Below are 55411 nucleotides of genomic sequence, written 5' to 3' on the forward strand. Positions count from 1 at the left end.
AAATGGGGGTAGTTCTCCCGCGATTAACCGTTAAGTTCACGCAAAATTGCCCGTAAATTGGAACTGTCTTCGATCCGCGCAGGAAATTCAAGGCGTTTCAGTCGATCTCCATCGGCAAGATCAAGACCGGCTGTGTCGATGCCGACGATCTTCCAGTTGCCTTCCGGCGCGTTGCAGAGCTTTACGGCATAGTTCTGCACGGCGTCTGAGTGATCGGAGTTCATGTGTTCGATCGCGCTCGCCTCCATGGCTGCCAGCGATTCGATGGCGGGCGAGTCGATCACCAGATCTTCGGCCGTCAGCACATAGGCACGGCCGAAGCCGCCGTTGAGACTGGCGCGCAAAGGCGTCAGCCGGAAGAAACCGAAATCGGGAAAATCCACATAGAGCTTCGATTTCGGGTGACGACGGACGAACCGCTCGCGGATACGCGCATGGGCTTCGCTATCGCGGGCAACCTGTTCGGCCGTGCACTGCACCGTGAGGCGGGGATGGGCGAGCGGATCGCCCTTGCCGGGCTCGCCGGTGAGCAGCGAGGCGCGATTGTCGGCAAGCAGTGCCTGGGTGTGAGTCGAAAGCCTGGAAATCAGGATGACGGGAACGCCGTCGACGTCCAAGCCGACGAGAACGCGGCTGACGAATGGAAAGCCGCCGCTCTCCGGCTCGATCGCGGCGAGCGAAGCGCTGCGTGCGCCCCTCAGAAGCGTGCGGGCGAGAGTGCGAGCCTCGTCGTYGGTGTCGCGCAATACGTTCGGCTTGTCGCTCATGTCTTTGAACCTTTCCTGCCATGCCATCACGACCGACAGCGCCTTTGAACGATTGCTGCCTTGGGTCCTCAACTCGGCGAGGATTCAAGGGAACCATGCAGCAACGAAAAAGCCCGGAGCGGTCCTCCGGGCTTTTATTGGCTTGCTGAGCGATTTCGTCAACTTTTGTTGCGGTGCCGCGTCAATCCCTGAACGATATCCTGGGCATCGATAGTGCCGACGACCGAACCGTTATCGACGACGCCGATGCTGCCCGGCTGGCGGGACATGGCGTCGAGAATGTCGACGAGCGGTGTCGTCGGCTTGGCGGTGGCCGTGACGCCAGCAACCGTCGCGCCGCGTTGGACGCCGGTCTGCATCACGTCCTTGGCCGTCAGCATGGTGATCGGGTTCATGTGCTGAACGAAATCCGCGACATACTGGTTTGCCGGATTCTTGACGATATCCTGCGGCGTGCCGCATTGGATGATGCGTCCGCCTTCCATGATGGCGATGCGGTTGCCGATGCGGAACGCCTCGTCGAGATCGTGGCTGACGAAGATGATCGTCTTCTTCAGCCGCCGCTGGAACTCAAGCAGTTCGTCCTGCAATCGGGTGCGGATCAAGGGGTCGAGTGCCGAGAACGGCTCGTCCATCAGAAGGATCGGTGCGCCGGTGGCAAAGGCACGGGCGAGGCCGACGCGCTGCTGCATGCCGCCCGAAAGCTCGTTGACCTTGCGGCCCGCCCATTTCGTCAGGTTGACGAGGTCGAGCTGTTCACCGACGCGCGCCTTGCGCTCGGCTTCCGGCATGCCGGCAAGTTCAAGGCCGAAGCCGACATTATCGGCCACGGTCCGCCAGGGAAGCAGCGCGAACTGCTGGAACACCATCGAGACCGTGTGCATGCGGAAGTCGCGCAGCGATTTCGCATTGGTCCGATAGGGGTTGAGCGGTCCGTTCGACGTCTTTACCTCGACGTCGCCACGTACCACGGGGGCGAGGCCGTTGACGGCGCGAAGCAGGGTCGACTTGCCGGAGCCCGAAAGCCCCATCAGCACGAGGATCTCGCCTTCGGTGATTTCGAGCGACGCACCGGCGACGCCGAGCACGAGGCCGGTTGCGGCGCCGATCTCGTCGCGGGTCTTGCCCTGGTCGACCATCTGCAGGGCGACCTGCGGATTGTTGCCGAAGATGATGTCGACATTCTTGAAAACGACGGCTGTGGTCATGCGCCTTCTCCTTCGTCGGACGAGCGGAAAAGGCGGTCCAGAATGATCGCCAGGATGACGATGCAGAGGCCGGCTTCAAAGCCCTTGGCGACGTTCACCGAGTTCAGGGCTCTCAAAACCGGGACGCCGAGGCCGTTGGCGCCGACGAGCGCGGCGATGACCACCATCGACAGCGACAGCATGATCGTCTGGGTGAGGCCGGCCATGATCTGCGGCATGGCGAAGGGCAGCTCTACCTTGCGCAGCACCTGGCCGGGCGTGGCGCCGAAGGCCTGGGCGGCTTCCACCAGCGACGGCGGCGTCGAGATGATGCCGAGGCGGGTGAGCCGGATCGGCGCCGGGATTGCGAAGATAACCGTGGCGATCAGGCCCGGAACCATGCCGAGGCCGAACAGGATCAGCGCCGGGATGAGATAGACGAAGGTCGGGATCGTCTGCATCAGGTCGAGGATCGGCCGCATAATGGCATAGACCCAGGCGCGACGGGCGGCGGCGATGCCGAGCGGGACGCCGACGGCCATGCTGACGAAGCTGGCGGCGAGCACCAGGGCCAGCGTTTCCGTCGTTTCCTTCCAGTAGCCCTGGTTGATGATCAGGAGCAGGCCAAGGCCGGTAAACAGCGTTACGCCGATCGAGCGGCGGAACCACCAGGCAGCCGCCGTGATAACGGCGACGACGATCAGCGGGTGCGGGGTCTGGAGGATCCAGAGCAGCACGGCGACAACGCCGGAGAGGAAGCGAGCGAGCTGGTCGAAGAACAGCTCGAAGTTCGTCGTCAGCCAGTCGACGAACGCCTTGGCCCAGCCGCCGATGGGGATGCGGTTATCGGTCAGATATTCCACGAAGGTAAATCCGTCTCGTCAGGTCAAAAAGGAGCGCATGACGCGGTGAAAAAAGGCGGGGTTTTTCCCCGCCTTGATGCCGATCAGAGGCCGAGGGCGGCCTTGACCGCGGCTAGGCCATCGCCACCATCCTTGGCGGTTACACCGGCAAGCCACGGGTCGACGACGGTTGGATTGGCCTTCAGCCATTCTTCGGCAGCCTTGTCCGGCTCCTTGCCATCGTTCAGGATCTTGCCCATGATTTCGTTTTCCATCTGGAGCGAGAACTTCAGATTGGTGAGCAGCTTGCCGACGTTCGGGCACTCGGTGGTGTAGCCGGCGCGAACGTTGGTGAAGACTTCCGCGCCGCCGAAGTTGGCGCCGAAGATGTCGTCGCCGCCCGAAAGATAGGTCAGCTTGAAGTTGGCGTTCATCGGATGCGGTTCCCATCCGAGGAAGACGATCGGCGAACCATCCTTTTCGGCGCGGGCGACCTGCGCCAGCATGCCCTGCTCGGACGATTCGACCACCTCGAAGCCCTTGAGGCTGAACGTGTCCTTGTCGACCATGTCGATGATCAGACGGTTGCCGTCATTGCCCGGCTCGATCCCATAGATCTTGCTGTCGAGTTCGGTCTTCTTGGCGGCGATATCCTTGAAGTCCTTGATGCCAAGCTCGGCGCCCTTGGCATTGGTCGCCAGCGTGTACTTAGCACCGACCAGGTTCGGGCCGAAGGATTCGACCGACTTGTCGTCGAGATAGGGGCGAACGTCGTTTTCCTGGGTCGGCATCCAGTTGCCGAGGAAGACGTCGATGTCCTTGTTCTTGAGCGACGTGTAGGTGACCGGAACCGAGAGAACCTTGATGTCCGTCTCGTAGCCGAGGCCCTTGAGAACGGTGGAGACGGTCGCGGTGGTTGCAGTGATATCCGTCCATCCGACGTCGGAGAATCGGACGGTACCACAGCTTTCCGGCTCGGCAGCTGCAGCCTGCTGAGCGGTGAGGGCGACGACCGAAACGGCGCCTGCCAGCATCAGTTTGAGAGAGAGTCGTTTTTTCATCGTTGTCGTTCCCCTACCTCTATTGTTGTTTTAGCCAAACACCATTGGATAGCGAATTCAAGCGCTTTGATGTCGAAGGAAGTGTATTGCGTCAATATGCTAACGGGGTGCACGATGCGACGCTGAATGTCGCAATGTCCACGAAATGGTCTAGTCCGGCGAAAAACTGTGGGTGCTGCAAACACGCTCTGGCCTTCCGGGACAAGCCTCGTCATTACCCGGAAGACGGAAACCGGACGCGGTGAAGATGGCCAAACTCTATTTCAGCTATGCGACGATGAATGCGGGCAAGAGCACGATGCTGTTGCAGGCCTCCTACAACTATCAGGAGCGCGGCATGCGTGTGGTGATGCTGATCGCCGCGCATGACGATCGGGGAGGGGTTGGACGCATCTCCTCGCGCATCGGTCTTGGCGCGGATGCCATCCCCTTTCACGGCGACGACGATCTCTTCACGCTGATCGAGACGCTCCATGGCGATGGCAAGGGCGAGATCGCCTGCGTCTTCGTCGACGAGGCGCAGTTCCTCAACGAGACGCAGGTCTGGCAGCTCGCCCGCGTCGCCGACCGGATCGGCATTCCCGTCATGGCTTATGGTCTACGCACAGATTTCCAGGGCAAGCTGTTTCCGGGCTCGATGGCGCTGCTTGCGCTCGCCGACGAATTGCGCGAGGTGCGTACCATCTGCCATTGCGGCCGCAAGGCGACCATGGTGGTGCGCCTCGATGGCCAAGGCAAGGTTGTGCGCGAGGGTGCCCAGGTCGAAGTCGGCGGCAACGAGAAATATGTCTCCTATTGCCGACGCCACTGGGAAGACACGATGCGCTGCGAATAGTGCGGCGTCCTGGCGCTTGAAACTGCCGTATTCGCGATGCCATTCTGGCCTGATCTACCCTTCGAGAGGTCTTCCGATGTCGCGCCTGTTTTTCCGCCTTCTACTCTGCCTCTGTCTTGGCGCTCCAGCGGCGCACGCTGGCGGCGATGCGACCGCCGGGGCGGCGGTGTTCCGCAAATGCGCGGCCTGTCATACGGCGAGCGAACCGGTCAATCGCGTCGGGCCGAGCCTCATGGGGGTTGTCGGCCGGCCGGTGGCATCGATCCCTGACTACAGCTACTCGGCGGCGATGAAAGCTTTCGGCGCCGAGGGTCATGTCTGGGACGAGGCGACGCTGAGCGAATATCTGCTCAGCCCCAAGGCGATGGTCGGCGCCACCAAGATGACTTTTCCCGGTCTCAAGAAGCCTCAGGACATTGCCGACGTGATCGCCTACCTCAAGGCGCCGCCGGCTGGCAAATAGGCAATGCCTTCAATATCTCAAGCACTTCGCTGCAACGCTTGATCGAAAAAAGCCGCGGCTGCAGGCTTGTTCTCTGTCCATAAACACCCTTTATATAACTGCAATCGAAGGCTGAATAATTTGGCTGGGCTGGCGGATCGCGCCACGGTGGATCGAGGGGCAGGACATGGCGACTCTTCAGAACTTTGACGCGGAGATCGAGAAGACGAAGGGCGTCGTCGACCAGATGCGCGGCAAGCTCGAACAATCGAGCGTCGTGCTGGAGCAGTTCGCCAAGGCCGAGACCAAGCTTGGCGACGTCAACTTCGACATCGAGAACGCCCGCATCCAGGACGTGATCAACCAGCAGAAGGTGATGGAAGCCAACATCGCCGATCTGATCATCGGCCTCGAGGATGCGACGAATGTCTTCGGCTCCGAGTTCGAGAGCATGAAGAACTATACCGGCTACGAGAAGTTCATCGGCATCTTCTCCAAGCAGAAGATGCAGCGCATGCGCACCGACCGCGTGCGCAACATGTCGCTTGCCGGCAACCTGCAGGAGCTCTTGTCGAAGTCCGACATGATCGTCGGCATCCTCAAGGAACAGAAGTCGATTCTCGACCAGCGCTACAAGACCTCGGAGCAGAGCCTGATCCAGGTGATCGAACGCCGCAAGGGCACGATGGCGAACCTCGAAGAGGTGCAGAAGCGCATCGAGGAGCTGAACCCGCTGCTGCTCGACATCGAAAACCGTATCGCCGCCTCGACCGAGCAGAAGGTCCGCACCGAGCTCGAAGGCGAGCGCTCGGCGCTTGCGACCGAATACAACGAGAAGCAGGCCAAGGAGCAGGAGCTGCTTGCCGAGAGCCAGACGCTCGAGCGCTACACCTCAATGTTCCAGACCTTCGTCGATTCACTCAACAATCAGATCGCCGCGCAGAACACGCTGATCAACAAGCTGACGATCGATACCGAGCAGCGCATCGTGCTCTACAAGGCGCTGGAAGATTCGCTGAAGACCGCCGCCCAGCAGGACGTCGCCCACAAGATCAACACGCTCGGCAGCCAGGTCGACACCGCCGCCGAAGAGACGATGGCCGGCATCGGCGCCGCAGCGCAGCGCCACATCGGCGATCTCCTCGAAATGCATGAAAAGAACATGCTTTCGACGCAGGATATCCAGCGCCGCAAAAAGCTGGCGGACGACGCTTTTGCCCGCCGCTTCCAGACTGTCATGGACAAGCACAACACTGCCAACTACGTGAAGCAGTGATCGGCAGGCGCATGATCCGAACCGAGTTTGCCGTCTGGCACGCGCCACGGGGATTTGCATGAAAGTCGCGGCTTCATCCGCTGTCGCACAATATTTCGCGTCGATCCACGCGGCGCTCGCCGGGCTCGAACTCTTTCTCGGCGACCGCAACTCGCCGCTCTATCGCAACACTGTCGTCGGCGAAGTGATCGTTCCCTATCTCAGCCGGTTGAAGGCTTCGATCGACTGCTGGGAAAACAGGATCGGCTTCGTCGACCAGTTCCGGATCTCGCGCGCCGAAAGCGGTTTCCCGGTGTTCCAGAACGTGCTGGAGCTGGAGAACGATCGCCAGACGGCGGCCAAGCGCCTCGCCGACATTCCCTCGGCCGATGCGCTGCGCGACGAGATGGTCGATTTCATCCTGAGGCAGAAGGCTTTTCCCGAGGCGCTGCAGACGCGTATGGCGGAGCGGCTCTATCTTGAGCAGATCGGCAAGGGCGAGATCTTCTCGCCCTTCATCCTGCCGGAAACCATCCGCGTTGCCGTCAACTCCAAGACGATGCGGCCCTATTACGTGGTGAGCTGGGGTGCCTTCGACGGGGCCAATACCCTGCCGATGGTCTACATGGCGACGATCGAGGATTCCTCGGAAAAGATCGTCGACATGCTGGTGACAGCGGACGGCAAGCTCAATCCTGAGGTCGAGATACCGTTGCCGGTCGGCGGCCTGCTCAATCCGGATCTCGCCAGCCGCTTCGACGATTTTGCGTCCAAGAACAGCAGCTATTCGCTGACACCGGTGACGATCGCCACCAATCTCGACAAGGATTTTGACGAGCTGCACCCGAAGCAGCTGCGCCGCATCGTGCTCGGCCCCTTCTATTCGGCGGGGATCACCGAGAACAATGCGCGCATCAACGACATTCTCTCCAAGGTGCGCAAGACCGAGAATGCCTGGCTTCTGACCTGGACGGTGCAGGAGGTCTTCTCGAAATCGGAGCGGCCGGCCAAGCGCGGCTTCTGGTCGTCGACACCGGCGCAGGAGGAATTTCACATCGATACCGCCAATCTGGAAGCGACGCGCATGGGGGTCTCCTCCTACGAGAAACACGCGCTGGTGCCGCACGACGCCTATCAGGCGCTCTATGCGGCGGGTGAGGCGGAGCAGGTGTTCGGCGACTACAAGGTCCACGTCATTTCCGGCAACCAGGTCGTGAGCGAGGTTTGACGATGACACTCAATACGGGGCTGACGACGCTGCACGAGGACGACATCGCCAAGCATCAGGCGGTGGCGCAGGGGCTGGTGACCAAGCTCATCATCCTGGAGCGGGAAGATGCCGCCGCCGGCACCTCGCTTGCCGGCACCGGCCGTCGCTTCGTGTCCACGGTTTCGACCGGCGGCCAGCGCCGCACGCGCGAGGTGGAACTGACGAAGACCATCCAGACGGTTCGCCAGAGCGACCCGATGCTGTCGCCGGCCCAACACGCCGTGCTTTATCGGACGCGCCGCGGCATCCAGGTGGCGCTGGCCGTCGCCGACGTCTTTGCCCGTCAGACGAGCCTCGAACAATTGCAGGCGAGGAACGCGACGTCGCCGCTTGGCGGAGACGAGGCGACCCAGTTCAAGGCGCTGCTTTCGGCGTCCGCTTACGTCGCCGCTTTCACGCTTGCCGCCTATCTCGGCGCGACGCTTGCCGGCGAGGGCGAGCCGGTCGACGATGCGGTCGAACCCGACTTCCTGTTCGATACGCCGCAGGATGCGCTGAAGAGCCTCGTGGCGGCGCTCGACAGCGGCATCGCGGGTGCACCCGATGATCTGGCGCTGACGGCGCGGGCGCGCGCCTTTTCGCGTGTGGCGATCGAGGGGTTGATTGCCCGCAAGGCCCGCTTCACCAGCCTGCAGAACTTCGAAAACGTGCATATCCGGCTCGATCAGGACGATTTCACGCTTAATGGCTTCGATGTGGCGCCGGGCCAGAAGCGCAAGCCCCTGGTGATGACCTTCAAGAAGCCCGAGGAGATCATCGGCAACCACATCGCCAAGTACCAGGCGCTGAAGCTTGCCAAGATGCTGATGGCCTACGACTTCGACCGGCAGATGAACCCGTTCGTCGAGCTTGGCGGCTTCCTCTTCTCCTTTATTGGCGACGGCATGCCGGGCACCGGCAAGACGATCCTGATCCAGATGCTCGCCGGCATGCTCAACGACTATTGCGAGATCGCCGGCTACGCCTTCCACTACGAAAACTTCGGCGTCGACCAGATCTCCTCCTATCAGGGCAAGTCCGGCCAGAACTGCAAGGAGTTCGTCAACAACGTCATCAATCCGCGGGCGATCGGCTTCGGCACGATCGACGATGTCGACCAGGTGGCGGCTAAACGTTCCGACGATCGCGCGTCTGCCGGCCAGCACGAGGTGACGGCGGTGCTGATGGAGAGCTTTGCCGGTGCGTCCACTGTGGTGCGCGGCAACTGCACCTTCGGCATGTTCTCGAACTATCCGGAAAATGTCGACGATGCGCTGCGCCAACGCGCCGGTGCACGCTGGCTGGTCGACGGGCCGCAGACCGAGGACGACTATATCGACATCTTTGCGCTGCTCGTCGGCAAGAACCACAAGATCCCGCTCGGCGAGCATCAGCTTTTCGAGGGGCAGGAGATCAAGCGCGCGGTTGCTCAGTCCTACGCCGAGCATGCGCGGCCGAAGGAGGATGGCCTCGTCGCTGTCTGGGAGCGATACGAGAAAGAGAAGGGGGCCATTGCCTCGCTTGCCGATGTCGGCGCTTACCTGCACATGATCAAGGAGGCCGAGCCGCGCTTTACCGGCCGGGCGATCAAGAACATCACCGACGCGATCAAGCTCAGAGCCATGGACGTCGAGCTGCCGGATGACTGGTTCAAGGATGCCGGCTCCTTCATGCACAAGGGCTACGACGAGAAGAAGGCGATGATCGAGGCGCTGCGCGGCCCAATCACCATCGAAATGGTGCTGCAGGAGATCAACCGCTACGCCGACAGCGAATTCCGCTACACGGACAAATCCGACGATGCCGCCGTCACCGACATCATCCGCCGCGAGCGCCAGCGCGAAAAGGCGATCCGCGAGATCGAGGCGATGAAACGCGACGGCCGGTGGCAGGGGTGATGCTAGGGATAACTGACCGATGAACCGCCTGCTTGAAGCCGAATTGATCTATGGACGGCTGCTCGACATTTCCGAGCCGCATCTGATCGCGCGCTACAACAAGGCGCTCGAAGGTTTCGGCCTGCGACCGACCACGCTGAAACAGTTCAGCATCGACATGACCGGGTTTTCACCTGAAATTGCCGAGGAGCTCGGCGACCGCGACTATCTCGATCCGAACCGGGTGAACCGCCGCTTCATCATCATGACGCCGGAGCAGGCGGAGCTGCCGGTCGTGCATACGAGCTTTTCCAACACCGCCGCGCTGATGCATGAGTTCTTCAACGCCAACAGCCGCGCGATCAATGCCGTGACGATCAAGGATGCGCTCTACGGCGAGATTGAAGATTCGGTTTCGATCGTCGACGATATCGACGATCTGCTGTCGATCAACGAGGTGCGCTTCCGGGTGCTTTCGGCCGAGGACATGCTTGGCAAGGCGGCGGAACTGCGCGGCCTGGTCGATCGGCTGAAGAAGGTGCCGACCGCCTGGGCAGACGACGAGATGCTGAACCGCATGGTCGAGCTTGCCAAGCTCACCGGCGACATCCGGCAGAACGCGCTGGTGCCGGATCAACTCGTTTTCCGCCATGAAGCCTTCTGGGCCAACCATTTCGGTGGGGTCTACATCTTTCTTGACGGCAAGATGACGACCGTCATCTGCGATCCTTCGGTCCCTGGCTTCCGCCGGTCGCGGCCCTGGCAGGTAAGCTATATCGCCCTCAACGATTACGCCCGCATCTACGATTTCCTCGCCTCGACCAAGCGGTTGCAGCTGCCGCAGGCCTCCTGGGTCGAGGACTCCGGGCTCTACCAGCATCGCGCCGACATGGTCGTGCGCGGGCTGATCAACGAGAGCGACCCGACGGCCGACCTTGCCAACGCCGACCGGATCTGGCTGCAGACCTGGATGCACCGTAACGCGGCCATGGTCGCCGGGGACGGAACCTATCCGTTTCTGCAGGAAATGATCCGCACCGTCGCTGCGACCGGCACGATCAAGATGCAGGACGTGGCGCCGGCGAACCGCTTCCTGCTGGTTCGCGCAGCCCCAGCCCATCCCGATCAATGGCTCGTCAACCGGCTGATATCCCAGCTCGTCCCGCGCGATTTCGTCTCCCGCTTCGTCTTCGACAAGCAGGGCTTCTATGATGCTTACGAGCGTTATAGCGAAAGCTTCAAGGCCTATGTTGTGGCGACGCTGACGGGTTCATATCTCAAAGACAAGGCGGCTTTCCGCCACAAGCTTTACGGCCTCAGAGAGGAATAGGACATGTTCGATCCGATCGTTGCGTTTTTCCAGCGTGTCTTTACCGCGATCGGCCGCGGCATCGGGCTCGCCGTTGCCTGGCTGCTGTGGCCCTTCGTCGCGATCGGCAACTGGTATCGGCAGCGCAGCTGGATCATCAAAGGACCGATCGGCATCATCCTACTCGGCCTGATCCTGTTCTATGGCTATTTCATCTGGCAGACCCAGGCCTGGACAAACTTCAGCGAAGACTATGTCGATCGCTACAAGCTGTCTGAGCGCAAGGTGCCTGCCGGTTCGCCGATGAGCGGGCCGGGCGCAACGACGGGACAGTCGACGACCGGCGGCACGGCCAACAACCTTGCCTCCACGGGCGCCCAGCCGCTGGAATCGACGCCGGAAGCGCTGGCCGTCGTGCAACTGCCGGCCGGCACGGTCTGCCAGACCTCGGCAATCGTCGATGTCACGGCCGATCTCATCGACTTCAACGTCAACGAGAACGCCTGGATCTCGTCGATGCTGCTCTACAAGCTCGGCTTCTTCGGGCTCGACTGGGACGACACGCCCTGGCTCGACAACAAGGCATCGTTCCAGCGCGGCATCAACCAGGCGATCCGCCGCACCTCGGTGGAACTCGTGGATTCGCTCGGTCGCGTGCGCGGCACCTCAGGCATCAACAACGACCTGCAGCGGGCGCGCGGCAACATGCAGTTCGACGAGGAAACCTGGTACTTCGGGCTCAACCCGTTCGGCCCGAAGACCCCGACGCCGAGCTTCTATCGCGCAGCCATGAAGGATCTGAGGTCCTTCAACACCTCGCTCAGCAAGTGTGAGGCTATCTTCGACGGCCGCTCCGACAACCTCGTCGAGTTCCTCGATCGCGTCGCCAACGACCTTGGCAACACCTCTGCGATCCTTCGTGAGCGTTCGGAAAATCACAATGGCGGCTGGTTCGACACGCGCGCCGACGACCGCTTCTGGTTCGCCTATGGCCAGCTCTACGGCTACTACGGCATCCTTTCGGCGGCGGGTGCGGACTTCGACAATGTCGTCGCCCAGCGTGGTCTGTTGCCGATCTGGACGGAAACGATCAAGCAGCTACGCGCGGCGCTCCGCATCCAACCATGGATCATCTCCAACGGTGAGGAAGCGGGCTGGATCATGCCGACGCATCTGGCAACGATGGGCTTCTATACGCTGAGGGTCCGCTCCAACATCGTCGAAATGCGCGACATTCTCGCCCGATAAATGGGACTCTAGGCGGACGGCCGCGGCAAGGTTTCGACGGCCGTCCTTGCATGATTACCAAAACGCGCCTCCAATGGCGCGAGCAAGAAGCGATCCCGGGGAGGGGAGATGCCATGACGGAGGTGAAGTCAGATATCGAAATCGCACGCGCGGCCAGGAAGAAACCGATCCTTGAGATCGGGGCGGCGCTCGGAATACCGCCCGAGGATCTGCTGCCTTATGGCCACGACAAGGCAAAGATCGGTGCCGACTTCATCGCGCGTCAGCGCGAGAAGAAGAACGGGCGTCTGATCCTGGTGACGGCGATCAACCCGACGCCGGCCGGCGAAGGCAAGACGACGACGACCGTCGGTCTCGGCGACGGGCTCAACCGCATCGGCAAGAAGGCGATTGTCTGCATCCGCGAGGCCTCGCTCGGACCCTGCTTCGGCGTCAAGGGCGGTGCGGCCGGTGGCGGCTATGCGCAGGTCGTGCCGATGGAGGACATGAACCTCCACTTCACCGGCGATTTCCACGCGATCACCTCGGCGCACAATCTGCTGGCGGCGCTGATCGACAACCACATCTACTGGGGCAACGAGCAGAACATCGATATCCGTCGCATTGCCTGGCGGCGGGTCATGGACATGAACGACCGGGCGCTGCGCAGCATCGTCGGCTCGCTCGGAGGTGTGGCCAACGGTTATCCGCGCGAAACCGGCTTCGACATCACCGTCGCCTCCGAGGTGATGGCGATCCTCTGTCTGTCGACGGATCTTAGAGACCTCGAGAAGAGGCTCGGCAACATCATCATCGGCTATCGCCGCGACAAGACCCCGGTATTCGCACGCGACATCAAGGCCGATGGCGCGATGGCGGTGCTGCTCAAGGACGCGATGCAGCCGAACCTGGTGCAGACGCTCGAAAACAATCCGGCCTTCGTGCATGGCGGTCCCTTCGCCAACATTGCCCATGGCTGCAACTCGGTGATCGCGACCACGACGGCGCTCAAGCTTGCCGATTATGTCGTGACAGAGGCTGGCTTCGGCGCCGATCTCGGCGCGGAAAAGTTCTTCGACATCAAGTGCCGCAAGGCCGGGCTGAAGCCGGATGCCGCGGTGATCGTCGCCACCGTCCGGGCGATCAAGATGAACGGCGGCGTCAAGAAGGACGATCTCGGCAAGGAGAACCTGGAGGCTCTGCGCAAGGGCTGCGCCAATCTCGGGCGCCACGTGCAGAACGTCAAGAAGTTCGGCGTGCCGGTCGTCGTCGCAATCAACCACTTCACCTCCGACACAGACGTCGAGATCCAGGCGATCAAGGACTATGTCTCGACGCTTGGCGCCGAAGCGGTGCTCTGCCGGCATTGGGCGCAAGGGTCGGCTGGTATCGAAGAACTGGCGCGCAAGGTTGCGGAGCTTGCGGAAGCCGGCCATTCTCAGTTCTCGCCGCTTTATCCTGACGACATGTCGCTCTTCCACAAGATCGAGACGATCGCCAAGGACATCTACCATGCGAGCGAGGTGATTGCCGACAAGACGGTGCGCGACCAGTTGCGCACCTGGGAGGAGCAGGGCTACGGCCGACTGCCGATCTGCATGGCGAAGACGCAATATTCCTTCTCGACCGATCCGAACCTGCGCGGCGCGCCGAGCGGCCATGCGGTACCTATCCGGGAGGTGCGGCTTGCTGCCGGCGCCGGCTTCATCGTGGTCATCACCGGCGAGATCATGACCATGCCCGGCCTGCCCAAAGTGCCGTCGTCGGAGAAGATTTTCCTGAACGAACAAGGCTACATCGAGGGGTTGTTCTAGGGCCTGCGCGTTCATCGCAACGCACGAGATCCTGCGCGTTTGCGTGGCGACACGCGCCTTGGCTCTTCGACCGGCCTGATAATGACAACGCCGCGCATCCTGCGAGATGCGCGGCGTTGTCATTGCTTTGCCTTGGGGGCGGAAACTAGGCCGTGAGGCCGAGGAAATCGCCCTTGCCGATCGAGACGCCCTTGTGGCGCAGGATGTCGTAGGCGGTGGTGAGGTGGAAATAGAAGTTCGGAAGAACGAACTTMAGAAGATACTCCTCACCCGTCAGCGTCACTTTCAAGGTCGGGAAGTTGAGGATGACTTCGCGAGCGGCGCTGTCCTCCATATCGACCGGGGCCACCGTTTCAAGAAAGGCGACGGTGTTGGCGATGCGCTGGCGCAATTCATCCAAGGTCGTTTCCTCGTCTGGGAAACGGGGCACCTCGATCGAGGTCAGGCGACCGATCAGGCCCTTGCTCGTATCGCTGACGCGCTGCACCTGGCCGGCAAGCGTCAGCATGTCCGGCGCCAGCCGGGCATTGACGAGATCGTCGGGGGAGATGCCGTTGTCGCGCGCGTGAGCCTCGGCCTTGTCGAGGAGCCTGGTGAGGACACCAAGGCCGCGAACGAGGGCGGGAATGGAGAGTTGGTACATCGTCAATGCCATGACAAATTTCCTTGAGACTGGGCGCAAACGGGTGGATTTTCCTCGCGCCTGTATTTGGGAGCCGGTGCGCGTTCCTGCAAGACGTGCGAAGCGGTATCTTTGTGACTATGGGGCGCTCGGAGAGGCGATGAACGCGGGTTCCTGGCTCTGGTCAGGACCTCGGGTCTCGTGCATTGATCGAAGACCTCTGCGCCTCCCGTCAGACGCGGAGCCTTGGAAAACAGCACGGACACCCGCGATGACGCCACAGGAACTGCAGACCTATCTTCATGGCCATATCCCGCTGTCGGCGGCGATGCAGGTTCAGGTCGATGTGGTGACGGATGAGCATGTGCTGCTCTCTGCTCCCTTGGCGCCAAACATCAACCACCGCGAAACAGTGTTCGGCGGCAGTGCCTCGGCGCTCACGATCCTGTCGGCCTGGTCGCTGCTGCACGTACGGTTGCGCAAAAGCGGCGTGGCGGCGCGCCTGGTGATCCAGAGCAACCGCATGGACTACCTGAAGCCGGTCGCCGGTGCTTTCGCGGCGCGCTCGTCGGTGGCGGATACCGGGCGATGGCCGGGCTTCCTGCGAATGCTCGAACGGCGGGGCAGGGCGCGGGCCGTGGTCGTCGCCGACCTGCTTGACGGCGACACGCTAGCCGGACGCTTCGAGGGCGAGTTTGTTGCGCTCGGCCATGGCAACGGCTGATCTGCACTGCAGCGAAGGGTCTCGCCCTAGCGGCAGTAGCGATAGTCGTTGCGGCGATCGATGACGTCGAGATGCAGGTGGGTCTCGTGAGCCGCGTCGCTGCCGGGATCGAGCACGGTCTTGAAGTAGAGGCAGGCAGACGCGGTGACTGCGCGCTGGAAGGCGCCGTCCATCGTGCCATCCTCGTCACGCGGCTGGATGGCGATCGTCGTTCCATCGCTCAGGCCGAAGGACGCGATGTCGACGGCATTGCCGTGCGCATGTTCGGAGATCTTGCCTGATGTCGCGTTGTTGCGCAGGCGGCAGATATAGGTCGATGCCTGGTTGAGCGCCTTGATCTTGATGTTGGCGTCGAAGGCAACTTCGGCGGCCGGCTGGGCGGTTTCCTTCGTCCAGCGCGCCAGCGCCAGCGCCGTTTCGCATCGCATCAGCCCCTTGGGCGCGAGCGTGACGCCGGGCAGGATGCTGGTGACCTCCAAGGGCTTGTCGATGCCGCAGCCCTTGCCGTCGTCGACGCGTTTGGCTTCGACGAACGTCGTGCCAAGTGTCTTCAGGTCGGTGAGACACTTGGCATAGTCGGCGGCATTTTCGGTCTCGACGGGCGGATAGACGACTGGTGCGGGCTTGACATCCTTCTTCTCGTCCGCGCGCTGTTCCTTTTCGTCCGCCGCGGGTTTCTTGTCCGTCGCCGGTTGCTCGTCTGCCGCCGCCGGCTCTTTCGCTGCCTTGCCCTTGCCGTCGTGAGCCGGCGCTACTGGCTTCTTGTCGGGCGTTGGAACAGCCTCTTCCGTTCCCGCATCCATTGGCGGCTTTTCTGTCGGGATGGGGCCGGATTTCGGCAGGCTCGCGCCCGTCAGGATCAGGAGTGACAGCAGGATCAAGGGGAAAGAGCGACGCATCCGGTTCCTTTCTCGCTGCCCGCAAGACGGGCTCTGAGCGGAGGGAACGCACGGAAGCGGATCTGGTTGCATGCGATCACGGCGAATTGGAGCGTCCTGACCCAAATCATAATCGTGATCGATTCTCATGGGTTAGCGCGGGAGGCGGGCGGAAACCCACAAGCACCATGCCCTTCCCGGACCAGCTCTCCGGCAAAAGCGTTGCAGTTTGGCAACGCCTCAGTTTGGCACGACCCCATAAATTGTGGGGAGGGTCTTTGTATGTTGACAAAGATACTCATGTTTTTTATGCGGCATAAATGAGGCGACGACATTGTCGCAACGCCCAGAACGCGCCCAGCCAGCCCCTTGAGTTTGCCGCTCAACAGCAAGCCCGGCCTCGAACCTCAAAGGATTGGTCCATGCTCACCCGGCATCGTCGCCAGGCCCTGTTGGCTTGCACGACAACTCTTGCAATTTCATTCGCTACCGTCGCGTTCGCCCAGAGCGCGACAACCCAGGCAAAGCCGGAAGAGAAAAAGGCCGAGGAGACCAAGAAGGGCGAGACCTACCTGTCGCCGATCGTTGCCAAGGGCTCGCGCACCGCTGACCCCTATGCCAAGGCGGGCCCGGTCAGCGTCGTCACGACAGACCAGATCGATCTGCAATCGGGGCAGGAGACCGACGACCTGCTGCGTGGCGTTCCCGGCACCTCGACCGCGAACAACCCGCAGAACCCGGGCGTCGCGGTCAACATCCGTGGCTTTGAGGGTTCCGGCCGAGTCAACATGATGATCGACGGCGTGCGCCAGAACTTCCGCTTCACCGGCCATGAAGCCCAGGGCTTTGCCTATTTCGATCCGGCATTCCTGTCCGAGATTGACGTCACCCGCGGCGCCGTGACCGGTGTCGGCGGCGGTGCGCTGGCCGGTACTGTCAATTTCAAGACCTATGACGTCGAAGACCTGATCCAGGACGGCAAGAACTACGGCGGCATCGCTTCGGCCACCTATGGCACCAACGGTGCCGGCTGGTCGGAATCGCTGATCGGCGCCTACCGTTTCAACGACGTGTTCTCGGTGCTCGGCGGTATCAGCAAGGCCGATCCCGGCAACTACGACAACGGCAATGGCGTGCAGGTGCCCTATACCGAGGAGGACCTGCTTTCCGGCCTGTTGAAGTTCGAGGTGACGCCCGACAAGGACCACACCTTCAAGCTCACCGGCATTACCTACGACAACGACTTCTTCGCGAATTCCTACTTCCAGAACGTGAAGAACCAGACCGTTTCAGCGAGCTACTCCTACACGCCGGACAACGAGCTCATCGACTTCCGCGCCAATGCCTACTGGAACCGGCTGGAGATGAAGTACGACACCGATGTTCGCGGCGGCGGTACCGCTGCCGGTCGTCGGATCACCGACACGGGCAAAGGCTTCGATATCTCGAACACCTCGCTGTTCGATCTCGGCGACGTTGCCGTCAAGGCGAACTATGGCGTCGAATACTTCCGTGACGACTACAACGTCATCAACAGCACCGCACGGCCGGGCGCTGGCGTCAACGGCAGCGGCACCAATGCCACGACCGGCGTCTTCAGCAACACGACCTTCACCTACGGCATGCTGGACCTGACGGCTGGCCTGCGGTGGGACCACTTCAGCCTCGATGGCTCGGGTGCCGTGGTCGCCGGCAACCCGATCGGCCTGCCGGCTGGCCCCTATACGGTCGACAAGTCCGAGGGTCGCCTCAACCCGAGCATCACCGTCGCGCTCAACCCGACGGATTGGTTCCAGCCCTATGTGACCTATGCGGAGACCTCGCGCTCGCCGACCGTCAACGAGACCTTCGCCGGCGGCACGCACCCGGGGCCGAGCGGCCAGTCGTTCTTCCCCAACCCGTTCCTCGAGCCTGAAATCTCGAAGGGTTGGGAAATCGGCGCCAACTTCTCCTTCGACGGGCTGCTGGATCCGAGCGACAGCTTGCGCCTGAAGGCGAACTACTTCCACAACCGCATCGACAACTACATCACCGCAGCCCTGCTCGGCGGCGGCCGCCAGATCTTCTTCGTCAACAATCCCGGCACGTCGACGGTGCAGGGCTTCGAACTCCAGGCGGCTTACGATGCCGGTTATGTCTTCGGTGATCTCGCCTACACCTACACCGACAGCAACCTGCCGTCACAGGTGAACGGCTTCGGCGTCCAGAGCTACCTGCCTGACAATATCCTCAGCGCAACGCTCGGTGCCCGCGTCCTCGAAGACCAGCGCCTGACGGTCGGCACGCGTCTCTATGCCGTATCGAACGCCTTTGTCGGCGAGATCAACCGCACGCCGCCGAACGTTCCGGGCTACGGCCTCGTCGACCTCTTCGCGAACTACAAGTTCGAGAGTGGCCTGGAGGTGACGGCGACGGTGACGAACCTTTTCGACAAGACCTACACGCCGTCGTCGAGCACGATTGCCGGCAGCGCGATCGATACGGGCCGCGGCCGCACGTTCCTGGTTACGGCGAAGGCAAAGTTCTGATAGTATCAGTCCAACTCCAGTCGGGGCGGTTCGAGAGAACCGCCTCTTTTTTGCCGCAACCGCCGTATTCGCCGTCGTTTTCCCGCTTGCGCACCGCCGGAACCCACGCTAACACTTTCGCCCATGGAAAACGCACGCAACATTTCGATCTGGTGGTGGGCTCGCTGAAGCGGCCTTGACCAGTCATGCGTGATTGAGAGATGAAGCCGCCCGGAGATGTCGAGGCGGCTTTTTTCATGTTTGGGCCGCTCAAGGACCGGGCTTTTACGGAGCGAGGCGAATGGCAACGGTAATTCTCGAGGACGGCGCGGAGAGCTACACCACCAAAGGCGGCATTACGGTGACGCGCAGGCGGCGCGAGGCCTCCTATGGCCAGGCGATCGCGAGCTATGTGGACAAGCTCGACGAACGCCGCGGCGCGGTGTTTTCCTCCAACTACGAATATCCCGGCCGCTACACCCGTTGGGACACGGCCGTCGTCGATCCGCCGCTCGGCATTTCCTCCTTCGGCCGCTCGCTCTGGATCGAAGCCTATAACGGCCGCGGCGAAGTGCTGCTGTCGATCATCGCCGAGCACTTGAGGACCGTCTCCGACATCACGCTCGGCGCTTCGACCAGCCGTCGCCTGGATCTCACGATCAACGCGCCGGACCGCGTCTTCACCGAAGAAGAGCGCTCGAAGATGCCGACCGTGTTCAGCGTGCTGCGCGCCGTAACCAACCTCTTCCATTCGGCCGAGGATGCGAGCCTCGGCCTTTACGGCGCCTTCGGCTACGACCTTGCCTTCCAGTTCGATGCGATCGACCTGAAGCTGAAGCGTCCCGACGACCAGCGCGATATGGTGCTGTTCCTGCCGGACGAGATCCTCGTCGTCGACCACTACGCAGCCAAGGCGTGGATCGACCGTTATGACTTTGCCAAGGACGGCCGCGCCACCGAGGGCAAGTCGGACGATATCGCATCGGAACCGTTCCAGACGGTCGACAGCATTCCGCCGCATGGCGACCATCGCCCGGGCGAATATGCCGAGCTCGTCGTCAAGGCGAAGGAGAGCTTCCGTCGCGGCGATCTGTTCGAAGTGGTGCCGGGCCAGAAGTTCTTCGAGCGCTGCGAAAGTAAGCCCTCGGAAATCTCCAACCGGCTGAAGGCGATCAATCCGTCGCCCTATTCCTTCTTCATCAATCTCGGAAACCAGGAGTATCTGGTCGGCGCGTCGCCGGAGATGTTCGTGCGCGTCTCCGGTCGCCGCATCGAGACCTGCCCGATCTCCGGCACGATCAAGCGCGGTGACGATCCGATCGCCGATAGCGAACAGATCCTGAAGTTGCTGAATTCGAAGAAGGACGAATCCGAACTCACCATGTGCTCGGACGTTGACCGCAACGACAAGAGCCGCGTCTGCGTGCCGGGTTCCGTCAAGGTCATCGGCCGTCGCCAGATCGAGATGTATTCGCGCCTGATCCACACGGTCGACCACATCGAAGGGCGCCTGCGCGACGACATGGATGCCTTCGACGGCTTCCTCAGCCACGCCTGGGCCGTCACGGTTACCGGTGCGCCGAAGCTCTGGGCCATGCGCTTCATCGAAAGCCATGAGAAGAGCCCGCGCGCATGGTATGGTGGCGCCATCGGCATGGTCGGCTTCAACGGCGACATGAACACGGGCCTGACGCTGCGCACGATCCGCATCAAGGACGGCATCGCCGAGGTGCGGGCAGGGGCGACGCTGCTCTATGATTCAAACCCGGAAGAAGAAGAAGCCGAAACCGAACTGAAGGCCTCCGCCATGATCGCTGCCATCCGCGACGCGAAATCCGCCAACGCCGGCAAAGCCGGTCGCGATGTCGCGGCGGTCGGTGCTGGCGTCAACATCCTGCTCGTCGATCACGAGGACAGCTTCGTTCATACGTTGGCCAACTATTTCCGCCAGACGGGGGCGACCGTGACAACGGTGCGCACGCCGGTTGCGGAAGAGATCTTCGATCGCGTCAAACCGGATCTCGTCGTGCTTTCTCCCGGACCGGGCAACCCCAGGGATTTCGACTGCAAGGCGACGATCAAGAAGGCGCGCGCGCGTGACCTGCCGATCTTCGGCGTCTGCCTCGGCCTGCAGGCACTCGCTGAAGCCTATGGTGGGGATCTGCGCCAACTGGCGGTCCCGATGCACGGCAAGCCGTCGCGCATCCGCGTGCTGGAACCGGGCATCGTCTTCTCCGGTCTCGGCAAGGAAGTGACTGTCGGTCGCTACCACTCGATCTTTGCCGATCCAGCGAGCCTGCCCGCGGACTTCATGATCACCGCCGAAAGCGAAGATGGCACGATCATGGGCATCGAGCACACCAAGGAGCCGGTGGCAGCCGTGCAGTTCCATCCGGAATCGATCATGACGCTTGGCGGCGACGCCGGCATGCGGATGATCGAGAACGTGGTGGCGCATCTCGCCAAGCGCGCCAAGATCAAGGCGGCCTGATCGCTTGAACGCTCCCACTCCGGCGATGCCGGCGCGGGGACATTGGTGACGATTTGACCAAACCAAGGTGCCGCTTCCGCGATGGGGTGGCACCTTTTTCGTATCTACCGTGTCGCCTCGACGGCCGGCGCGCGCTCGCAACGATCGGCGAACAGTCGCTCGCTCAGGAAATCGACGAAGACGCGGACCTTCGGGGAGAGGTGCCGGTTTGACGGCCAGAGAAGATGGAACTGCCCGGGGGCGTCGAGATAGGCGTCAAGCACGGTGCGGAGCCGGCCATCGCTGAGCGGTTGGCGCGCGAGGAAATCCGGCAGGCAGCCGATGCCGAGGCCGTTGAGGACGGCACCGCTCAGCGCTTCCATGTTGTTGCAGTTGAGCACGGTCTTGATCTGCGGCTCGGGTCCGCCCGGCGGCATGGCGATCGGCCATTCCTGCAGCTTGCGGCTATTGGGAAAACGGAAGCGGATCGCGTGGTGGCCATCGAGATCGCGCAGGCATTCGGGCGTGCCGTGTCGGTCGAGATAGGCCGGCGCAGCACAGAGCAGAAGCTGGAAGGGGCGCAGCGCCCGGGTCATCAGCCGGGAGTCCGGCAGGACGCCGCTACGGATGGCGACATCCACTTCTTCGTCGATCAGATCGACGATGCGGTCGTTGAAGTCGAGATCGAGTTCGACTTCGGGATAGCGCCGCACGAATTCCGGCAGCACCGGTAACAGCAAATGGTAGCTGACGATCGGCACGCTGACGCGCAGCCGTCCGCGTGGCACGGCCACCGCTTGGGCCAACGATGCCTCGGCGTCGTCGAGATCGTCGAGGATGCGGCGGCAGCGCTCATGAAAGAGCCGGCCTTCCTCGGTCAACCTTATGCTGCGGGTGGAGCGCTGCAACAGGCGGACGCCGAGCTCTCGTTCGAGATTGGTGACGGCCTTGCCAACCGCTGAAGCGGACAGGCCAAGCACGCGCCCGGCGGCGACGAAGCTGCCGAGATCGGCGGTGCGGACGAAAGCGGTCAAGCCGCTCAGGCGATCCATTGCTTTTCCATTCGAGCGTTATGTTCCGGTATGATCGGCACATTGGCGTGATTTTCATCCGATTATGTCGAAACTATCCTGCGTCCGTCAATCGATACCCGGCAAGTGCTGACGTCCGGACGGGTTCCGCGAGGCGGGTATCTCCTTTGCTCGAACCGATGGAACGGGGCATGAGAGAACAAATTCGAGATAAACGCGGGCGCCGGTTCGTACTTCTGGCTGTTTGCTGTGCGGCGGCGGCAATGCCGCTCACCTTCACCGGGCCGGCGGTGGCATTGCCGTCGATCAGCCGCAGCCTTGGTGCCGATCCCGTTGCACTCAATTGGGTCACCAACGCTTTCATGCTGACCTTCGGCAGTTCGCTGATGGCAGCCGGTGCGCTTGCCGACAGCTATGGTCGCAAGCGCATCTTCCTCGGCGGGCTCGTTGCCTTCCTTCTGTTTTCTATCGGCCTCGCCTTCGCCGGCAACATCGTCTGGTTCGATGCCTTGCGCGCCCTTCAAGGCATCGGGGCGGCAGCGGCCTTTTCCGGCGGCATGGCGTCGCTCGCGCAGGAGTTCGAAGAGAACGAGCGGCTCCGGGCCTTCAGCCTGGTCGGCGCCAGCTTCGGTGTCGGCCTTGCCTTCGGGCCGATCGCCTCCGGGCTGATGGTCGAGGCCTTCGGCTGGCCGGCAATCTTCGCGCTCGTCGTGGTACTGGCTGGCTTGTCGCTGGCGCTCGGCGCGGTCTTCCTGCGCGAGACGCGTGATCCCGATGCCGCCGGCCTCGACTGGGAGGGGGCCGCGAGCTTCACGGCGGCGCTCACTGCACTCACCTTCGGCATCCTGCAAGGTCCGGAAAGCGGCTGGAGCCATCCGCTCGTGATCGCCATGCTGGGGGCATCGGCGCTCCTCTTTCTGGCCTTCTGGCGGATCGAACGTTCGGTCGCGCGGCCGATGCTGGATTTGACGCTTTTCCGCTATCCGCGCTTTGTCGGCGTGCAACTGCTGGCGGCTGCTCCGGCCTATGGCTTCGTCGTGTTGCTCATCCTACTTCCCGTGCGCTTCATCGGCATCGAGGGCATGAGTGCCGTTGCCGGTGGGCGGATGATGATCGCCATGTCCGCGCCGCTGCTGATCCTGCCGATTGCCGCCGGGCTGCTCACCCGCTGGTTCAGGCCCGCCGCGATCTGCGGCGTGGGATTGCTGCTGTCGGCGGTGGGGCTTTTCTGGCTCGGCCGGTTTCCGGTGGGGTCCGAACCGTCCACGTTGTTCGCACCGCTGCTCCTGATCGGTCTTGGCATCAGCCTGCCTTGGGGACTGATGGACGGGCTTGCCGTCAGTGTCGTTCCGAAGGAGCGCGCCGGCATGGCGACGGGGATCTTCAGCACGACACGGGTGGCCGGGGAGGGCATTGCGCTCGCGATCGTCACCGCGATCCTCTCCGCGCTTACGGCATCGAACCTGGGGGCGGAGGCGGGCGCGAACGCTGGAGCGATGGCGCAACGCATCGTGACCGGCAACCTGGCGCAGGCCGCGCTTCTTGCACCTGAGACATCGCACGCTGCGCTCCTCCGGGCCTATGGCGATGCGTTCAGCGCCTTGCTTCTGCTGCTGACCGTGATCACGGTCGCGACCGCGGCGGTCGTATTCTTTTTCATTGGCCGGGGCGACAAGGCGGTCGATGACGACGAAATCGAAGCAGACGCGCTATCCTTCGAGGCGATTGCCTGCGGAGAAACCGGAACCAGCCGATCCAATCTTTGACAAGCGGCGCTTAATCCAGCATATGCTTGTCCATCGACCGCCTGCGCGAATTTTCGCGCGGGCGGTTTTGCGTTTGAATGGGCTTGCGTTTGCAACTCGTTTGCATCTGCACGAGGAATGACAATGACGACTGGAACCGAAAACCGCACCGTGCTCCGCCTTGCTTTTTGGGGCATACCACTCTCGCTCGCCGTGCTCGGCCTGAAGCTGCTTGCCTGGTGGCTGACGGGCTCGGTGGCGCTTCTGTCCGACGGGCTGGAGTCGACCGTCAACGTGATCGCGGCGGTCATCGCCTATCTGATGATCGGCTATGCCTCCAAGCCGGCCGATGCGGGCCACCCCTTCGGTCACCACAAGGCGGAGTATTTCTCGGCCGTTATCGAAGGCGTGCTGATCGTGGTCGCGGCACTCCTCATCGTCTGGGAAGCGGTCCCAGCAATGTTCTCGCCGGTGCTCCTCGAAGCGCCGGCGCTCGGACTTGCGATCAACTTCATTGCCGGTGTCATCAATGCGATCTGGGCCTACGTGCTGATCCGCGCCGGGGCGCGCTATCGCTCGCCCGCGCTCAGCGCCGACGGGCATCACATCCTGTCGGACGTGGTCACCTCGGCCGGGGTGCTCGTCGGCCTTCTTCTTGCCATCGCCACCGGTTACGCGATCCTCGATCCGCTGCTTGCGGTCATCGTTGCCTGCAATATTCTGTTCCAGGGCTGGAAAGTCATTTCCCGTTCGATCGACGGGTTGATGGACCGGGCCGTTTCGAGTGAAGAGGAAGAGGCGATCAAGCAGGCCATCGCGGCCAATGCCAAGGGTTCGCTCGGCGTGCACGACCTCAAGACCCGCCAGGCAGGACCTGCGATCTTCGTGGATTTCCACATGGTCGTGCCGGAGGTGATGCCGGTTGGCGAGGCGCATGATATCTGCGACCGGATCGAGGATGCGATCCGCGATGTGCATCCGGGCGCCAGGATCGCGATCCATGTGGAGCCGGAAGGTGAAAAGGCGCACGGCGTGCGCGTCAAGGTGAGTGGAGCAACACGGAAATGAGCAAGACCGACGTATCCGGCCTTTCGCAATTGGGCGCGAAGGTGGATCTGCCGCAGAGCCCGGAAGAGGCAGTGCTGGAGCGGGTGCCGAGTGGCAACCGGGGCAAGGACTATCTGGTGCGCTTCACCGCGCCGGAGTTCACCTCGCTCTGCCCGATGACCGGCCAGCCGGATTTCGCGCATATCGTCATCGATTACGTGCCCGACGAATGGCTGGTGGAATCGAAGTCGCTGAAGCTGTTCCTGCATTCCTTCCGCAACCACGGCGCCTTCCATGAGGATTGCACCATCGACATCGCCAGCCGGCTGGTCTCGCTGCTTTCGCCGCGCTGGCTTCGGATCGGCGCCTATTGGTATCCACGCGGCGGTATCCCGATCGATGTCTTCTGGCAGACCGGCAAGCCGCCGGAAGGCCTGTGGCTGCCCGACCAAGGCGTGCCGACCTATCGCGGTCGCGGCTGAAACGAAAATGGCGGGCCTGGCCCGCCATTGTTCATTTTGGCTGAGGCTTGTCAGCCAAAGATCAAAGCGGCCCCGGCAAGCGCCGTGAGGCCGCCGAGGATGCGGGCCAGCAAGCCGCCGCCGGAGAGACGCTGAAGCGCGATGCCAAGGCCGATGCCGGCAACATGCAGCGCGGCGGTTGCGGCGATGAAGCCGACCGAGAAGGAAAGCGCGCCGGCACTGCCGAGTTCCCCGCCATGGGCGTGACCGTGGAAGAGGGCAAAGACGCCGACGATCGCTGCGGACGCTGCCGTATCGAGGCGCACCGCCATGGCGACCAGCAGACCGAGCGCCACCACGGAGGCGAGAATAGCCGGCTCGACGAAGGGCAGGCCGACGCCGGCCACCGCCAGAGCGAAGCCCGCCGCCATCATCGAGACGAAGGCTGTCGGCACGACCCACAGGGCACGACCGCCGATCTGGGCCGCCCAAAGGCCGACGGCGACCATGACCAGGATGTGATCGATGCCAAAGAGCGGATGGGAGAAGCCGACGGCAAACGAGCCATGCTCTGCCGGATTGAGGTGGGCGAAGGCGGGCGCGGCGGAAGCCGCCAGCGCCGCAGCGGCGATCAGGATGCGTCTGTTCATGCGTGTCCCCATAGGTCGGCGGTGCCTGGGAGGTGGCCCGTCCGGTAGTTGTCTGACACGGTTGATCTTATTGGCCTTTCCCGACCTGTCTATACGGCATCTGGCGATAGCAGTTTTTACCATAAGCGTAGTCCGCGCTGCCGCTTTGTTGCCCCTTCCGTTTGTTGCATTGTTTTCGTGGCCGAGTCGCATTATCTGATTTTGGCTGAAGAATTCATGAGACGCCGGAGAAAAACGGATGAACGACGAAGACGAGGACGACAAGAAGACCGAATTGCCGCTTGGCAAGGAAACGGAGGCGAACCTTTTCAAGTCGCGTTCGATTTTCATCTACGGCACGATCAACCAGGAACTGGCGCAGAAGGTCTGCTCGCAGCTGGTGGCGCTTGCCGCGGCCAGCGACGAAGACATTCGCATCTTCGTCAATTCGCCGGGCGGCCATGTCGAGTCGGGTGACAGCATCCACGACATGATCAAGTTCGTGAAGCCGAAGGTCTGGACCATCGGTACCGGCTGGGTCGCTTCCGCCGGCGCGCTGATCTATGTCGGCGCCCCCAAGGAGCGCCGCATCTGCCTGCCGAACACCCGCTTCCTGTTGCACCAACCGTCCGGCGGCACCCGCGGCATGGCTTCGGACATCGAGATCCAGGCACGCGAGATCATCAAGATGAACGATCGCCTGAACAAGATCTTCTCCGAGGCGACCGGCCAGCCGGTCGAAAAGATCGCCAAGGACACGGACCGCGACTACTGGCTCTCGGCTGACGAAGCCAAGGCCTACGGTCTCGTTTCGCGCATCATCTCCTCGGCTGCGGACATCTGAGTTCGCTTGAACCGATGGGTATTAAGGGCATCGGCTCACGCCGGTGCCCTTTCTTTTGCCGCGAGTTACGCGCATTGCGCGGCTTGCTCCGGTCCGGCAAGCCGTGTATAGGCTTTGACCATGACCAAGGCTGACGCATATCGGATCGCCACGATCTCTGCCGCACACGATGACAATCGTGCGCCGCTGCGCGCCTTCGCCTCGCTTCTTCTTCTCGGCCTTACTCGCGGTTGCCGGGTTCGCTGAGGAGCGCCCGGCGGCCGAAAAGCCACGCCGGCAGATGCTCCTCGAATCCATAAGAGTTTTAGGATAAAGGCGCGCTCGCCGCGGCATTAGCCATCGCAATCCGATCCTCGATCGGGTATGGCAAGGCGGCCAGAGCGCTCAGTGATGAAGAGAAGCTGCAATGATCCAGAAATCCCATTCCATCAAGAACGGCATGCCGGAAGCGGCGGTGAAGTATCAGCCTTACCCGCAGATCGCACTGACCGACCGTGCCTGGCCGTCGAAGACGATCACCAAGGCGCCGATCTGGTGCTCGGTTGACTTGCGCGACGGCAACCAGTCGCTCGTCGACCCGATGGGCCATGACCGCAAGGCACGCATGTTCCAGTTGCTGCTGGACATGGGCTTCAAGGAAATCGAGATCGGCTTCCCCTCGGCCTCGCAGACGGACTTCGACTTTGCCCGCTGGTGCATCGAGGAGGGCAATGTCGCCAAGGATGTGTCGCTGCAGGTGCTGGTGCAATGCCGGCCCGAGTTGATCACCCGCACCTTCGAGGCGCTGCAGGGCGCCCACAAGCCGATCGTGCACTTCTACAACTCGACGAGTGAGCTGCAGCGTCGTGTAGTGTTTGCCAAGGATGTTGCCGGCATCAAGCAGATCGCGACCGATGCCGCCAAGATGATCACCGACATGGCGGCCAAGGCCGGCGGCGGCTACCGTTTCGAATATTCGCCGGAAAGCTTCACAGGCACCGAGCTCGAAGTGGCGCTGGAGATCTGCAACGCGGTCACCGAGATCGTCAAGCCGACGCCGGACAACAAGCTGATCCTGAACCTGCCGTCGACCGTCGAGATGGCGACGCCGAACATCTATGCCGACCAGATCGAATGGATGTGCCGCAACCTCGACAATCGCGAAAGCCTGATCATCTCGTTGCATCCGCACAACGACCGCGGCACCGGCATTGCCGCCACCGAATTGGGCCTGATGGCCGGCGCCGACCGTGTCGAAGGCACGCTGTTCGGCAATGGCGAGCGCACCGGCAACGTCGACGTCGTCACGCTGGCGCTGAACATGTTCACGCAAGGCGTCGACCCGCAGCTCGACTGCTCGGATATCGAGCGGATCAAGGAAGTCTACGAATATTCCAACCAGATGGTCATTCCGGAGCGCCATCCTTACGTCGGCGAACTGGTCTACACGGCCTTCTCCGGCTCGCACCAGGATGCGATCAACAAGGGCATGAAGGCGATCAAGACCGCCAACAAGCCGCTGTGGGAAGTGCCCTACCTGCCGATCGACCCGCGCGACGTCGGTCGCTCCTACGAGGCGATCATCCGCATCAACTCGCAGTCGGGCAAGGGCGGCATCGCCTACATCCTGCAGGAGGACTACGGCATCAACCTGCCGCGCAACCTCCAGGTCGAGTTCCGTGAAGACATCCAGCGCATCACCGACGAGGAAGGCAAGGAGCTGCCTTCGAAGCGCATCTACGAGCGCTTCATCGAGCGTTATGTCGAACAGCCCGGCGCACGCATCAAGTTCGTCGACCACCACACCTATCCGGTGGGCGAGCACAAGGGCGTGCGCGTGGTCGCTGCCGAGATCACCGACAATGGCGAGGTGAAGCGGATCGAAGGCAAGGGCACAGGCCCGATCGACGGCTTCATCAACGCGCTGTCGATCTATCTGGGCATCGATCTTTCGGTCGCTGACTATTCCGAGCACTCGCTGCAGCACGGTTCCAACGCGGCGGCCATCGCCTATGTCGAGATGGAGCATCCGGACGGAAAGCTCTTCGGTGCAGGCATCAATACCAACATCGTTGCTGCCTCGCTCGAAGCGATCGTTTCGGCGGCAAACCGCGTCCTGGACATGAAGCGCGGCTGATCGGAGCATCGGCGAACAAACAAAAGCCCGTACCGGCATTCCGGTGCGGGCTTTTTCATGCCTGACATTCGAATGTTGCCGTCAGATCGTCGCGGCGGCGGCCTCGGCGATATCCTGCATCCCGACATGGGCGGAAGGGCCGACGAGCACAAACGCGGCGCCGCCTCTCTGCCAGGAAACCATGCCGAGATCGTCGCGGATGCTCTCGTCGAAATCGGCCGACTGCGGGCCAGTCGTGTTCTTGAGGAAACAGATCGCGAAGATCTCTCCGTCGGCACTGCGGTAGACCAGCTGCGCCACCGGCTTGCCGTCGGCCACCAGCAGGCGCGCGCCTTCGAAGATCAGGCCCTTGCCGCCGAGCTGCGGGATCTTGAAGGGAACGCCGACGCTGGCTGAAAGCCAGGTCTCGATCTTGGGTGCTTCGGAGGCGGGGACCTCGACGAGATGGTCCTTCTGTCGCGAGTAAACGCGGTGGTAGTCGGCGATATCGTCAAGCCAGCCGCGGGCGGCCGCCAATTCGGCCGGTCGGCCTGCGTTGCTGGCCGCGCCGATGAGGAAGCCGGCCGAGCCGCCGAGCAGCATCAGCGCCACCGATGCCGCAAGCACGCGCGGCCAGATGCGTACGTTTCTGACGCGGGCGGCTGTCGCCGTCACACGCTCGGTCTTGGGACTGGCGCCGGGACCCTGCTTGATCTGCCGAACCAGGGCCAGCGGCACGGGATCATGCAGAAAATCCTCAAAGGCGGTATCGCCGAAGCTGCTGCCGGCCTTCAGCTTTTCGAACAAGGCCTTGGCGTCGTCGTCGCGGGCGAGAAGCGCTTCGAGTTCATGTCGTTCGGCTTCGCCGATCTCGCCGTCGATATAGGCGGATAGACGAACTTCGAGTGCGTGCCCCTTTGTCTGTTGCAACGGTCAGGCCCTCCTTTCGGTATTCTCGGAGACCATGGCCGCAAGCCTGAGGCGCGCAGTCGATAACCTGCTCATCACCGTGCCGATCGGAATACCGAGGATGTCGGCCGTCTCGCGGTAGCTATGGCCTTCGACGTTGACCAGCAGGAACACGCTTGCCAGGCCCTCGGGCATGGACAGGATCATCTTCTGCAACTGATTGGCGTAGACGGCTTTTTCGGCTGAAGGCTCGATGCTGAGCTCCTCCTGGCCGAGTGCGTCGACCGTGCCGCTACCGGCGCGGACCTTGCGCTTGCGGATCTCGTCGACCCAGAGGTTGCGCGTCATCGCATAGACCCAGCTTTCCAGCCGGCCTTCTCCGTTCCAGAGGTGGCTGCGCGTGATCGCGCGCTCACAGGCTTCCTGAACCAGATCGTCGGCATCATTGGCGTTGCGCGTCAACGTCATCGCGAACCGACGCAATTTGGGCAGGAGGCCGACCAAGTCGCGTCTGAAGTCCTTCGTTTCTGCCGCTGGACGCATTGCTCTTCCAAATGAAACGTGCCGGATCGTGCGTTTATTCGCGGTGCGGGGCACGAGGCGGATGATATGAAACATTTGCCCCTTAGTCTGCAAGGGAAGCGCCGGAACGGAAAGCAAATTCTGCTGCTTCATGGCGTCTTTTCCCAAAAAGCTTTTGCTTGCCGGCGCCCGTTAACCACGCGCTTCGTTACCGTAAACTGCAGCGCTGCCCCGAGATCGCGTCAAAGTTCGGCCCGAATCTGGCCGGACCTCATCGCACAACTGCAGGTCGATGTCGGGGACACGCCAATGAACGGACAGCATCGTAGCAAGAGATTGAATGTCGCTCGGATCACGGGTGATCGATGGGGCCGAGCCCAGTTTCGGCGAGGGGCCGTGGCCATACGCATTGGCGCAGTGGTTCCTCTGCTTGCGGGGCTCGCCGCATGCCAGAGCGCTCAGGTCATCGAAACCGGATCGCTATCGTCCTACAAGGATTTCGTTGCCAGCGACGGGATGGTGACCAAGACGAAGTATCGGGTGGATGCCGCCGCGACCAAGAACGTGAAGACGGTACACGTGATCCCGACGACCTTTGCGGCCACTGCCGATCTCGACAAGCTCGGGGATCCGCAGAAGAAGCTGGTGGCCACCGCGATCGACCGTTCGCTCTGCGAAGCCTTGAGTGCGCAATTCGATGTCGTGCCGATATCGAAGCCGGCCGATATGGCCGTTCGCTCCGTGATCAGCAAGGTCAAATCGACAAATGCCGTTGTCGCGGGTGTGTCGACCGTCACCTCGGCGGTCGCTCCCGTTCCGGTTCCGCGCATTCCGATCGGTCTTGGAAGTCTCGCGGTCGAGGCCGAGGCTTTCGACGCGAGGGGCAAGCAGATTGCCGGGATGACATGGGCGCGGGGCGCCAACATCCTCACTAATGGTTCACGCGCATCGACGGCCGCCGATGCATTCGAACTCGCCGGCGACTTCTCCGACGATTTCAGCGCGCTCCTGGAAAAATCGAGCGACCCGATGAAGTCCGATTTCGAGCTGCCGTCGATGAAGAACGTCAAGAACAGCGTCGCTTATGCGGTGACCGGCAAACCCACCGATCCGGATTGCGCGGTGTTCGGCAAGGGATCCGGTCTCGGCGGCATCGCCGGCGGCGCGCTCGGCTTGCCGCCGGAATGGTCGGAGAAGAAGAACGATGCAAAGTCGATTGCTGATGACGCTGCGGGAAGCGGTGCCACGGCAGGCGGGGCGAAGGGAAGTGCGTCCAAGGGAGGCGAGCCCAAGAAGAGCGGGCCGACGGCAGGCGGGCCGAAGAAGACCTAGTGTCCCGGTGCGTGCCCGTGGCACCTCGGATCGAGGCGGCGCCTGGCGCCGCCCGTCCATATTATCGCCCGGTCAGTACTGGCGCACGCCGCCGAGTGATTGCAGCAGCGCGCGGTAGGCCCAGGTGTTTTCGCCGCCGCGATCGCGGATCTCGATGAGCTGCACGCGGGCTTCCTCGACGCGTCCCTGTTCGATCAGGGCCTGGCCCATATAGGAGCGGGCGAGGATGTAGTTCTCGTCGGCCTGCAGCGCGCGCTTGTAGTACTGCATGCCCAGTTCCATGCGGCCGGCCTTGCGGTTGGAATAGCCGAGATAGTTGAGCACGCGGGCGCTCTTCTGATCCTTGACGGCGCCGAGCACCTTGATGGAATTTTCGTACTGGCCGTCATAGGCGAGCTCGCGTGCGGCCTGGAACAGGATATCGTCGCTGAGGTCGCTCTTCTTGGCGTTGACGCAGGCATTCTTCTTCGCGTCCCAGACCTTGCCATCGGTGCACTCGCTGGTCGTCTTGGTCTTCTTGGGCGGTTCGCTGGTATCTTCGCCGGCGGCCATCACGGCCTGCGCCATGAAGCTGGTTGCGCCGGCCACAAACAGGGCACAAAGCAGGCTTTTCCGGTACATCATGCCATCTCCCGTTTCTCGCGCACGCCCGCGAAGGCTCGCGCGTGGTTTCAAACTGATCGCGTGTCTTCGACGCTTCGAAAGGAGACCGCCATCGGGCTGATCCACCCACGAAGCATGCCAGAAGACGGTGCGCGCCACCAGCATGCAGCGCGACCGGGGTATGACGCATGAATGCGGGAAATTATTCGCCGGGCGATGAATATTCTGCGAAGCAGGTCCGCTTGGTCGCCTCAGAACCGCGTCGTTTCGGCGAGCGTCACGGTGGCGCCGTCGCCATTCAGCGCATAGCGCTCGCGCGTCAGGTGCCAGTTTCCAGGCTCGCCCACCACGGTGAAGAGGTTGTAGGCGGCCGGCGGCTTGTGACCACCCGGCCCCTGCGAGGCGGAGGCGATGCCGACGACCGGGACCGGAGCCTGCGGGCCCTTCAGCCAGTAGACGGTGTTGAGATGGGTGTGGCCGTGGATGACGAGTTCCGCGCCGCCAGACGAGATTGTCGCAGCAAAGCGGCGGATGCCGATCATGCGCTTGTGCATCGGGGCTGCGCCGCGGATCGGCGGGTGATGGATCATGACGATGCGAAAGAGACCTGCTTCGCCGGCGGCCCTGAGCATGTTGACGGTTTCGCGCGCCTGCCTCTGGCCGAAATATCCGCTGGCCGCAAAGGGCGGCGTCGCAACGGCGGTCGAGCAGCCGATCAGCGCGACCGGTCCGCGCACCCGCATATAGGGAAAGCAATGGTGCCGCTCATGCCAATGGGCGGGCGCATCGTCGCCGCGCATATAGGGATACCAGGCGCGGGTGGTCTTTTCGTAGGCACCCGGCACATAGGCGTCATGGTTGCCCGGAACGATGGAAATGTTCTCCGGCTTGCCCGCGTCCTCTAGCCACTCCGTGACGGCCTTGATCTCGAGCGACGACGCGAGGTTTACGAGATCGCCGGTCATCGCCAGATGGTCCGGGTCCTTCTTCTCGATGTCTGCCAACAGGCAATCGAGCGTGCCGGTGAAGAGATGCCGGCTGCGATTGCGGTGCCAGTTGACGAAGCCGGTGATGCGCTTGGACGCAAGTTCCCTCAGCGATAGCTCGGGTAGAGGTCCGAGATGGACATCTGAGATATGGGCAAGTTTGAACATCGCCCCCGTCTAGCGCATATTCCGGCCGAGGGGAATCAGGTCGCCCGATGAATCGCGTGCGGCTAGGAAATGGAAGGGCAAGTCGTCTGGAACAGGATCGGCCACCGGAGATGCGGCGCTGGTATCTGCGGCTCCTGATGCGGCTCGCGCACGGTTACTATGCACTGGCGCGCGGCATGACGATGGGCGTGCGGGCTGCCTGTTTCGACGGCGAGGGCCGGGTCTTTCTCGTGCGCCATTCCTATCTGCCGGGCTGGCACCTGCCAGGCGGGGGCCTCGACCGCGACGAAGCCTCGCTCGACGGATTGTTGCGAGAACTGCGCGAAGAGGGAAATCTGGAGACGACGGCGCCGCCGATGCTCATCCAGGTCTACTACAATCGGCGCACCAGCCGCCGCGACCATGTCGTCTTCTACCGCTGCGACGGTGTCAGGCAGAGCGCGCCGAAGACGCCGGATCTCGAGATTGCCGAAAGTGGCTTCTTCGCGCTCGATGCGCTGCCGGAGGATACCACGCCGGCGACCCGCCGCCGGCTTGCGGAGCTCGCCGGCAGCGTTGCTATCGATCGCTACTGGTAGGCACGACCGACTTTCCGTTTCGTTGTCGATTTACAGCGCCTCACGCCCATGCGGGGCGGTGAGGTCTAGCACCGGACCCACCGGCACGACACCGGTCGGGTTGATGGTCGTGTGGCTGCGGTAGTAGTGCTCCTTGATGTGACGCATGTCGACCGTCTCGGCCACGCCAGGCACCTGGTAGAGCTCCCTGAGGTAACCCTGCAGGTTCGGATAGTCGGCGATGCGGCGGATGTTGCACTTGAAGTGGCCGACATAGACTGGATCGAAGCGCACCAGCGTCGTGAACAGGCGCCAGTCAGCCTCGGTGAGGCGGCTGCCGGTCAGGTAGCGGTGTGAGGCGAGGCGTTCCTCCAGCATGTCGAGACGCGCGAAGAGGGCGGCAACGCTTTCCTCGTAGGCGCCTTGCGTGGTGGCGAAGCCGGCCTTGTAGACACCGTTGTTGACGTCGTTGTAGACGTCGGTGTTCAAGGCATCGATTTCGCCGCGCAGCTCTTCCGGATAGAAATCGAGCGTCGAGCCGGTGAGGCCATCGAAGGCGGAATTGAACATCCGGATGATCTCGGAGGATTCATTCGAGACGATGGTGTTCTGCTTCTTGTCCCAGAGGACGGGGACGGTCACGCGGCCGGAATAGTTGGCGTCAGCGCGGGTATAGATCTGCCACAGCGCCTTCGAGCCGAAGAGGTGGTCTCCGGTGCCGATGCCGCCGTCCTTGAACTCCCAGCCCTGGGCGAGCATCAGCGGATCGACGACCGAAACGGAGATCAGGTCCTCGAGCTTCTTCAGCTTGCGGAAGATCAGCGTGCGGTGCGCCCAGGGACAGGCGAGCGAGACATAGAGATGATAGCGCCCGGCCTCTGCCTTGAAGCCGGCGTCGCCGCTCGGCCCGGCCGAACCGTCCGCGGTCACCCAGTTGCGGAACTGCGAAGCGCTGCGCTTGAAGTGGCCGTTCGTTGCCACGGTGTCGTACCAGACGTCCTGCCAGACGCCGTCCACCAATCTACCCATGGGAAAACTCCTTCATTATCGTTGCGTCAATAGATAGCGCTTCCAGCGGCCTCCGATAGGTAGCGAATTCGGAACAGTGCGTTTTAGGCTTTGACAGAGGGCATTTTTCTGATATCGGCGATCTCACAACTTTTTTTGTGCCGGAAGAAACGCACTGATGATCTCGGGAAACCTGCGACGACGCTGATGCTGCCAACGCCCACTTCGGGCGAAGCCATCCCTATGTCTGTCCGCACGCCTGGTTTCTCGATCCCATGAAAAAGCACGATCTCGTCTACCTGACCGAAGACGCGTCCCATGACGCCGCCATCGAAATCATCAATGAAGAAGCCTTTGGCCCCGGCCGGTTTGCGCGGGCGGCCGCGCGTATTCGGGAGCAGGGGCCGCATGACCGGTCTCTCTCGTTCATCTGCGCCGACAACGGCGAGACGATCGCATCGGTTCGGATGACGCCTGTGATGGCCGGTTCGATTATGGGCCATCTGCTCGGGCCGCTCGCCGTGCGGCCATCGCACAAGAACATGGGGATCGGCCGGGAACTGGTGCGCATCGCCGTCGAGGCGGCGCGGCGGAACGGTTCGGAAGCGGTGATCCTCGTCGGCGACCCGCCCTATTATCAGCCGCTCGGTTTCGAAAAGGTGCGTTACGGAGCGCTTGAGTTTCCCGGGCCGGTCGATCCCGCGCGGGTGCTCGTCGTGCCGATGGCCGAAGGCGTGCACGCCGGTCTTGCGGGTATCATCGGCTGGCGGGATGACGCACTGGCGCTTGCCGCGCCGCTCGAGCTGCCGCTCGCCGTCTGACATTAGCCTGCGGCGAGGGATTTCTTCAGGAAGACCCGGGTGCGGCCGATGGGGAAGTCCGGCAATTCGCCGAAGACTGCGTAGCCCTGGCGTTCGTAGGCGCGCCGGGCTTGCGGGTTGAAGGTGTCGATCCAGGCGCTGTGGCAACCGCGGCGTCGAGCTTCGTCTTCCGCCGCCTGCAGCAGTTTGCCGGCAAGGCCCTGTCCGCGCAGATCCTCCGGCAGCCACAGCCATTGCACGAAGAGCCAGCCCCAACCGGTGTAGCCATTCAGGCCGCCGCGTCTCCCTTGTGCCTCGAGGCCGCCGACGAGAACGGCGAGTGGTCGCCGCTCCGACGGGCCGACATCGGCCGCGTTGAAGGCGGTGAGGCCGTTGCCGATCGCTTCTAGCGCCTCGGGCGGAGGCGCGTCCGTTACCTCGAACATCGAAACCCCTAGATAGATGCGCGGCGATGTGAGCCGCGGCCCATGCTGAAGACGTCGAGCCCGTCTTCGCCCACGTCGCTCTCGTCGAGCCGCCAGCCGAGGCGCTCGTAGAAGGCACGCTTGCCGGGGAGGGCACAGAGATGGACGGCATCTGCGCCGGTACCGAGAGCGGCATGGGCTGCCTTCAACACGATGTCGCCGCCGACGCCTGCTCCGCGGAAGGGCGGATCGACCCAGACGGCCGCCACCCAAGGGGTGAGGTCCGGCCGCTCTTCGAGATCCGAAGCGATGACCGAGGCGGTGCCGACGAAGCGATCTCCGGCATGCGCGACGAGGCAGAGTTGCTCCGCGCCTTCGGCAAGGCTTGCCTTGAGCAGGCCGGTGATGTGGTCCAGCGGGAAGCCGTGCGGTTCCCACCAGGCGCGCCAGATGCGGTCGGCGACGGTGTCGAAGAAATGCGGTGCGTTGCGAATATCGCTGACGACAATGGTCTGATTGGTCATCGTCCCTCGCGATACCAAGTGGCCGAGATCAGGAAGAGCAGCGCTGCAAGCCCGAGAAGCCCGGTGAACAGCGGCAGCGAGTTGATGCCCTTCAATACGGTTTCATCCGTCATGCGAATGGAGAGGCGCTGATCGTCGGCCGAGCGTATCGAGCCTCTGACCGGCAGCACCGTCGGCAGATCGAGCGGGCCGTCGGCGCTTGCGAGACGCCGCACCAGGCCTTTGGTCTTCTGCGCCCAGGGGCGCAACTTGTCTTCGGTCGAGATCGCCGCCTTGAACTCCGGCGCATTGGGATCGCCGACATGTGCGAGCGCCGTGAGTTCGCCGTTGGTCATCTCGAACAGGCCGGTCTCGGTCGTGGCGAGTTCGGCCGAATAGAGACCCGGTTGGCGCTCGGTCAGCTTCACGTCCTGCTTCTGGCCCGAGGGCGAAACGAGGGAAACGGGGCCGGGGTCGCCGTCGATCGTCTGGCGGGTAATTTCAAGCGTCCGGCCTCTGGCGCGCGCGGTCAGCGCTTCTTCCTCGAGCGAGGGTTCCTGCATCAGCCAGTGGGCGGTGCGGCGATAGAGCGAGACGTGGGGACCGCCACCTTCGAAGCCGCGCGCCCAGAGCCAGCCCTGGTCTGAGAGCAGCATGGCGACGCGGCCCTTGCCCACGCGGTTGAGCACCAGCAGCGGCTTGCCGTCGGCGGCTTCCATCACCGTATTGCCCTGCGGCCTGTCGACATCGACCGTACGGAACCAGCGGCCCCAGTGCGGCGGTTCGCTATCAGAGCCTTCGAGACCGCGGGTGACCGGGTGCTTCTTGCCTTCCTCCGACAGGCGGGGGAAGAACGCCTTCTCGTTCATCACGCCCGTGGGCGCGGCCGGAAGGACGGCAGAAAGCGGCGTTGCGGCGATCGAGTCGTCGCCGGCATGTTCCGGCCCGGCCGCAATCAGAAGCGCTCCGCCATTCTCCACATATTGCGCGATGTTGTCGTAGTAGAGGATCGGCAAGAGGCCGCGATGCTGGTAGCGATCGAGGATGATCAGGTCGAACTCGTTGATCTTGTCGACGAACAGTTCGCGGGTCGGGAAGGCGATCAGCGACAGTTCGTTGATCGGGGTGCCGTCCTGCTTTTCCTGCGGACGCAGAATGGTGAAGTGCACCAGATCGACCGCCGCGTCGGACTTCAAGAGGTTGCGCCAGGCACGTTCACCGGCATGTGGTTCGCCGGAGACGAGCAGCACGCGCAGATTTTCGCGAATGCCGTCGAGCACGTGGACCGCGCGGTTGTTGGTCGTGGTCACTTCGCCGGGAACGGCGTCCACCGCAAATTCGAGCACGTTGTTGCCGCCGCGCGGCACCTTGAAGCTGAAGGGAACGTCGGTGCCCGGCTCGGCCCGTTCCCGGGCGATCTCGTTGCCGTTGAGGCGGATACTGACTTCGGCGGTCCCGCCAGGTGCGGCACCGTCGTCGACAACCCGGAAGGAGAGCTTCTGCTCTTCACCGACGATGCCGAAGCGTGGCGGGTTGATGAGCTCGACGCGCCGGTCGAACTCATCAGGCTTGCCGGTGATCAGGCCATGGATCGGGGCGTCGAAGCCGAGCTTGCGGCTGACATCCGGCACGTCATGGATCTGGCCATCGGTCACGAAAATGGCGCCGCCGATGCGCGCGGGTGGGACGTCTGCGAGTGATGTCGCAAGCGTGGAGAAGAGATTGGTTGCCGGCGACACGCTCGCCGGATTCGACTTGGCCTCGACGATGCGGGGCTCGATCAGCGGTATCGCCGCCAGTCGCGCCTTCAAGCCCTCGACCGCACGATCGGTCTGCGCGGTGCGGTCGCCATTCTGCTGGCTCTGGCTGCGGTCGACGACAATCGCGACGATCGTCGAGAGCGGGTCACGCAGTTCGACGAAGATGGAGGGGTTGGCGATCGCCAGGGCAAGTGCCGCCAAGGCGAGGGCGCGCAGCCAGGCGCCGCGTACCTTTCGCCACAGGCCAAAGCCGATGAACAGGGCCGCGACGATCAGCAGCGGCACGAAGAACATCAGCGGAAGCAGCGGAGCAAAACCATAAGTCATCGATCAGCCCTCACTGCCCAAGCCTTTGGAGGAGGTCCGGCACATGCACCTGATCGGACTTGTAGTTGCCGGTCAGCATATACATCATGATGTTGACGCCCGCCCGAAAGGCATATTCGCGCTGCATTTCGTCCGGCGGCACCGTCGGCAGAAGCGGTGCGCCGTTGGCGTCGACGGCCCAGGCGCCGGCGAAGTCGTTGCCGGTGATCATGATCGGCGTGACGCCATCGCCGCCGCGCACCGGCCGGTTGCTCTGTTCCTGCGCGTCATTGGGGGCGGCTTCCACCCACAACTGGCTCTCGGTGTAGCGGCCGGGAAAATTCGAAAGCAGGTAGAAGGCCTTGGTCAGGACGTGGTCCGCGGGCACAGGTTCCAGCGGCGGAATGTCGAGGCCATTCAGCATTTCCTGCAGGCGCTGCACATTGGGGCTGTCGCCGGCGGCCGAAGGCGTCAGCGACGAGAACTGGTCGCGCGTATCGAAGAGCACGGTCCCGCCGTTGCGCATATAGGCGTCTATCCGGCTCATCACCCGGCTGCTCGGCATCGGCGCCGTGGCCGAAACCGGCCAATAGATGATCGGATAGAACGCCAGTTCGTCCTGTTCCAGGTCGACGCCGACGGGCGCCCCCGGTTCCAGGGCCGTGCGATAGGTCAGGTAATTGCTGAGGCCAACAAGGCCCTGCTCGGACAGGCGGTCGACCTCGGCCTCGCCGGTGATGACATAGGCGAGGTGGGTTGTGTCGAGCCGCCGCAGTGTCTGCTCGTCGCTCGGCTGGCTGTCCTGCGCGTGAGCAACCGTGGGGGCGAGCGCCGCGAAGCCAAGCGTCGCAAGGCCTAGGGTGGCCAGAACGGTGGCCGCGGCGGCGCCACGGCTTCCACGACCGCGCAACCCGGTGAGGCCGCCTGCCATATAGAGCACGATCAGCGTGTCGATCAGGAAAAGCATCAGCGCGAGCCCGAAGAGGTAGGGGCGGATCGAGAATGGGCGCACACCTTCCAGTCCTTCCGCGCGCTCGCTGACGAGACTGCCTCTGATCGGAGCAAGACTGCCGCCGTCCGGGAGCAGATTGTTGGCAACGAAACCCTCCTCCGAGCCGTAGAGGCCGGGCGGCGTGTCAGCCGACACGGTCGGCGGAACTCCGGGGGCGATCTCGAGCGGACGGGCGCTGCCTGTTTCCGTGGTCAGTTCGCCTCGGGCGTTCAGCAGTCGATAGGGCGGCAGAGTCTGCGCCTTGCTCGTCTGGTCGCCGGCAACGCCGCCCGCGCGCGAAAGCTGAATGGACCGGCGCAGCATGTCGACGAAGGAGCCCGAGATCGGCAGGTTCGACCAGCTCGGATCGGCGCTCACATGGAAGAGCACGATGCGGCCACGTCCGCGTTCGGCCGTCGTGACCAAAGGCGTGCCATCGGCGAGATTTGCCCAGGTCCGTTCCGCGAGGTCCGGTGTCGGCTGCGCGAGAACCTGGCGCTTGACGAGGACGTCGCGCGGATGCTCGAGGCCGGCAAAGGGGCTGGACGACGGATAGTCGGCGAGCGGCTGCGGCTCCGACCAGGAGAGTGCGCCGTCGAGGGACCGTTCGCCCTGCCTCAGCACGACCGGGACGAGCGGGTCGTCGGCAGGGGCGCCGGCCAGCCGTGGGCCGGCGAAGCGAACGAGCATGCCGCCATTTTCCAGCCAGCGCGTCACCACAGGATAGCTTTCATCCGGCAGCCGGCCGACGTCGGCCATCACCAGGATCGACGGATTTTGCGCGAGAAGCTCGGCAATCGCCTTGCCGATCGCTTCCTCTCTGGGTTCGATCAGGTCGGCATGCGGTTCGAGTGCCCGCTTGATGTAATAGAGCGGCGAAAGCAGCGGCTGCGACTGGTGAACCTCGCCGCTGAGAAGCGCCACGCGGCGGCGGCGATTGCCGTCGTCGAGCAGGTGGATGCCACCGGCCGTTGCCTGCCCCTCGATCGTCAGACGCGCGAAATCGTTGCGCAGCTCGAAGGGTGCTTTCAGGAGAGCATTTGCCGTCGTGGCGCCGGCGCCGAAGCGAAGTTCACCTTCGGCAATCGCGGTGCCGCGCGCGTCGCGGGCAAAGACGTAGTAGGCGCGCGGCTCGCCGATCGGCAGCCGCGATGCGGTGACCCGCATGCCCTCGTTTTCATTGGTTGCGGATGTCAGTGCGATGGCGCTTTCCGCATTGCCTTCGATCCGGCGGACATTCGCAGCACCGATCTCCGCGACCTGGCGCATCGTCTGGCCGTCGCCGGCCTCGATCCCGTCGCTGAGGAAGGCGAGCGTTCCCGGCGGCGAGCCCGAGAGGGCGGCTTTCATGGCGGCAAGCGCGCGATCGCGCACGGCGGGAAGGGGTTGCGGCTGTGCCGCCGCGAGACGGTCTCGTGCAGTGGTGGCGGAGGCCGGCGTCGCATCGTGCTGGCGGTCGGTCGTAAAGACGATCGAGACCGGCAAATCCTTCGCTTCCGCATCGTCGATGAGCGCATTGGCAGCCTCGACCCGCCGATCCCAGTCGGAGACGGTCGCCCAGCTGTTGTCGATGACGAGCGCGAGCGGGCCGGCGGACGAAAGCGTGTTCTGGCGCGGATTGAACACCGGATCGGCGATCGCCAGTATCACGGCGGCCGCCAGCAGCATGCGCAGCAGCGTCAGCCACCAGGGGCTTTGTGCCGGGGTTTCCTCGCGCTTCATCACGGACGCCAGGATGCGCAGCGGCGGGAAGACTTCGGCCGCGGGCCTTGGCGGCGTCATGCGCAGCAGCCACCAGATCACCGGCAGGGCAACCAGGGCGGCGAGGATGGCGGGGTTGGTGAAGAGGAGGGGCAGGCTGCTCATAGCTGGCCCCCGTGCGTCGCGCGTCCCGGCATGCCGGAGAGATAGGTGTGCACGGCGACGAGCGCTTCGGAGGCGGGCCGGTCGGTCCTGTGCGGCGTGAAGGTCCAGCCGAGATGGCGGAGCGTCACGCCCAGGCTGTCGCGGCGGCTGACATAGGCGCGCTGATAGTCTTCACGCAGCACCTCGGCGCGGCCAGCCGTCAGCTTCTCGCCGGTCTCCGGGTCGGTGAACTCGGTGCGGCCGCTATAGGGGAACACCTCTTCTGCGGGGTCCGCGATCTCGACCACATGGCCGCGCAGGCCGCGCTTGGCCAGCGGACCCAGGCGATCCATGATCTTTTCCGCCGGATCGAGAAAGTCGCCGATCAGCACCAGATCGCTGGCGCTGCGGATCATCCCGGTCTCTGGAAGGCCTTCCGCCAGCGGGCTCAGCATGATTGCGGTTGCCAGCCGTTCGGCGGCGTTGCGAGCCGATATCGGCTCCATGATGCCGGGGCAGCCGATGCGTTCGCCGGAACGGGCGAGAATCTCGGCGAGCGCCAGCATCAGCACGAGCGCACGGCTTTCCTTGGAGACGGCGCCGAGCTTCGATTTGTACATCATCGACGGGGAGAGATCCGCCCATAGCCAGATCGTGTGAGCGGCCTCCCATTCGCGGTCGCGGACATAGGTATGGTCGTCGCGGGCGGAGCGCCGCCAGTCGATGCGCGACATGCTCTCGCCGTCGCTATAGGGCCGGAACTGCCAGAAGTTCTCACCGATACCGCGCTTGCGCCGTCCGTGCCAGCCGGAGATCACGGTGTTGGCGATCCGGCGCGCCTCGACCAGACAATCGGGAACGAGCACGGCGCGCTGCTGCGCACGTGAAAGCACTTCACTGGCGGGAGTACGCGAGACTATGTGCCCGACGGTGGCCATGCTTAGCCTCTGGCCTGCTTCACCAGGTCGGCGATGACGTCGCGCACGGTCATGCCTTCGGCACGGGCGGCGAAGGTGAGCGCCATGCGGTGCTGAAGCACGGGCTCGGCAAGGGCCAGGATGTCGTCGATCGATGGTGCCAGGCGGCCGTCATAAAGCGCACGGGCGCGGGCGCAGAGCATCAGCGCCTGGCCGGCGCGGGGGCCCGGACCCCAGGCGACATTCTTGTCGGTGGCGGCGTTGCCATTGCCGGGGCGGGCGGAGCGCACCAGCGCCAGGATCGCATCGACCACCTTTTCGCCAACCGGCATCTGGCGGATGAGGCCCTGGATCTGCTGAAGGCGGGCGGCATCGATCACGGGATGGGCGGTCGCTTCGCCGACGCCGGTGGTTTCGAGCAGGATCTGCCGTTCGGCGGCGAGATCGGGATAGCCGACGTCGACCTGCATCAGGAAGCGGTCGAGCTGCGCCTCGGGCAGGGGATAGGTACCTTCCTGCTCCAGCGGGTTCTGGGTGGCGAGCACATGGAAGGGCTGCGGCAGGTCCTTGCGCGCTCCGGCCACGGTGATGTGATACTCCTGCATCGCCTGCAGCAGCGCCGATTGCGTGCGCGGCGAGGCGCGGTTGATTTCGTCGGCCATCAGCAATTGCGTGAAGATCGGGCCGGGAATGAAGCGGAACGAGCGATGGCCGGCCGCATCCTGGTCCATGACTTCCGAGCCGAGGATGTCGGACGGCATCAGGTCGGGCGTGAACTGCACGCGGCTCGAATTGAGCCCGAGCACGGTGCCGAGCGTGGCGACGAGCTTCGTCTTGGCAAGGCCTGGAACGCCGACGAGCAGGGCATGGCCGCCGGAGAGGACGGCGAGCAGGGTCTGCTCGACTACGCTTTCCTGGCCGAAGATGACCTTTCCGACTTCCGCACGCACCCGGGCGATTTCCGCGAGCGCGCTTTCCGCCGCAGCGACAATCGCCTTCTCGTCGATCGCGTCGGTCGCGCCCTTCATCACAGTCATGGTCGTACTCCCCGGTCGCCCGTTGTTAAACCGAATCGCCCTATACCGGGATTTCAGTCGCCAAATTCCAATTTAGACCCTGCCGGACGGCTGACAAGTCGGCGCCGACGCACTATCTCGTGAGATATCAAAGGTCTCGATGCAAAATCGAGGTCAAACGGGACGGAACAATGGCAGAAGCCGAAATTCAGCAAACCGGCGATGCCGCCGGACTGGCGGCATTGATTGCCCGTGCCGCCGGGCAGACCGGCGAAAAGGCGCGCGGCCTGCCGCCGGTGGATCGTTGGAATCCGCCGTTCTGCGGCGACATCGACATGGAGATCCGCGCCGACGGAACCTGGTTCTATCTGGGCACACCGATCGGTCGGCAGCCCTTGGTCAGGCTGTTTTCCACCGTTTTGCGCAAGGACGAGGACGGGCGCACCTATCTCGTTACTCCTGTGGAAAAAGTCGGTATCCGCATCGTCGATGCGCCCTTCGTCGCAGTCGAGATGAGCGTGACCGAAGGGGAGAAGGGCCAGGTCCTGACCTTCCGCACCAATGTCGGCGATGTGGTCGAAGCCGGGCCGGATCATCCGTTGCGTTTTGTCGTCCACGGCGAGAACCGCGAGCTGAAGCCTTACCTGCATGTGCGCGGGCGCCTGGAGGCGCTGGTGTCGCGGCCGGTCATGTATGACATCGTCGAACTTGGAGAGACCGTTGTCGTCGACGGCATCGAAATGTTCTGCGTGCGCTCGGGCGGCGCCGTCTTCCCGATCATGCCGGCGGCCGAGCTGGAAGCGCTGTCGCGATGAACCGGCATCTCTTCTCTGCTGACGAGTTTCGTCGACGCGCGCTGACCCAGATGGGCGGACCGATCGAGACCTCCTGGCGCGACCATGGCGACTTCCTGCTCAATCCCGGCATGGTGCCCTATCTGGAGACGCTGCACCTGAAGGACGCCGCAGTCCTCGTGCCCGTCGTCGACGATGGCGACGATGCGCATGTCATACTCACCCAGCGCACGGCTAGCCTGCGCAAGCATTCCGGCCAGGTCGCCTTTCCCGGCGGTGCCGTCGATCCAGAGGACCGGTCGGTCGAGGGGGCGGCGCTGCGCGAGGCGCAGGAGGAAATCGGCCTTGATCCGCGGTTCGTCGAAACCATCGGCCGGCTGCCGCATTACATGGCGATGTCCGGTTTTCGCATCACCCCGGTGCTGGCAGTGGTGAAGCCCGGCTTCGAGCTGATCGCCAATCCGGACGAGGTCGAAAGCGTCTTCGAGGTGCCGCTGTCCTTCCTGATGAACCCCGGCAATCACGCCCGTGGGCGTGGGCACTGGCAGGGCGAGGAACGTCATTTCTACCGAATGCCCTATGGCGACCACAACATCTGGGGTATCACCGCCGGCATTCTCCGCATGCTCTATGAAAGGCTTTACGCATGACTTCCGTTGCCGGCGAAGGCTGGTTTTCAGCGCCGTCTCTGCGCCGCGTTTTCGAGGTCCTGAATGTCGAGGGTGGCGAGGTCCGGGTCGTCGGCGGTGCCGTGCGCAACAGCCTGATGGGCCTGCCGGCCGGCGATATCGACATGGCCACCACCTGGCGTCCGGAAGAAGTCTCCGAGCGGGCGAAGGCGGCAGGCATCAAGGTGGTGCCGACGGGCATCGACCACGGCACGGTGACGCTTGTCATCGACGGGACGCCCTATGAGGTGACGACGCTGCGCCGCGACGTATCAACTGACGGCCGCCGCGCGGAAGTCGCCTTCGGCACCGACTGGAAGGCGGATGCCGAACGGCGGGATTTCACCATCAACGCACTCTATGCGAACGAGCGCGGCGAGGTGTTCGACGATGTCGGCGGGCTCGCCGACATCGAGACGCGCACGCTACGCTTTATCGGCGATGCCAGCGAGCGTGTCGCCGAGGACTATCTGCGCATTCTGCGCTTCTTCCGTTTCTTCGCCCATTACGGCCAAGGCCGGCCGGATGCCGATGGCCTGCGCGCCTGCGCCAGGGCACGATCGAAACTTGTGACCCTTTCGGCCGAACGGGTCTGGGCCGAAACGAAGAAACTGCTTTCCGCCGCCGATCCCGGCCGCGCACTTTTGTGGATGCGCCAGGCCGGTGTGCTGACCGAAATCCTGCCGGAAACGGAAAAGTGGGGGATCGACGCGATCCCGGAACTCGTTGCCGCCGAGCGGGCCTTCGGTTGGGCACCGGATCCGCTCCTGCGCCTGGCTGCGATCGTGCCGCCGGACGGGGAACGGCTGGAAGCGATGGCCGAGCGTCTGCGCCTGTCGAAGGCCGAAGCCGCCTATTTCGACCGCTGGGCAAAGGCGCCGGCGATCCCCCCGGCGACCGTCGATACCGCTTTTGACCGGCTGCTCTATCGTCATGGCGTGGAAGGGATCGTCGTGCGGTTGCGGCTGGCGCTGGCAACGGCGCGGCGCAAGTCGGAAGGTGATCCGGCGTTGCTCTCGGAGACTGCGGCGCTGCGCCGGCTGTTGGCGCGCGCCGAGGCTTGGAAGCGGCCAAGCTTCCCGCTGAACGGCGGCGACGTCTTGAAGGCCGGCGTGCCAGCCGGCCCGCGCGTGGGGGAAATCCTCGGCGAACTCGAAAATCTCTGGATCGAGCGCAACTTCAATCTCGACCGGGAAAACCTCGTCGCCCGGCTTGAGGCGATGGTGCAGCCGGATTGATCGAACGGCTTGCGCCGCCTTGGCCGGACGACTTGGTTCGCACGCAGGACGGCAAAGCCGCCTTGAGGACGGCAAGCCGCCTTGAGGACTGCTAAGCCGCCTTGGATTCGTCGGTAATCCGGGCCTTGATGTTATCGATCATATTTTCGCGGATGACGGTTTCGCCGTGCGTTTCGCGCATGTGCTCGACGACGCGGCGCACGATTTCGGCATCGTTGTCGGCGCGCGTGTGCCATTCGCAACCCGGGACGAGGGAACCGCATTCAAACAGGCGCATGGTGCTTCCTTCCCTGTGTAAGTTTGATGCGAGAGCGCGGCGCGCCGGTCGGGCGACCGCACGAATAGAGTAGCATCAACCCCCGGGACGGCCAATTGTTCCCGCCGTCGACGCGAGAAGAAACCGTTATCGACAAGCGGGCCGATGGTGTTATGGGTTTGCGGTAACAAGAGACGCAAAGGCCCTTTTGCCCATGACCACCGTTCAATCGGAACTGATCTCGGCCATCCGGAACATTCCTGATTATCCGAAGCCGGGCGTGATGTTTCGCGATATCACCACGCTGCTCGGCAATCCGCGCGCATTTCGCCGCGCGATCGACGAACTGGTGCATCCCTATGCCGGGACCAAGATCGACAAGATCGCCGGCATTGAAGCGCGCGGTTTCATCCTCGGTGGCGCGATTGCGCACCAGCTTTCCTCGGGCTTCGTGCCGATCCGCAAGAAGGGCAAGCTGCCGCACGACACCGTGCGCATCGCCTACAGCCTGGAATACGGCGTCGACGAGATGGAAATGCATAAGGACGCGATCAAGCCGGGCGAGAAGGTAATCCTCGTCGACGACCTGATTGCGACCGGCGGTACGGCGGAAGCGGCCACCAAGCTTCTGAAACAGATGGGTGCCGATATCGTCGCCGCCTGCTTCGTCATCGATCTGCCCGAACTCGGTGGACGCAAGAAGCTCGAAGCGCTCGGCGTCAATGTCCGCACGCTGATCGAATTCGAAGGCCATTGATCGGCCCCGGAACGGGTGCGGGCCTAAATCGTACCCTTTCCCTCGTCGAGCCTAGAGACGATTGATCGTCCGCAACATCAGCTGGACCTCACGCTGTGTTGCCAGCGGCAGTGTTTCCACTTCCTTCTGCCAGAAGCTTTCGGCTTCCGGCGGCTCTTCTTCCCAGCTTCTGACCGATGTCTCGTTATCGTCTATGACGACACGACGGTGACCGCCGAGACGCACATATTCGTCCGCCAGTTCGCGGACATGGGTTCTTTCCATGGCTGCTCCTCCGGTCCGAGCGGTTCGCCGGCCTCAAGCCGCTGGAGATGCGGCCGAGGTGCGCAACCTTGCCTGCAGATGAGTACTCTGCGCCTGGTCAGAGGCGAATTTAAGGAGCTGAGGCAGTTCAAGGTGTTGCGGCGACACTCAGGCGTCTGAAAAGACCCCGTGTGCCGGAAACTCTCGCGCCGTCAGACGAACTCGATGACCTTGCTCTCGAAGCGGATCACCGGCTCGCCGTGCTGGTTGTCGCCCTCGCAAAGGATGGTGTTGATCCGCCAGCCAGGCTTCGAGGTGAGTGAGCGGCTATCGAGGAAGGTCACGAAATAGGTGACCGTGTCTCCGGCATAGACCGGCTTCAACCACTTGAGATCGCGGAAGCCGGGCGAGGGGCCGAGATTGGGTGCACGCAGGCCCTCGGCGGCAAGCCGGCGCTGCTCATTTTTCCAGAAGCGGACGAAGCACTGCATCCAGCCGGCGCAAGTGTGCCAGCCCGAAGCACAAAGGCCGCCGAACAGCGAATGCCGCGCCGCCTCTTCATCGAGATGAAAGGGCTGCGGATCGAAGTCACGGGCAAAGCGAATGATGTCCTCGGCCGTAAAGGCCAGGGTCCCGATGGCGGTCTTGCTCTTGGCCGCGTAGAATTCTTCCATCGTCATCATCAGGATCTGCCCTTCTCGCGGCAGCGGAAGAGAACGGTGCATTCGGAGACCGCTACGGGCTCACCGGCCTGGTTGGTGATTTCGTTGCGGAATTTGACGATGCCGAGATCGGGCTTCGACCTCGAACGCCGCGCCTCGAGCACGAGGCTGAAACCGTTGAGGACATCGCCGGCGATAACCGGTTTTCTCCAGTCCATGAAATCGATGCCGGGCGAGCCCTGGGACGTCGAGTTGCCCATGAAGGCATCGAGCATCATGCGCATGCCGATCGCGCTGGTGTGCCAGCCGGAGGCGGCGAGACCGCCGAGAATGCTGCGTTTTCCGGCTTCCTCGTCGAGATGCATCGGTTGCTGGTCGAACTCGCTGGCAAACGCGATCATTTCCGCCGGCTTCATTTCGACCGGCTTGTAGTCGAAGCGTCGCCCCTCGGAAAAATCTTCGAAATACAGCATGCTTGCGTTGTCCCGTCTGATTTGCTGCCGTCTACCTACTGTATAATTTCCTGAAGCGGAATCCATTTTGAGGGGCGCTGTTGCTGCGGAGTGGGGTGAATTTCCAGGTTGCGCGTGCCGGAGGTTCATGCAACCTCCTGTCTTGTCGCCGCAGTCGCTGGCGCTTGATCGAGGAGCATTCGTGACCGAACTGAACAGAGCGCTCGCCGGCGCTGCCGAAAAAGGGATCATCTCTGCACATCAGGTGCGGGATCTCGAAGTCTATCTTGCCGATCGCGGCTTCCGTTTCGGTCCGGCAGCATCAGATGCCGCAGCCGACAGGGCTGACGCCGCGCTCGATGCGCGGGCGGCCGAAGACAGCGAGCAGCCCCGATTCATCAGAGGTTTCCACGATATCCTGATCACGATCGGCGTCGTGGTCGTCCTCATCGGCCTGTGGGGCTTGACCGGTCCACTCGCAACGCTGCCGGTCATTCTCGTGCTTGCAGAAATTCTCGTGCGGCGCCAGCGACTGGCGCTGCCCTCGGTGGTGCTGACGCTGGCGCTTGTCCACTGGGTCGCGATGACGTCGATGTGGTTCGTGGACGATCATGGGGAAGCCTGGCACCCCCTGACGTTCGGCCTGGCCTATGTTGCTGCCTTCCCGATCCCGCTGGCGCTGTTCTACTGGCGCTACCGCGTTCCGCTGGCACTGGCCGGTCTGGTGCTGTCGATCGCGATGCTCTGCGTGGTGGCGGTGCTCATCGCCTTCCAGAAGGTCTTCGGTATCGACGTTGCCAACCCCGACCACGTCCTGCTCTTTCCGCTGACCCTGTTCGTGGGGGCGATGACCGTGTTCGCGATCGCCATGCGCTACGACATTTCGGACCCGCAGCGGCTCACCACTCGTTCGGACATCGCCTTCTGGCTGCACCTCGCAGCCGCGCCGGCTCTGCTCTACTCGCTGATGGGACTGGTGTTCCTGGCCAATGGCAGCGCCACATGGTGGGATGGACAGGCGAGCTTCAATCAGGCCGCTTCCGCCATTGTGATCGTCGCCGCGTTCATGCTGGTCGGGCTCGTCATCGACCGCCGCGCCTTCGTCACATCAGGGCTGTTGTCGCTGGGCGGCGCGATCTGGACCGTGCTGAGCAAGACCAATGCGTCGCTCGACAGCTACGTCTTCATCGCCCTGGCGGTCGTCGGGGTGACGGTATTGTTCATCGGCATTTTCTGGCAGCGGCTGCGCCGCATGGTCATCGACCTTTTGCCGGAAACGATAACGGCGCGGTTGCATGCCGCGCCGTAGTATCAAGTCCTGATGCTCTCCGATCCCGCGCCTCGAGTGCGGGATCGGACCGACAGGCCTTACGTGTTGAAGCGGAAGTGGATGACGTCGCCGTCCTGGACGACGTATTCCTTGCCTTCGTCGCGAGCCTTGCCGGCTTCCTTGGCGCCGGTTTCGCCGCCGAGCGCGATGTAATCGTCAAACGCAATGGTATTGGCGCGGATGAAGCCGCGCTCGAAGTCGGTGTGGATGACGCCGGCCGCCTGCGGTGCCTTGGTGCCGCGCTGGATCGTCCAGGCGCGCGTTTCCTTCGGGCCGACGGTGAAGTAGGTGATGAGGTCGAGCAGCTTGTAGCCGGCACGGATCAGGCGGTCCAGACCGGCTTCTTCCAGGCCAAGCGCGCCGAGGAACTCCTTGGCTTCTTCTTCCGGCAGTTGTGCCACTTCCGACTCGATGGCAGCGGAGATCACGACGCTCTCGGCGCCTTGCGCCTTTGCCATTTCGGCAACCGCGCGGGTGTGTTCATTGCCGTCGACGGCGTCACTTTCGGCGACGTTGCAGACGTAGAGAACCGGATGGGCGGTCAGAAGGTTGAGGCCCTGCAGGATGCGCAGTTCTTCAGCGTCGAGCGTCGAAAGCAGCGTGCGGACTGGCTTGCCGTCCTGCAGAAGCTTCAGCGAGGCTTCCATGATCGGAAGCTGTGCCATCGAATCCTTGTCCTTGCCGACGGCGCGCTTGCGGGTCTGCTCGGTGCGGCGTTCCAGGCTCTCGAGGTCGGCGAGCATCAGCTCGGTCTCGATCGTCTCGGCGTCGGCGACCGGGTTGATGCGGCCTTCGACGTGGGTGATGTCGTCATCTTCGAAGCAGCGCAGCACGTGAACCACGGCGTCCACTTCGCGGATATTAGCGAGGAACTGGTTGCCGAGGCCTTCGCCCTTCGACGCGCCGCGCACCAGGCCGGCGATGTCGACGAAGGAGATGCGCGTCGGGATGATTTCCTTCGACTTGGCGATGTCGGCAAGCTTGCGCATGCGCGGGTCCGGCACCGCTACTTCGCCGGTGTTCGGCTCGATCGTGCAGAAGGGATAGTTGGCCGCTTGCGCCGCTGCCGTCTTGGTGAGTGCGTTGAAGAGCGTGGACTTGCCGACGTTCGGCAGCCCAACAATACCGCATTTGAAGCCCATGGGGTCTCGTCCGTATCTTAAAATTCCGTTGGCGTGGCTATGCGGGAAGGGCGCTCCCCGGTCAAGGGCGCAGGCCCTGTTCACGGTAAATAAGGGGTTCCGGCCGTTGAAGGCGTGCTCTTCGGGCCGCATATGCGCTCAGAATTCCGCCGGCCTTGTTGCGGCGGCAAGAAATCTGGGGAGCCCGCATTGATCGACCAGAATTCCTGTTTCCACGTGTGCCGGTGGCCGTCGTCGATATCGGCGATACGCTCGAGGCGTTGCTGATCCGCGCCACGTTGGAAAGTCTCGGTGCCGTCGTCACCCTGCATCTGCCGGGCACGCCGGGGGATTTCCTGACCCTTCTGGCCGGCGGCGAGCTCGTCCATCAGCATTTGGTCATCTCGGGCCACGGCGACGAGAACGGCTTCGCCTTCGGCGACTACATCGAGGAAATCGACACCTCGATGCTGGTCGAAGGCAGCCTGCCGCCCGCGGTCGTCGCCCAACACGCCAGGCTCGATGGCAAGATCGTGCTTAGCACCTGCTGCGAGACCGGCGGCAAGGCCTTTGGCGACGCCTTTGTCGAAAAGGGCGGCGCGGCGCTCTATGTCGCTCCGGACGGTTCGCCTGAAGGGGCCGATGCGCCACTCTTCGTGCATTGCTTCCACCACGCGCTTCTTGCACGCAAGCAGACGCCCGAGGCGGCGTTGGCGCGCGCCCGCTCCTATGACGCGGCGGCAGCGATGTTCGTCGGTCATCGGCCGTACCGTTGACCGACGCTGGCGCCGTTCAATCTGCTTTTGCTTGATCGGCATCTCTGCCCGTAGGATAGTGCGGCTACAGCGCCCTGTCCTTTCGAGACGCGCCAAGGCCGCTGCAACGCTCAGATTTGCTGCATTCTGTCATCAACGGGGTGGTTCCGATGAGTGACAACGAGGTTGCCAGAAAAGTTAAAGTGAAGGTGAAGCCGAAGCTCGAACGGCCGAAGCTTTACAAGGTCATGTTGCTCAATGACGATTACACGCCGCGCGAGTTCGTCGTCGGCGTGCTCAAGGCCGTTTTCCATATGAGCGAGGAGGCCGGCTACCGGGTGATGATGACGGCGCACAAGATGGGCACTTCGGTGGTCGTCGTTTGTGTGCGCGACATCGCGGAAACCAAGGCCAAGGCGGCGACGGATCTCGCCAAGGAAGCGGGCTTTCCGCTGCTCTTCACCACCGAGCCCGAAGAATAGCGAGCGGCCCTGTGGGGATGTGTGGGGTAGCACCAGTCTGCCTTACGCTTTCTTGTGCAGCCGAAGCGGCTTGCTCGCTTCCCGCTCGATCGTGCCCTTGGCTTCGAGATCGAGCTGAACCGCCTTCAGCCACCAGCCGGCTTTTGCGCCCCCGGGGAAAAGATCCTGCGGCAGCAACGGCAGCAGCCGTTCCTTCGCTTCCGCCACGGTCAATCCCGGCGCGGATGGCGGCAGTACCGCGAGCAGGGCTTCACGCATCGCCTCGTATTTCACCCGGTCGACGCGATATTTGTGACCGGGCGAAACGATGTTTTCGACTTCGATCTTCTCAGCCTGGGATGCCATTGGCCTCGCCTTTCACATAGTCGATCTTGGGTGCCTTGAACCCCATCGCCGCCCAGGCGGTCAAAAGCCGCCACATGAACCGACCGGAATGTGTCTTGTAGTTCGGTAGCGTGTCGGCGAACTCGACGCCGGCCCTGCGATCCTTCGTCATCGTCCGCATTTCGAGCGGCGGCTGTTCATCCGGGGCGAAGCGCTGGTTGTAGACGCTCAGCCAGTGGCCACCCTTGAATTCCAGGAACATGGCGGCGTTGCAGCAGCTTGCGATCACCCTGCGTGTGGGCGCCTCGGGCGTCAACCGATGCTCGCGCAAGAGGTCGCTACCCCTGACGCAGCGGATCCTGTCCTTGCGGTAGAGCGCAAAGCGCGTCGAGCCGTCGGCTTCCATGACCGGTGACGCTTCGGGGAGAGCCTCGAAACGCTCGCCGGCGGTGCGGCAACTGGTGCAGTAGCAGGCGGCGCCGACGATCGGCTCGCCGACGGCTTCAAAGGCAACCAGCCCGCAGCGGCAGGCGGCAATCCGATTTCTTGCTTGTGGTTTGGCCATGACCCTCTCCCGATCGCATCTCACTAACTAGACTGGACCGTCCAGTTTGATTTGTCAATCCGACTGGCCTATCCTGGGCGGCAAGTGATTTGGTGACGTATGGCAAGGAGAGGGGGCAACATTGAGCAACGGCGCAAAGACGCGCATGGAGCGCACCCGCAAGGCGATCGTGGCTGCGGCGAGCGACCTTTTCCTGAAGCACGGCTTTCTCGGCACCAACATGGACGAGATCGCCGCGACCGCTGAAGTGTCGAAGCAGACCGTCTATTCCCATTTCCAGAGCAAGGAAGCGCTGTTTCTTGAGGTCGTGCGCAGCATGACGGGCGGGGCGGGCGACGAGTTCCAGGAGCAGGTCGCCGACCCCGATGGCGACGAGCCGATCGAGGATTTCCTGCTCGACTATGCGACGCAACTGCTGACGATCGTGATGACGCCGCGGCTGATGCAGGTTCGTCGCCTTGTCATCGCCGAGGTCGAACGTTTTCCGCAACTCGGCGAAGCGCTGCACGAGCGCGGACCGATGCGCTCGATCCGGCGGCTTGCCGTCGCCTTCAAGCGCTATGGCGAGAAGGGCGACATCCTGGTGAGGGATGCCGAGGTCGCCGGGGGGTTCTTCAACTGGCTGGTCATGGGCGGGCCGGTCAACGACGCCATGCTGCTTGGCGACGGCGCGATCCCGACACCTCGGGCACTGCAGGCGCATGCTGCGGAAGCGGTGCGGATTTTCCTTGCGGCCCACAAGGCGAGCTAGACGCCGATATCGGGCAGGGAATGATGATGCTCAGTCGCCCTTCGAGCCGAACATCTTCTTCAGCATGTCGGCCATTGGACCGGTCGTCGGCAGCTTCTTCGGCTGGGCAGCGTTGCGCGCCTGGTGGATATGCGACTGCGCACCCTGCTTCTTCGGGCCTTCGGCTTTTTCCGCTTCCGGCTTGCCGCCGGTCGCGAGCGCGATCTTGTTCAGAAGCTGGGAATCCTCGCCGCGCACCAACATGTCGGCGTTGTCGGCGATGGCGTCGAGCAGCGGCACCAGCCAGACCTGGTCGACCTTAGCGAAATCGCCGAGCACATAAGCGTGCACCAGATCCTTGACGCCGGGATGGCCGATGCCGAGCCGCAGGCGCCGGTAGTCCTTGCCGCAATGGGCGTCCATCGACTTGATGCCGTTGTGGCCGCCGTGGCCGCCGCCAACCTTGATCCGCGCCTTGGCGGCCGGCAGGTCGAGCTCGTCGTAGATGACGGTGATGTCCTTCGGCTGCAGCTTGTAGAAGCGCATGGCCTCGCCGACCGCTTCGCCGGACAGGTTCATGAAGGTCTGCGGCTTCATCAGCAGCACGCGTTCGCCGGCGATCTCGCCCTCGGCGATCTCGGCCTTGAATTTCTTCGACCAGGAGGCAAAGCCATGGCGGCGGTGGATGACGTCGACCGCCATGAAGCCGATATTGTGCCGGTTGGCGGCGTATTTCGAACCTGGATTGCCAAGCCCTACGATGATCAGCATGTCGTCACGCGTCGATGATTTCGGGATGGGGCCATCCAAAATCATCGCGCCGGGGGGAAGTCAACGCTTATTTCTCGGCGCGCAGGATGGCGTTCGGCGTGAGGCCGTAGTGCTTGAAGATCTCGTCCTGGGTGCCGTTGCCAATCAACCGGTCCAGTTCGCGCTGCATGGCGGCGATGGTTGCCCGCGACACATCGCGGTGGCAGGCGATGCCATAGAGCTTGCCTTCGAGAACCAGTGCCGGTTCGACCGGCTTGCCTTCGGCGCGCATGCTCTGGAAGGTCTTCTCCGACGTCATCAGCAGATCGACGCGTCCGGCGATCAGCTTCTTCAGGCTGGATTCGAGATTTGCGGCATAGTCGATCTTCGGAAAGCCGTGGTCCCTGAGATAGGTTGCGGAGAAGTCCTCGCGCTGCGTGCCCACGGAGTACTGGCGTGCCGCCTCCAGTGAAACCGGCGCTATGTCGGAGCCGGCATGGCGAACCATGACCATATGATCGACCAGCAGCGGCTCGACCCATTGGAACTTCCCGTCACGTTCGGCGTCGTGGCCGGTCGTGAAAACGCAATAGGCGGGATCGGTTTCGGCGAGCATGAAGGCTCTCGCCCACGGCAGAACCTCGATCGTATAGGGCTGTTTCAGACGTTCCATGATCAGCTTGACCTGATCGACGGCAGCGCCGCTCGGACCGTTTTC

General features: G+C 63.1%; 56 protein-coding genes (1 of these 56 running past the window's edge). 28 read left to right on the plus strand and 28 right to left on the minus strand.

Annotated elements, in window-relative coordinates:
• Positions 1–23 precede the first annotated feature (23 nt).
• The 4 genes from AB4Z53_RS22005 to AB4Z53_RS22020 form a co-directional block, all read right to left on the minus strand.
• Positions 24–767 (minus strand): HugZ family pyridoxamine 5'-phosphate oxidase, encoded by a 744-nt coding sequence (locus tag AB4Z53_RS22005; protein WP_441597715.1) that lies wholly within the window; start codon positions 765–767, stop codon positions 24–26.
• A 158-nt stretch (positions 768–925) separates the two neighbouring features.
• Entirely contained in the window at positions 926–1975 is a 1050-nt protein-coding gene (gene choV / locus AB4Z53_RS22010; RefSeq protein ID WP_113535523.1) for a choline ABC transporter ATP-binding protein, read from the minus strand.
• Positions 1972–2817 carry a choline ABC transporter permease subunit gene (gene choW / locus AB4Z53_RS22015; protein WP_113535522.1) on the minus strand — a complete coding sequence of 282 codons (846 nt, stop codon included), beginning with the start codon at positions 2815–2817 and terminating at the stop codon, positions 1972–1974. Before choW ends, choV begins: the two co-directional genes overlap by 4 nt.
• Positions 2818–2900: 83 nt before the next feature.
• Positions 2901–3857 carry a choline ABC transporter substrate-binding protein gene (locus AB4Z53_RS22020; protein ID WP_113535521.1) on the minus strand — a complete coding sequence of 319 codons (957 nt, stop codon included), beginning with the start codon at positions 3855–3857 and terminating at the stop codon, positions 2901–2903.
• A 247-nt stretch (positions 3858–4104) separates the two neighbouring features.
• Between AB4Z53_RS22020 and AB4Z53_RS22025 the strand changes: the two genes are divergently transcribed.
• The 8 genes from AB4Z53_RS22025 (at position 4105) to AB4Z53_RS22060 (ending at position 13865) form a co-directional block, all read left to right on the plus strand.
• Positions 4105–4692, plus strand: coding sequence for a thymidine kinase (locus tag AB4Z53_RS22025; RefSeq protein WP_113535520.1), 588 nt, complete (start codon positions 4105–4107; stop codon positions 4690–4692).
• 76 nt (positions 4693–4768) lie between these two features.
• Complete coding sequence (locus tag AB4Z53_RS22030) at positions 4769–5155, plus strand: c-type cytochrome (protein ID WP_113535519.1); 387 nt, start codon at positions 4769–4771, stop codon at positions 5153–5155.
• Positions 5156–5321: 166 nt separating this feature from the next.
• Complete coding sequence (locus AB4Z53_RS22035; protein ID WP_113535518.1) at positions 5322–6410, plus strand: hypothetical protein; 1089 nt, start codon at positions 5322–5324, stop codon at positions 6408–6410.
• Between the two features lie 58 nt (positions 6411–6468).
• The gene (locus tag AB4Z53_RS22040; protein ID WP_113535517.1) at positions 6469–7617 is read left to right on the plus strand and encodes a hypothetical protein; all 1149 of its coding nucleotides are present in this window, start codon (positions 6469–6471) and stop codon (positions 7615–7617) included.
• A 2-nt stretch (positions 7618–7619) separates the two neighbouring features.
• Positions 7620–9536: an AAA family ATPase gene (locus AB4Z53_RS22045; protein ID WP_441597716.1), complete on the plus strand. Its 1917-nt coding sequence runs from the start codon at positions 7620–7622 to the stop codon at positions 9534–9536.
• A 19-nt stretch (positions 9537–9555) separates the two neighbouring features.
• Positions 9556–10845, plus strand: a complete 1290-nt coding sequence (locus AB4Z53_RS22050; RefSeq protein ID WP_441597717.1) for a DUF6638 family protein — start codon at positions 9556–9558, stop codon at positions 10843–10845.
• A 3-nt stretch (positions 10846–10848) separates the two neighbouring features.
• Positions 10849–12072, plus strand: a complete 1224-nt coding sequence (locus AB4Z53_RS22055; protein ID WP_223725150.1) for a DUF2333 family protein — start codon at positions 10849–10851, stop codon at positions 12070–12072.
• Positions 12073–12185: 113 nt separating this feature from the next.
• On the plus strand, positions 12186–13865 hold the full coding sequence (locus AB4Z53_RS22060; RefSeq protein ID WP_291158710.1) for a formate--tetrahydrofolate ligase: 1680 nt from the start codon (positions 12186–12188) through the stop codon (positions 13863–13865).
• A 145-nt stretch (positions 13866–14010) separates the two neighbouring features.
• Here the strand turns inward: AB4Z53_RS22060 and AB4Z53_RS22065 are convergent, their stop codons facing one another.
• Entirely contained in the window at positions 14011–14520 is a 510-nt protein-coding gene (locus AB4Z53_RS22065) for a DUF1993 domain-containing protein (protein ID WP_441597718.1), read from the minus strand.
• Positions 14521–14758: 238 nt separating this feature from the next.
• On the opposite strand from AB4Z53_RS22065, the gene AB4Z53_RS22070 reads away from it, so the two are divergent.
• Positions 14759–15211: a thioesterase domain-containing protein gene (locus AB4Z53_RS22070; RefSeq protein ID WP_113535511.1), complete on the plus strand. Its 453-nt coding sequence runs from the start codon at positions 14759–14761 to the stop codon at positions 15209–15211.
• Between the two features lie 26 nt (positions 15212–15237).
• Here the strand turns inward: AB4Z53_RS22070 and AB4Z53_RS22075 are convergent, their stop codons facing one another.
• A complete protein-coding gene (locus AB4Z53_RS22075) occupies positions 15238–16110 on the minus strand; it encodes an extensin family protein (RefSeq protein WP_441597719.1) in 873 nt (290 codons plus the stop codon).
• A gap of 401 nt (positions 16111–16511) precedes the next feature.
• Between AB4Z53_RS22075 and AB4Z53_RS22080 the strand changes: the two genes are divergently transcribed.
• From AB4Z53_RS22080 to AB4Z53_RS22090, 3 genes are all read left to right on the plus strand, one after another.
• The gene (locus AB4Z53_RS22080) at positions 16512–18617 is read left to right on the plus strand and encodes a TonB-dependent receptor domain-containing protein (protein ID WP_441597720.1); all 2106 of its coding nucleotides are present in this window, start codon (positions 16512–16514) and stop codon (positions 18615–18617) included.
• Positions 18618–18740: 123 nt separating this feature from the next.
• Positions 18741–18785, plus strand: a complete 45-nt coding sequence (gene trpLE, locus AB4Z53_RS22085; protein WP_178385070.1) for a trpE operon leader peptide TrpLE — start codon at positions 18741–18743, stop codon at positions 18783–18785.
• Positions 18786–18897: 112 nt separating this feature from the next.
• Complete coding sequence (locus AB4Z53_RS22090; protein ID WP_441597721.1) at positions 18898–21087, plus strand: anthranilate synthase; 2190 nt, start codon at positions 18898–18900, stop codon at positions 21085–21087.
• A 104-nt stretch (positions 21088–21191) separates the two neighbouring features.
• On the opposite strand, the gene AB4Z53_RS22095 is transcribed toward AB4Z53_RS22090, so the two are convergent.
• Positions 21192–22118: a LysR substrate-binding domain-containing protein gene (locus AB4Z53_RS22095; RefSeq protein WP_441597722.1), complete on the minus strand. Its 927-nt coding sequence runs from the start codon at positions 22116–22118 to the stop codon at positions 21192–21194.
• 170 nt (positions 22119–22288) lie between these two features.
• Between AB4Z53_RS22095 and AB4Z53_RS22100 the strand changes: the two genes are divergently transcribed.
• From AB4Z53_RS22100 to queF, 3 genes are all read left to right on the plus strand, one after another.
• Entirely contained in the window at positions 22289–23863 is a 1575-nt protein-coding gene (locus AB4Z53_RS22100; RefSeq protein WP_441597723.1) for an MFS transporter, read from the plus strand.
• A gap of 123 nt (positions 23864–23986) precedes the next feature.
• Positions 23987–24910: a cation diffusion facilitator family transporter gene (locus AB4Z53_RS22105; protein WP_441597724.1), complete on the plus strand. Its 924-nt coding sequence runs from the start codon at positions 23987–23989 to the stop codon at positions 24908–24910.
• Positions 24907–25371, plus strand: coding sequence for a preQ(1) synthase (queF, locus tag AB4Z53_RS22110; protein ID WP_113535505.1), 465 nt, complete (start codon positions 24907–24909; stop codon positions 25369–25371). Before AB4Z53_RS22105 ends, queF begins: the two co-directional genes overlap by 4 nt.
• 50 nt (positions 25372–25421) lie before the next feature.
• On the opposite strand, the gene AB4Z53_RS22115 is transcribed toward queF, so the two are convergent.
• Positions 25422–26000 carry a HupE/UreJ family protein gene (locus tag AB4Z53_RS22115; RefSeq protein ID WP_291158688.1) on the minus strand — a complete coding sequence of 193 codons (579 nt, stop codon included), beginning with the start codon at positions 25998–26000 and terminating at the stop codon, positions 25422–25424.
• Positions 26001–26238: 238 nt separating this feature from the next.
• On the opposite strand from AB4Z53_RS22115, the gene AB4Z53_RS22120 reads away from it, so the two are divergent.
• Both AB4Z53_RS22120 and leuA read left to right on the plus strand, forming a co-directional pair.
• Complete coding sequence (locus tag AB4Z53_RS22120) at positions 26239–26823, plus strand: ATP-dependent Clp protease proteolytic subunit (protein ID WP_113535503.1); 585 nt, start codon at positions 26239–26241, stop codon at positions 26821–26823.
• 406 nt (positions 26824–27229) lie between these two features.
• Positions 27230–28939: a 2-isopropylmalate synthase gene (gene leuA, locus AB4Z53_RS22125; RefSeq protein ID WP_113535502.1), complete on the plus strand. Its 1710-nt coding sequence runs from the start codon at positions 27230–27232 to the stop codon at positions 28937–28939.
• 81 nt (positions 28940–29020) lie between these two features.
• Here leuA and AB4Z53_RS22130 read toward each other — a convergent pair whose 3' ends face one another.
• Both AB4Z53_RS22130 and AB4Z53_RS22135 read right to left on the minus strand, forming a co-directional pair.
• Positions 29021–29848, minus strand: a complete 828-nt coding sequence (locus tag AB4Z53_RS22130) for an anti-sigma factor family protein (RefSeq protein WP_441597725.1) — start codon at positions 29846–29848, stop codon at positions 29021–29023.
• Positions 29849–29851: 3 nt separating this feature from the next.
• Entirely contained in the window at positions 29852–30370 is a 519-nt protein-coding gene (locus tag AB4Z53_RS22135; RefSeq protein ID WP_113535500.1) for an RNA polymerase sigma factor, read from the minus strand.
• A 375-nt stretch (positions 30371–30745) separates the two neighbouring features.
• Between AB4Z53_RS22135 and AB4Z53_RS22140 the strand changes: the two genes are divergently transcribed.
• Positions 30746–31681, plus strand: a complete 936-nt coding sequence (locus AB4Z53_RS22140; protein ID WP_162768598.1) for a DUF3313 domain-containing protein — start codon at positions 30746–30748, stop codon at positions 31679–31681.
• 72 nt (positions 31682–31753) lie between these two features.
• Here the strand turns inward: AB4Z53_RS22140 and AB4Z53_RS22145 are convergent, their stop codons facing one another.
• Positions 31754–32305 (minus strand): tetratricopeptide repeat protein, encoded by a 552-nt coding sequence (locus tag AB4Z53_RS22145; protein ID WP_162768597.1) that lies wholly within the window; start codon positions 32303–32305, stop codon positions 31754–31756.
• A 230-nt stretch (positions 32306–32535) separates the two neighbouring features.
• Positions 32536–33438 (minus strand): metallophosphoesterase family protein, encoded by a 903-nt coding sequence (locus AB4Z53_RS22150; protein ID WP_113535498.1) that lies wholly within the window; start codon positions 33436–33438, stop codon positions 32536–32538.
• Positions 33439–33548: 110 nt separating this feature from the next.
• On the opposite strand from AB4Z53_RS22150, the gene AB4Z53_RS22155 reads away from it, so the two are divergent.
• Positions 33549–34016, plus strand: coding sequence for an NUDIX domain-containing protein (locus tag AB4Z53_RS22155; protein WP_113535497.1), 468 nt, complete (start codon positions 33549–33551; stop codon positions 34014–34016).
• 30 nt (positions 34017–34046) lie between these two features.
• On the opposite strand, the gene AB4Z53_RS22160 is transcribed toward AB4Z53_RS22155, so the two are convergent.
• Positions 34047–35024: a glutathione S-transferase family protein gene (locus tag AB4Z53_RS22160; RefSeq protein WP_441597726.1), complete on the minus strand. Its 978-nt coding sequence runs from the start codon at positions 35022–35024 to the stop codon at positions 34047–34049.
• 254 nt (positions 35025–35278) lie between these two features.
• Between AB4Z53_RS22160 and AB4Z53_RS22165 the strand changes: the two genes are divergently transcribed.
• Positions 35279–35824 (plus strand): GNAT family N-acetyltransferase, encoded by a 546-nt coding sequence (locus AB4Z53_RS22165; RefSeq protein WP_113535495.1) that lies wholly within the window; start codon positions 35279–35281, stop codon positions 35822–35824.
• Between the two features lie 2 nt (positions 35825–35826).
• Here AB4Z53_RS22165 and AB4Z53_RS22170 read toward each other — a convergent pair whose 3' ends face one another.
• Genes AB4Z53_RS22170 through AB4Z53_RS22195 form a run of 6 tightly spaced genes read right to left on the minus strand, consistent with a single transcriptional unit; the run spans position 35827 to position 43587 of the window.
• Positions 35827–36249, minus strand: a complete 423-nt coding sequence (locus AB4Z53_RS22170; protein ID WP_441597727.1) for a GNAT family N-acetyltransferase — start codon at positions 36247–36249, stop codon at positions 35827–35829.
• A gap of 8 nt (positions 36250–36257) precedes the next feature.
• Positions 36258–36752: a GNAT family N-acetyltransferase gene (locus AB4Z53_RS22175; RefSeq protein WP_291162136.1), complete on the minus strand. Its 495-nt coding sequence runs from the start codon at positions 36750–36752 to the stop codon at positions 36258–36260.
• Entirely contained in the window at positions 36749–38818 is a 2070-nt protein-coding gene (locus tag AB4Z53_RS22180; RefSeq protein WP_441597728.1) for a hypothetical protein, read from the minus strand. Before AB4Z53_RS22180 ends, AB4Z53_RS22175 begins: the two co-directional genes overlap by 4 nt.
• Positions 38819–38828: 10 nt before the next feature.
• A complete protein-coding gene (locus AB4Z53_RS22185; RefSeq protein WP_441597729.1) occupies positions 38829–41654 on the minus strand; it encodes a DUF4159 domain-containing protein in 2826 nt (941 codons plus the stop codon).
• Positions 41651–42571 (minus strand): DUF58 domain-containing protein, encoded by a 921-nt coding sequence (locus AB4Z53_RS22190; protein ID WP_113535490.1) that lies wholly within the window; start codon positions 42569–42571, stop codon positions 41651–41653. The genes AB4Z53_RS22185 and AB4Z53_RS22190 overlap by 4 nt, the downstream gene beginning before the upstream one ends.
• 2 nt (positions 42572–42573) lie before the next feature.
• The gene (locus AB4Z53_RS22195; RefSeq protein WP_113535489.1) at positions 42574–43587 is read right to left on the minus strand and encodes an AAA family ATPase; all 1014 of its coding nucleotides are present in this window, start codon (positions 43585–43587) and stop codon (positions 42574–42576) included.
• 170 nt (positions 43588–43757) lie between these two features.
• Between AB4Z53_RS22195 and AB4Z53_RS22200 the strand changes: the two genes are divergently transcribed.
• Genes AB4Z53_RS22200 through AB4Z53_RS22210 form a run of 3 tightly spaced genes read left to right on the plus strand, consistent with a single transcriptional unit; the run spans position 43758 to position 46266 of the window.
• Entirely contained in the window at positions 43758–44381 is a 624-nt protein-coding gene (locus tag AB4Z53_RS22200; protein ID WP_113535488.1) for a DUF1285 domain-containing protein, read from the plus strand.
• On the plus strand, positions 44378–45010 hold the full coding sequence (locus tag AB4Z53_RS22205) for a CoA pyrophosphatase (protein WP_441597730.1): 633 nt from the start codon (positions 44378–44380) through the stop codon (positions 45008–45010). The genes AB4Z53_RS22200 and AB4Z53_RS22205 overlap by 4 nt, the downstream gene beginning before the upstream one ends.
• Positions 45007–46266, plus strand: a complete 1260-nt coding sequence (locus tag AB4Z53_RS22210) for a CCA tRNA nucleotidyltransferase (RefSeq protein WP_441597731.1) — start codon at positions 45007–45009, stop codon at positions 46264–46266. Before AB4Z53_RS22205 ends, AB4Z53_RS22210 begins: the two co-directional genes overlap by 4 nt.
• 91 nt (positions 46267–46357) lie before the next feature.
• Here the strand turns inward: AB4Z53_RS22210 and AB4Z53_RS22215 are convergent, their stop codons facing one another.
• Positions 46358–46543: a DUF1059 domain-containing protein gene (locus tag AB4Z53_RS22215; RefSeq protein ID WP_223725126.1), complete on the minus strand. Its 186-nt coding sequence runs from the start codon at positions 46541–46543 to the stop codon at positions 46358–46360.
• A gap of 193 nt (positions 46544–46736) precedes the next feature.
• Between AB4Z53_RS22215 and AB4Z53_RS22220 the strand changes: the two genes are divergently transcribed.
• Positions 46737–47279 (plus strand): adenine phosphoribosyltransferase, encoded by a 543-nt coding sequence (locus AB4Z53_RS22220; RefSeq protein ID WP_223725125.1) that lies wholly within the window; start codon positions 46737–46739, stop codon positions 47277–47279.
• Between the two features lie 51 nt (positions 47280–47330).
• On the opposite strand, the gene AB4Z53_RS22225 is transcribed toward AB4Z53_RS22220, so the two are convergent.
• The 3 genes from AB4Z53_RS22225 to AB4Z53_RS22235 form a co-directional block, all read right to left on the minus strand.
• A complete protein-coding gene (locus tag AB4Z53_RS22225) occupies positions 47331–47543 on the minus strand; it encodes a hypothetical protein (protein ID WP_113535483.1) in 213 nt (70 codons plus the stop codon).
• Between the two features lie 191 nt (positions 47544–47734).
• Positions 47735–48205, minus strand: coding sequence for a MaoC family dehydratase (locus AB4Z53_RS22230; RefSeq protein ID WP_113535482.1), 471 nt, complete (start codon positions 48203–48205; stop codon positions 47735–47737).
• Entirely contained in the window at positions 48205–48657 is a 453-nt protein-coding gene (locus AB4Z53_RS22235; protein ID WP_223725124.1) for a MaoC family dehydratase, read from the minus strand. The genes AB4Z53_RS22230 and AB4Z53_RS22235 overlap by 1 nt, the downstream gene beginning before the upstream one ends.
• A gap of 181 nt (positions 48658–48838) precedes the next feature.
• Between AB4Z53_RS22235 and AB4Z53_RS22240 the strand changes: the two genes are divergently transcribed.
• Positions 48839–49945, plus strand: coding sequence for a hypothetical protein (locus AB4Z53_RS22240; RefSeq protein ID WP_441597732.1), 1107 nt, complete (start codon positions 48839–48841; stop codon positions 49943–49945).
• A gap of 59 nt (positions 49946–50004) precedes the next feature.
• On the opposite strand, the gene ychF is transcribed toward AB4Z53_RS22240, so the two are convergent.
• Positions 50005–51108, minus strand: coding sequence for a redox-regulated ATPase YchF (ychF, locus tag AB4Z53_RS22245; protein WP_113535480.1), 1104 nt, complete (start codon positions 51106–51108; stop codon positions 50005–50007).
• A gap of 224 nt (positions 51109–51332) precedes the next feature.
• Between ychF and AB4Z53_RS22250 the strand changes: the two genes are divergently transcribed.
• Both AB4Z53_RS22250 and clpS read left to right on the plus strand, forming a co-directional pair.
• Complete coding sequence (locus AB4Z53_RS22250) at positions 51333–51863, plus strand: hypothetical protein (RefSeq protein WP_441597733.1); 531 nt, start codon at positions 51333–51335, stop codon at positions 51861–51863.
• Between the two features lie 149 nt (positions 51864–52012).
• Positions 52013–52324, plus strand: a complete 312-nt coding sequence (clpS, locus tag AB4Z53_RS22255) for an ATP-dependent Clp protease adapter ClpS (protein ID WP_057253114.1) — start codon at positions 52013–52015, stop codon at positions 52322–52324.
• Positions 52325–52366: 42 nt separating this feature from the next.
• Here the strand turns inward: clpS and AB4Z53_RS22260 are convergent, their stop codons facing one another.
• Both AB4Z53_RS22260 and AB4Z53_RS22265 read right to left on the minus strand, forming a co-directional pair.
• Positions 52367–52669, minus strand: a complete 303-nt coding sequence (locus AB4Z53_RS22260) for a DUF6958 family protein (protein WP_441597734.1) — start codon at positions 52667–52669, stop codon at positions 52367–52369.
• Positions 52653–53213 carry a GFA family protein gene (locus AB4Z53_RS22265; RefSeq protein ID WP_441597735.1) on the minus strand — a complete coding sequence of 187 codons (561 nt, stop codon included), beginning with the start codon at positions 53211–53213 and terminating at the stop codon, positions 52653–52655. The genes AB4Z53_RS22260 and AB4Z53_RS22265 overlap by 17 nt, the downstream gene beginning before the upstream one ends.
• 121 nt (positions 53214–53334) lie before the next feature.
• Here AB4Z53_RS22265 and AB4Z53_RS22270 point away from each other — a divergent pair, with 121 nt between their 5' ends.
• Positions 53335–53964: a TetR/AcrR family transcriptional regulator gene (locus tag AB4Z53_RS22270; protein ID WP_441597736.1), complete on the plus strand. Its 630-nt coding sequence runs from the start codon at positions 53335–53337 to the stop codon at positions 53962–53964.
• A 30-nt stretch (positions 53965–53994) separates the two neighbouring features.
• Here AB4Z53_RS22270 and pth read toward each other — a convergent pair whose 3' ends face one another.
• Together pth and AB4Z53_RS22280 are read right to left on the minus strand one after the other, a co-directional pair.
• Positions 53995–54714 carry an aminoacyl-tRNA hydrolase gene (gene pth, locus AB4Z53_RS22275; RefSeq protein WP_441597737.1) on the minus strand — a complete coding sequence of 240 codons (720 nt, stop codon included), beginning with the start codon at positions 54712–54714 and terminating at the stop codon, positions 53995–53997.
• Between the two features lie 67 nt (positions 54715–54781).
• On the minus strand, positions 54782–55411 hold the 3' portion of the coding sequence (locus AB4Z53_RS22280) for a substrate-binding periplasmic protein (protein WP_441597738.1). The gene runs 105 nt beyond the window's last position; only the last 630 of its 735 coding nucleotides appear in the window; its start codon lies off the right edge, out of view — the gene reads right to left on this strand; it ends in the stop codon at positions 54782–54784.

The sequence above is a fragment of the Ensifer sp. 2TAB8 genome (assembly GCF_052115125.1).
In the GTDB taxonomy this organism is placed as follows: domain Bacteria; phylum Pseudomonadota; class Alphaproteobacteria; order Rhizobiales; family Rhizobiaceae; genus Ensifer.

Excerpts from the sequence above, each read along its gene's own strand:
- queF (WP_113535505.1), top strand. The coding sequence starts at position 24,907 with ATGAGCAAGACCGACGTATCCGGCCTTTCGCAATTGGGCGCGAAGGTG.
- AB4Z53_RS22150 (WP_113535498.1), bottom strand. The coding sequence starts at position 33,438 with ATGTTCAAACTTGCCCATATCTCAGATGTCCATCTCGGACCTCTACCC.
- AB4Z53_RS22040 (WP_113535517.1), top strand. The coding sequence starts at position 6,469 with ATGAAAGTCGCGGCTTCATCCGCTGTCGCACAATATTTCGCGTCGATC.
- AB4Z53_RS22215 (WP_223725126.1), bottom strand. The coding sequence starts at position 46,543 with ATGCGCCTGTTTGAATGCGGTTCCCTCGTCCCGGGTTGCGAATGGCAC.
- AB4Z53_RS22265 (WP_441597735.1), bottom strand. The coding sequence starts at position 53,213 with ATGGCCAAACCACAAGCAAGAAATCGGATTGCCGCCTGCCGCTGCGGG.
- AB4Z53_RS22050 (WP_441597717.1), top strand. The coding sequence starts at position 9,556 with ATGAACCGCCTGCTTGAAGCCGAATTGATCTATGGACGGCTGCTCGAC.
- AB4Z53_RS22035 (WP_113535518.1), top strand. The coding sequence starts at position 5,322 with ATGGCGACTCTTCAGAACTTTGACGCGGAGATCGAGAAGACGAAGGGC.
- AB4Z53_RS22220 (WP_223725125.1), top strand. The coding sequence starts at position 46,737 with ATGACCACCGTTCAATCGGAACTGATCTCGGCCATCCGGAACATTCCT.
- ychF (WP_113535480.1), bottom strand. The coding sequence starts at position 51,108 with ATGGGCTTCAAATGCGGTATTGTTGGGCTGCCGAACGTCGGCAAGTCC.
- choV (WP_113535523.1), bottom strand. The coding sequence starts at position 1,975 with ATGACCACAGCCGTCGTTTTCAAGAATGTCGACATCATCTTCGGCAAC.
- AB4Z53_RS22075 (WP_441597719.1), bottom strand. The coding sequence starts at position 16,110 with ATGCGTCGCTCTTTCCCCTTGATCCTGCTGTCACTCCTGATCCTGACG.
- AB4Z53_RS22145 (WP_162768597.1), bottom strand. The coding sequence starts at position 32,305 with ATGATGTACCGGAAAAGCCTGCTTTGTGCCCTGTTTGTGGCCGGCGCA.
- AB4Z53_RS22155 (WP_113535497.1), top strand. The coding sequence starts at position 33,549 with ATGCGGCGCTGGTATCTGCGGCTCCTGATGCGGCTCGCGCACGGTTAC.
- leuA (WP_113535502.1), top strand. The coding sequence starts at position 27,230 with ATGATCCAGAAATCCCATTCCATCAAGAACGGCATGCCGGAAGCGGCG.
- AB4Z53_RS22055 (WP_223725150.1), top strand. The coding sequence starts at position 10,849 with ATGTTCGATCCGATCGTTGCGTTTTTCCAGCGTGTCTTTACCGCGATC.
- AB4Z53_RS22030 (WP_113535519.1), top strand. The coding sequence starts at position 4,769 with ATGTCGCGCCTGTTTTTCCGCCTTCTACTCTGCCTCTGTCTTGGCGCT.
- AB4Z53_RS22170 (WP_441597727.1), bottom strand. The coding sequence starts at position 36,249 with ATGTTCGAGGTAACGGACGCGCCTCCGCCCGAGGCGCTAGAAGCGATC.
- AB4Z53_RS22190 (WP_113535490.1), bottom strand. The coding sequence starts at position 42,571 with ATGGCCACCGTCGGGCACATAGTCTCGCGTACTCCCGCCAGTGAAGTG.
- AB4Z53_RS22120 (WP_113535503.1), top strand. The coding sequence starts at position 26,239 with ATGAACGACGAAGACGAGGACGACAAGAAGACCGAATTGCCGCTTGGC.
- AB4Z53_RS22185 (WP_441597729.1), bottom strand. The coding sequence starts at position 41,654 with ATGAGCAGCCTGCCCCTCCTCTTCACCAACCCCGCCATCCTCGCCGCC.
- AB4Z53_RS22235 (WP_223725124.1), bottom strand. The coding sequence starts at position 48,657 with ATGCTGTATTTCGAAGATTTTTCCGAGGGGCGACGCTTCGACTACAAG.
- clpS (WP_057253114.1), top strand. The coding sequence starts at position 52,013 with ATGAGTGACAACGAGGTTGCCAGAAAAGTTAAAGTGAAGGTGAAGCCG.
- AB4Z53_RS22095 (WP_441597722.1), bottom strand. The coding sequence starts at position 22,118 with ATGGATCGCCTGAGCGGCTTGACCGCTTTCGTCCGCACCGCCGATCTC.
- AB4Z53_RS22205 (WP_441597730.1), top strand. The coding sequence starts at position 44,378 with ATGAACCGGCATCTCTTCTCTGCTGACGAGTTTCGTCGACGCGCGCTG.
- AB4Z53_RS22175 (WP_291162136.1), bottom strand. The coding sequence starts at position 36,752 with ATGACCAATCAGACCATTGTCGTCAGCGATATTCGCAACGCACCGCAT.
- AB4Z53_RS22100 (WP_441597723.1), top strand. The coding sequence starts at position 22,289 with ATGAGAGAACAAATTCGAGATAAACGCGGGCGCCGGTTCGTACTTCTG.
- AB4Z53_RS22025 (WP_113535520.1), top strand. The coding sequence starts at position 4,105 with ATGGCCAAACTCTATTTCAGCTATGCGACGATGAATGCGGGCAAGAGC.
- AB4Z53_RS22060 (WP_291158710.1), top strand. The coding sequence starts at position 12,186 with ATGACGGAGGTGAAGTCAGATATCGAAATCGCACGCGCGGCCAGGAAG.
- AB4Z53_RS22225 (WP_113535483.1), bottom strand. The coding sequence starts at position 47,543 with ATGGAAAGAACCCATGTCCGCGAACTGGCGGACGAATATGTGCGTCTC.
- AB4Z53_RS22180 (WP_441597728.1), bottom strand. The coding sequence starts at position 38,818 with ATGACTTATGGTTTTGCTCCGCTGCTTCCGCTGATGTTCTTCGTGCCG.
- AB4Z53_RS22260 (WP_441597734.1), bottom strand. The coding sequence starts at position 52,669 with ATGGCATCCCAGGCTGAGAAGATCGAAGTCGAAAACATCGTTTCGCCC.
- AB4Z53_RS22090 (WP_441597721.1), top strand. The coding sequence starts at position 18,898 with ATGGCAACGGTAATTCTCGAGGACGGCGCGGAGAGCTACACCACCAAA.
- AB4Z53_RS22115 (WP_291158688.1), bottom strand. The coding sequence starts at position 26,000 with ATGAACAGACGCATCCTGATCGCCGCTGCGGCGCTGGCGGCTTCCGCC.
- AB4Z53_RS22195 (WP_113535489.1), bottom strand. The coding sequence starts at position 43,587 with ATGACTGTGATGAAGGGCGCGACCGACGCGATCGACGAGAAGGCGATT.
- AB4Z53_RS22200 (WP_113535488.1), top strand. The coding sequence starts at position 43,758 with ATGGCAGAAGCCGAAATTCAGCAAACCGGCGATGCCGCCGGACTGGCG.
- AB4Z53_RS22230 (WP_113535482.1), bottom strand. The coding sequence starts at position 48,205 with ATGATGACGATGGAAGAATTCTACGCGGCCAAGAGCAAGACCGCCATC.
- AB4Z53_RS22135 (WP_113535500.1), bottom strand. The coding sequence starts at position 30,370 with ATGCGTCCAGCGGCAGAAACGAAGGACTTCAGACGCGACTTGGTCGGC.
- AB4Z53_RS22210 (WP_441597731.1), top strand. The coding sequence starts at position 45,007 with ATGACTTCCGTTGCCGGCGAAGGCTGGTTTTCAGCGCCGTCTCTGCGC.
- AB4Z53_RS22070 (WP_113535511.1), top strand. The coding sequence starts at position 14,759 with ATGACGCCACAGGAACTGCAGACCTATCTTCATGGCCATATCCCGCTG.
- pth (WP_441597737.1), bottom strand. The coding sequence starts at position 54,714 with ATGCTGATCATCGTAGGGCTTGGCAATCCAGGTTCGAAATACGCCGCC.
- AB4Z53_RS22160 (WP_441597726.1), bottom strand. The coding sequence starts at position 35,024 with ATGGGTAGATTGGTGGACGGCGTCTGGCAGGACGTCTGGTACGACACC.
- AB4Z53_RS22020 (WP_113535521.1), bottom strand. The coding sequence starts at position 3,857 with ATGAAAAAACGACTCTCTCTCAAACTGATGCTGGCAGGCGCCGTTTCG.
- AB4Z53_RS22105 (WP_441597724.1), top strand. The coding sequence starts at position 23,987 with ATGACGACTGGAACCGAAAACCGCACCGTGCTCCGCCTTGCTTTTTGG.
- AB4Z53_RS22045 (WP_441597716.1), top strand. The coding sequence starts at position 7,620 with ATGACACTCAATACGGGGCTGACGACGCTGCACGAGGACGACATCGCC.
- AB4Z53_RS22080 (WP_441597720.1), top strand. The coding sequence starts at position 16,512 with ATGCTCACCCGGCATCGTCGCCAGGCCCTGTTGGCTTGCACGACAACT.
- AB4Z53_RS22165 (WP_113535495.1), top strand. The coding sequence starts at position 35,279 with ATGAAAAAGCACGATCTCGTCTACCTGACCGAAGACGCGTCCCATGAC.